The sequence below is a fragment of the Streptococcus sanguinis genome, from assembly GCF_019929145.1.
In the GTDB taxonomy this organism is placed as follows: Bacteria; Bacillota; Bacilli; order Lactobacillales; family Streptococcaceae; genus Streptococcus; species Streptococcus sanguinis_U.
In genome coordinates this window covers 1-57,671 of the sequence record NZ_JAHZOW010000004.1, presented here as the reverse complement: position 1 = coordinate 57,671, position 57,671 = coordinate 1, and the positions used below count along the sequence as shown (strand labels likewise).

57 protein-coding genes, 1 tRNA gene and 1 other RNA gene (1 of these 59 running past the window's edge) are annotated in these 57,671 nt (G+C 43.8%); 50 read left to right on the top strand and 9 right to left on the bottom strand.

What is annotated here, in order from left to right:
• The 22 genes from K1I94_RS08885 to K1I94_RS08780 form a co-directional block, all read left to right on the top strand.
• Positions 1 to 929: the 3' portion of a heme transporter CcmD gene (locus K1I94_RS08885; protein WP_223315103.1), read on the top strand. 619 nt of this gene lie to the left of the window's left edge; 929 of the gene's 1,548 nt are visible here — the last part of the coding sequence; its start codon lies beyond the left edge, outside the window; the stop codon is at positions 927 to 929.
• Between the two features lie 222 nt (positions 930 to 1,151).
• Entirely contained in the window at positions 1,152 to 3,347 is a 2,196-nt protein-coding gene (nrdD, locus tag K1I94_RS08880; protein WP_223315102.1) for an anaerobic ribonucleoside-triphosphate reductase, read from the top strand.
• A gap of 1 nt (position 3,348) precedes the next feature.
• Positions 3,349 to 3,489, top strand: a complete 141-nt coding sequence (locus K1I94_RS08875) for a hypothetical protein (protein WP_002894059.1) — start codon at positions 3,349 to 3,351, stop codon at positions 3,487 to 3,489.
• Between the two features lie 52 nt (positions 3,490 to 3,541).
• Positions 3,542 to 4,039 (top strand): GNAT family N-acetyltransferase, encoded by a 498-nt coding sequence (locus K1I94_RS08870; protein ID WP_223315101.1) that lies wholly within the window; start codon positions 3,542 to 3,544, stop codon positions 4,037 to 4,039.
• A gap of 9 nt (positions 4,040 to 4,048) precedes the next feature.
• Positions 4,049 to 4,594, top strand: coding sequence for a GNAT family N-acetyltransferase (locus K1I94_RS08865; protein ID WP_009660182.1), 546 nt, complete (start codon positions 4,049 to 4,051; stop codon positions 4,592 to 4,594).
• On the top strand, positions 4,560 to 5,159 hold the full coding sequence (gene nrdG, locus K1I94_RS08860; RefSeq protein ID WP_009660213.1) for an anaerobic ribonucleoside-triphosphate reductase activating protein: 600 nt from the start codon (positions 4,560 to 4,562) through the stop codon (positions 5,157 to 5,159). Before K1I94_RS08865 ends, nrdG begins: the two co-directional genes overlap by 35 nt.
• A 239-nt stretch (positions 5,160 to 5,398) precedes the next feature.
• Entirely contained in the window at positions 5,399 to 6,871 is a 1,473-nt protein-coding gene (cpsA, locus tag K1I94_RS08855) for an LCP family glycopolymer transferase CpsA (RefSeq protein ID WP_457810434.1), read from the top strand.
• On the top strand, positions 6,868 to 7,599 hold the full coding sequence (cps4B, locus tag K1I94_RS08850) for a capsular polysaccharide biosynthesis protein Cps4B (RefSeq protein WP_101771872.1): 732 nt from the start codon (positions 6,868 to 6,870) through the stop codon (positions 7,597 to 7,599). Before cpsA ends, cps4B begins: the two co-directional genes overlap by 4 nt.
• Before the next feature lie 7 nt (positions 7,600 to 7,606).
• Positions 7,607 to 8,302 carry a Wzz/FepE/Etk N-terminal domain-containing protein gene (locus K1I94_RS08845; protein WP_002894051.1) on the top strand — a complete coding sequence of 232 codons (696 nt, stop codon included), beginning with the start codon at positions 7,607 to 7,609 and terminating at the stop codon, positions 8,300 to 8,302.
• Between the two features lie 10 nt (positions 8,303 to 8,312).
• Positions 8,313 to 9,011 (top strand): polysaccharide biosynthesis tyrosine autokinase, encoded by a 699-nt coding sequence (locus K1I94_RS08840; RefSeq protein WP_223315099.1) that lies wholly within the window; start codon positions 8,313 to 8,315, stop codon positions 9,009 to 9,011.
• A 41-nt stretch (positions 9,012 to 9,052) separates the two neighbouring features.
• Positions 9,053 to 10,855 carry a polysaccharide biosynthesis protein gene (locus tag K1I94_RS08835; RefSeq protein WP_223315098.1) on the top strand — a complete coding sequence of 601 codons (1,803 nt, stop codon included), beginning with the start codon at positions 9,053 to 9,055 and terminating at the stop codon, positions 10,853 to 10,855.
• Positions 10,856 to 10,870: 15 nt separating this feature from the next.
• Positions 10,871 to 11,476: a sugar transferase gene (locus tag K1I94_RS08830; RefSeq protein ID WP_223315097.1), complete on the top strand. Its 606-nt coding sequence runs from the start codon at positions 10,871 to 10,873 to the stop codon at positions 11,474 to 11,476.
• A 6-nt stretch (positions 11,477 to 11,482) separates the two neighbouring features.
• Positions 11,483 to 12,343: an NAD-dependent epimerase/dehydratase family protein gene (locus K1I94_RS08825; RefSeq protein ID WP_223315096.1), complete on the top strand. Its 861-nt coding sequence runs from the start codon at positions 11,483 to 11,485 to the stop codon at positions 12,341 to 12,343.
• Between the two features lie 44 nt (positions 12,344 to 12,387).
• Positions 12,388 to 13,188: a glycosyltransferase gene (locus K1I94_RS08820; RefSeq protein ID WP_185681440.1), complete on the top strand. Its 801-nt coding sequence runs from the start codon at positions 12,388 to 12,390 to the stop codon at positions 13,186 to 13,188.
• A gap of 77 nt (positions 13,189 to 13,265) precedes the next feature.
• Positions 13,266 to 14,225, top strand: coding sequence for a glycosyltransferase family 2 protein (locus K1I94_RS08815; protein ID WP_223315095.1), 960 nt, complete (start codon positions 13,266 to 13,268; stop codon positions 14,223 to 14,225).
• Positions 14,226 to 14,230: 5 nt separating this feature from the next.
• Entirely contained in the window at positions 14,231 to 15,154 is a 924-nt protein-coding gene (locus K1I94_RS08810; RefSeq protein ID WP_002907804.1) for a LicD family protein, read from the top strand.
• Complete coding sequence (locus K1I94_RS08805; protein WP_223315094.1) at positions 15,154 to 16,479, top strand: O-antigen polymerase; 1,326 nt, start codon at positions 15,154 to 15,156, stop codon at positions 16,477 to 16,479. Before K1I94_RS08810 ends, K1I94_RS08805 begins: the two co-directional genes overlap by 1 nt.
• On the top strand, positions 16,476 to 17,198 hold the full coding sequence (gene ispD, locus K1I94_RS08800; protein ID WP_002894037.1) for a 2-C-methyl-D-erythritol 4-phosphate cytidylyltransferase: 723 nt from the start codon (positions 16,476 to 16,478) through the stop codon (positions 17,196 to 17,198). The genes K1I94_RS08805 and ispD overlap by 4 nt, the downstream gene beginning before the upstream one ends.
• Positions 17,179 to 18,264: an NAD-dependent epimerase/dehydratase family protein gene (locus tag K1I94_RS08795; RefSeq protein WP_223315093.1), complete on the top strand. Its 1,086-nt coding sequence runs from the start codon at positions 17,179 to 17,181 to the stop codon at positions 18,262 to 18,264. Before ispD ends, K1I94_RS08795 begins: the two co-directional genes overlap by 20 nt.
• Before the next feature lie 10 nt (positions 18,265 to 18,274).
• Positions 18,275 to 19,684 carry a lipopolysaccharide biosynthesis protein gene (locus K1I94_RS08790; RefSeq protein WP_223315092.1) on the top strand — a complete coding sequence of 470 codons (1,410 nt, stop codon included), beginning with the start codon at positions 18,275 to 18,277 and terminating at the stop codon, positions 19,682 to 19,684.
• A gap of 434 nt (positions 19,685 to 20,118) precedes the next feature.
• Positions 20,119 to 21,141 (top strand): UDP-glucose 4-epimerase GalE, encoded by a 1,023-nt coding sequence (gene galE / locus K1I94_RS08785; protein ID WP_223315091.1) that lies wholly within the window; start codon positions 20,119 to 20,121, stop codon positions 21,139 to 21,141.
• A 173-nt stretch (positions 21,142 to 21,314) separates the two neighbouring features.
• A complete protein-coding gene (locus K1I94_RS08780) occupies positions 21,315 to 22,289 on the top strand; it encodes an acyltransferase family protein (RefSeq protein ID WP_223315090.1) in 975 nt (324 codons plus the stop codon).
• A gap of 74 nt (positions 22,290 to 22,363) precedes the next feature.
• Here the strand turns inward: K1I94_RS08780 and K1I94_RS08775 are convergent, their stop codons facing one another.
• On the bottom strand, positions 22,364 to 23,239 hold the full coding sequence (locus tag K1I94_RS08775) for an RluA family pseudouridine synthase (protein ID WP_223315089.1): 876 nt from the start codon (positions 23,237 to 23,239) through the stop codon (positions 22,364 to 22,366).
• Positions 23,240 to 23,416: 177 nt separating this feature from the next.
• Here K1I94_RS08775 and pbp2a point away from each other — a divergent pair, with 177 nt between their 5' ends.
• The 4 genes from pbp2a to nusG all read left to right on the top strand — a co-directional run bounded on the left by pbp2a (position 23,417) and on the right by nusG (position 26,925).
• Complete coding sequence (gene pbp2a / locus K1I94_RS08770) at positions 23,417 to 25,645, top strand: penicillin-binding protein PBP2A (protein WP_223315088.1); 2,229 nt, start codon at positions 23,417 to 23,419, stop codon at positions 25,643 to 25,645.
• A 68-nt stretch (positions 25,646 to 25,713) separates the two neighbouring features.
• Positions 25,714 to 25,866, top strand: coding sequence for a 50S ribosomal protein L33 (gene rpmG, locus K1I94_RS08765; protein WP_002894024.1), 153 nt, complete (start codon positions 25,714 to 25,716; stop codon positions 25,864 to 25,866).
• Between the two features lie 9 nt (positions 25,867 to 25,875).
• Positions 25,876 to 26,055 carry a preprotein translocase subunit SecE gene (gene secE, locus K1I94_RS08760; protein ID WP_002894022.1) on the top strand — a complete coding sequence of 60 codons (180 nt, stop codon included), beginning with the start codon at positions 25,876 to 25,878 and terminating at the stop codon, positions 26,053 to 26,055.
• Positions 26,056 to 26,388: 333 nt separating this feature from the next.
• Positions 26,389 to 26,925, top strand: coding sequence for a transcription termination/antitermination protein NusG (gene nusG / locus K1I94_RS08755; RefSeq protein ID WP_002894018.1), 537 nt, complete (start codon positions 26,389 to 26,391; stop codon positions 26,923 to 26,925).
• A gap of 85 nt (positions 26,926 to 27,010) precedes the next feature.
• On the opposite strand, the gene K1I94_RS08750 is transcribed toward nusG, so the two are convergent.
• Positions 27,011 to 27,775 carry a hypothetical protein gene (locus K1I94_RS08750; protein WP_223315161.1) on the bottom strand — a complete coding sequence of 255 codons (765 nt, stop codon included), beginning with the start codon at positions 27,773 to 27,775 and terminating at the stop codon, positions 27,011 to 27,013.
• A 129-nt stretch (positions 27,776 to 27,904) separates the two neighbouring features.
• Positions 27,905 to 27,975 (bottom strand) — tRNA-Cys (locus K1I94_RS08745).
• A 317-nt stretch (positions 27,976 to 28,292) separates the two neighbouring features.
• Here K1I94_RS08745 and rpsB point away from each other — a divergent pair.
• On the top strand, positions 28,293 to 29,075 hold the full coding sequence (gene rpsB, locus K1I94_RS08740) for a 30S ribosomal protein S2 (RefSeq protein ID WP_002894015.1): 783 nt from the start codon (positions 28,293 to 28,295) through the stop codon (positions 29,073 to 29,075).
• A 72-nt stretch (positions 29,076 to 29,147) separates the two neighbouring features.
• Complete coding sequence (tsf, locus tag K1I94_RS08735) at positions 29,148 to 30,191, top strand: translation elongation factor Ts (protein WP_002894014.1); 1,044 nt, start codon at positions 29,148 to 29,150, stop codon at positions 30,189 to 30,191.
• Between the two features lie 103 nt (positions 30,192 to 30,294).
• Here tsf and K1I94_RS08730 read toward each other — a convergent pair whose 3' ends face one another.
• Positions 30,295 to 30,783 (bottom strand): hypothetical protein, encoded by a 489-nt coding sequence (locus K1I94_RS08730; protein WP_176693603.1) that lies wholly within the window; start codon positions 30,781 to 30,783, stop codon positions 30,295 to 30,297.
• Between the two features lie 146 nt (positions 30,784 to 30,929).
• On the opposite strand from K1I94_RS08730, the gene K1I94_RS08725 reads away from it, so the two are divergent.
• The 9 genes from K1I94_RS08725 (at position 30,930) to K1I94_RS08685 (ending at position 39,383) form a co-directional block, all read left to right on the top strand.
• Positions 30,930 to 31,394: a CtsR family transcriptional regulator gene (locus K1I94_RS08725; RefSeq protein ID WP_125340266.1), complete on the top strand. Its 465-nt coding sequence runs from the start codon at positions 30,930 to 30,932 to the stop codon at positions 31,392 to 31,394.
• On the top strand, positions 31,395 to 33,824 hold the full coding sequence (locus K1I94_RS08720; RefSeq protein WP_223315087.1) for an ATP-dependent Clp protease ATP-binding subunit: 2,430 nt from the start codon (positions 31,395 to 31,397) through the stop codon (positions 33,822 to 33,824).
• A 126-nt stretch (positions 33,825 to 33,950) separates the two neighbouring features.
• On the top strand, positions 33,951 to 34,661 hold the full coding sequence (locus tag K1I94_RS08715; protein WP_223315086.1) for a DUF4272 domain-containing protein: 711 nt from the start codon (positions 33,951 to 33,953) through the stop codon (positions 34,659 to 34,661).
• A gap of 42 nt (positions 34,662 to 34,703) precedes the next feature.
• Positions 34,704 to 35,189: an ECF transporter S component gene (locus K1I94_RS08710; RefSeq protein WP_223315085.1), complete on the top strand. Its 486-nt coding sequence runs from the start codon at positions 34,704 to 34,706 to the stop codon at positions 35,187 to 35,189.
• Positions 35,173 to 35,574 (top strand): DUF4430 domain-containing protein, encoded by a 402-nt coding sequence (locus K1I94_RS08705; protein ID WP_002911498.1) that lies wholly within the window; start codon positions 35,173 to 35,175, stop codon positions 35,572 to 35,574. Before K1I94_RS08710 ends, K1I94_RS08705 begins: the two co-directional genes overlap by 17 nt.
• Before the next feature lie 184 nt (positions 35,575 to 35,758).
• Positions 35,759 to 36,817 carry an AAA family ATPase gene (locus tag K1I94_RS08700; RefSeq protein ID WP_223315084.1) on the top strand — a complete coding sequence of 353 codons (1,059 nt, stop codon included), beginning with the start codon at positions 35,759 to 35,761 and terminating at the stop codon, positions 36,815 to 36,817.
• 21 nt (positions 36,818 to 36,838) lie between these two features.
• Entirely contained in the window at positions 36,839 to 37,654 is an 816-nt protein-coding gene (pnuC, locus tag K1I94_RS08695; protein ID WP_223315083.1) for a nicotinamide riboside transporter PnuC, read from the top strand.
• A 54-nt stretch (positions 37,655 to 37,708) separates the two neighbouring features.
• Positions 37,709 to 38,497 (top strand): NUDIX domain-containing protein, encoded by a 789-nt coding sequence (locus K1I94_RS08690; RefSeq protein WP_125337598.1) that lies wholly within the window; start codon positions 37,709 to 37,711, stop codon positions 38,495 to 38,497.
• Positions 38,498 to 38,657: 160 nt separating this feature from the next.
• Complete coding sequence (locus K1I94_RS08685) at positions 38,658 to 39,383, top strand: DUF6287 domain-containing protein (protein WP_223315082.1); 726 nt, start codon at positions 38,658 to 38,660, stop codon at positions 39,381 to 39,383.
• 40 nt (positions 39,384 to 39,423) lie between these two features.
• On the opposite strand, the gene dusB is transcribed toward K1I94_RS08685, so the two are convergent.
• Together dusB and hslO are read right to left on the bottom strand one after the other, a co-directional pair.
• Entirely contained in the window at positions 39,424 to 40,401 is a 978-nt protein-coding gene (gene dusB / locus K1I94_RS08680; RefSeq protein ID WP_172454692.1) for a tRNA dihydrouridine synthase DusB, read from the bottom strand.
• Positions 40,388 to 41,260 (bottom strand): Hsp33 family molecular chaperone HslO, encoded by an 873-nt coding sequence (gene hslO, locus K1I94_RS08675; RefSeq protein WP_317627940.1) that lies wholly within the window; start codon positions 41,258 to 41,260, stop codon positions 40,388 to 40,390. Before hslO ends, dusB begins: the two co-directional genes overlap by 14 nt.
• Before the next feature lie 111 nt (positions 41,261 to 41,371).
• Between hslO and K1I94_RS08670 the strand changes: the two genes are divergently transcribed.
• Positions 41,372 to 42,190, top strand: a complete 819-nt coding sequence (locus K1I94_RS08670) for an ADP-ribosylglycohydrolase family protein (RefSeq protein ID WP_223315080.1) — start codon at positions 41,372 to 41,374, stop codon at positions 42,188 to 42,190.
• Between the two features lie 76 nt (positions 42,191 to 42,266).
• Here the strand turns inward: K1I94_RS08670 and K1I94_RS08665 are convergent, their stop codons facing one another.
• From K1I94_RS08665 to gshAB, 3 genes are all read right to left on the bottom strand, one after another.
• Positions 42,267 to 43,523, bottom strand: a complete 1,257-nt coding sequence (locus K1I94_RS08665) for a toxic anion resistance protein (protein WP_223315079.1) — start codon at positions 43,521 to 43,523, stop codon at positions 42,267 to 42,269.
• 24 nt (positions 43,524 to 43,547) lie between these two features.
• On the bottom strand, positions 43,548 to 44,393 hold the full coding sequence (locus K1I94_RS08660) for a hypothetical protein (protein WP_223315078.1): 846 nt from the start codon (positions 44,391 to 44,393) through the stop codon (positions 43,548 to 43,550).
• A gap of 235 nt (positions 44,394 to 44,628) precedes the next feature.
• On the bottom strand, positions 44,629 to 46,881 hold the full coding sequence (gene gshAB / locus K1I94_RS08655; RefSeq protein WP_223315077.1) for a bifunctional glutamate--cysteine ligase GshA/glutathione synthetase GshB: 2,253 nt from the start codon (positions 46,879 to 46,881) through the stop codon (positions 44,629 to 44,631).
• 297 nt (positions 46,882 to 47,178) lie between these two features.
• Between gshAB and K1I94_RS08650 the strand changes: the two genes are divergently transcribed.
• From K1I94_RS08650 to K1I94_RS08595, 12 genes are all read left to right on the top strand, one after another.
• Positions 47,179 to 48,471 carry an adenylosuccinate synthase gene (locus K1I94_RS08650; protein ID WP_223315076.1) on the top strand — a complete coding sequence of 431 codons (1,293 nt, stop codon included), beginning with the start codon at positions 47,179 to 47,181 and terminating at the stop codon, positions 48,469 to 48,471.
• Positions 48,472 to 48,715: 244 nt separating this feature from the next.
• Positions 48,716 to 49,186, top strand: a complete 471-nt coding sequence (gene tadA / locus K1I94_RS08645) for a tRNA adenosine(34) deaminase TadA (RefSeq protein ID WP_223315075.1) — start codon at positions 48,716 to 48,718, stop codon at positions 49,184 to 49,186.
• A 12-nt stretch (positions 49,187 to 49,198) separates the two neighbouring features.
• Positions 49,199 to 49,296: signal recognition particle sRNA small type (ffs, locus tag K1I94_RS08640), an RNA gene on the top strand.
• A gap of 25 nt (positions 49,297 to 49,321) precedes the next feature.
• A complete protein-coding gene (locus K1I94_RS08635) occupies positions 49,322 to 49,471 on the top strand; it encodes a hypothetical protein (protein ID WP_223315074.1) in 150 nt (49 codons plus the stop codon).
• A gap of 207 nt (positions 49,472 to 49,678) precedes the next feature.
• The gene (locus K1I94_RS08630; protein WP_032911308.1) at positions 49,679 to 51,028 is read left to right on the top strand and encodes a glucose-6-phosphate isomerase; all 1,350 of its coding nucleotides are present in this window, start codon (positions 49,679 to 49,681) and stop codon (positions 51,026 to 51,028) included.
• A 134-nt stretch (positions 51,029 to 51,162) separates the two neighbouring features.
• Complete coding sequence (locus tag K1I94_RS08625) at positions 51,163 to 52,023, top strand: hypothetical protein (protein ID WP_223315073.1); 861 nt, start codon at positions 51,163 to 51,165, stop codon at positions 52,021 to 52,023.
• Positions 52,024 to 52,102: 79 nt separating this feature from the next.
• A complete protein-coding gene (locus K1I94_RS08620; RefSeq protein WP_223315072.1) occupies positions 52,103 to 53,038 on the top strand; it encodes a hypothetical protein in 936 nt (311 codons plus the stop codon).
• A 30-nt stretch (positions 53,039 to 53,068) separates the two neighbouring features.
• Complete coding sequence (locus K1I94_RS08615) at positions 53,069 to 54,082, top strand: hypothetical protein (RefSeq protein WP_223315071.1); 1,014 nt, start codon at positions 53,069 to 53,071, stop codon at positions 54,080 to 54,082.
• Positions 54,083 to 54,430: 348 nt separating this feature from the next.
• On the top strand, positions 54,431 to 55,129 hold the full coding sequence (dapD, locus tag K1I94_RS08610) for a 2,3,4,5-tetrahydropyridine-2,6-dicarboxylate N-acetyltransferase (protein WP_223315070.1): 699 nt from the start codon (positions 54,431 to 54,433) through the stop codon (positions 55,127 to 55,129).
• Between the two features lie 77 nt (positions 55,130 to 55,206).
• Complete coding sequence (locus K1I94_RS08605; RefSeq protein ID WP_223315069.1) at positions 55,207 to 56,340, top strand: N-acetyldiaminopimelate deacetylase; 1,134 nt, start codon at positions 55,207 to 55,209, stop codon at positions 56,338 to 56,340.
• A 20-nt stretch (positions 56,341 to 56,360) separates the two neighbouring features.
• Positions 56,361 to 56,897 (top strand): 5-formyltetrahydrofolate cyclo-ligase, encoded by a 537-nt coding sequence (locus K1I94_RS08600; RefSeq protein ID WP_223315068.1) that lies wholly within the window; start codon positions 56,361 to 56,363, stop codon positions 56,895 to 56,897.
• A complete protein-coding gene (locus K1I94_RS08595; protein ID WP_002902117.1) occupies positions 56,881 to 57,564 on the top strand; it encodes a rhomboid family intramembrane serine protease in 684 nt (227 codons plus the stop codon). Before K1I94_RS08600 ends, K1I94_RS08595 begins: the two co-directional genes overlap by 17 nt.
• Positions 57,565 to 57,671: the final 107 nt, after the last annotated feature.

Sequence of the window (57,671 nt, the reverse complement as noted above, 5' to 3'; positions counted from 1 at the left end):
ATTCTTTGACTGCTCTGGTGCTTTTGGTCTACAATATCGCAGCCAAGCGTGCGGCTCGAGGTTTTTATCAGCTTTTAGCTGGTCTCTTTGGCTTCTCAGTGATTTTTTATCCTATTGGCTACTTTACTGTTGCCAATCAAACCTTTGGCCAGGCTATCAGTCAGGTGACCTATGCTTGGGATTCCATCAGTTTGATTGGCAGTCATAGTCTTTCTAATTTGATTTATTATGGCTTGCTGACAGTCGGTCTAGGTTTCATTTCTGCTTTGGGTGCCAATCTCTTTTCAAGAGAAAAGGGGCAGGCAACCAGCCTGCGCGTCTTGCGCTTTATCGGTCTGCTAGGGCTCTTCATTACTGTCTTTGCGGCTTTTATCCTGCCAGATCAGGGCAGCTATCAACTGCTTCCTGCCCTGCCTTTTGCCATGATTCTTTTTGCTTTGTGGTTTAATAAAGGCAAGCAGCAGGCACCAGGGCGTCATCGCCGGGATCGCCGTCGTCCTACGATGTGGACTTCCTATCTCTCAGGCCAGTTCTTTCTGCCGCTCCTAGCCATCTTTTATCTGATTGGTTATCCTTTGGTGAATGAGTATATCCTTTCCAGCGGTGTCTCTGCTGAAAGAAGTAAAGCGGCTCAGTATATTAAGGAAAAGACCAAGGACGGGGACACTATCTATGCTTGGGATACCTCGGCTAGTCTGTATCAGAAGAGCGGCCGCCTATCAGCTGTCTCTCTCTTGTCTCCGACTTTATATGTGGGAACTGCTGAAAATCGTTTGGGTCTTCAGAATGGACTTGAAAATAGCCAACCCAAGTATATTTTGGTTAACAATGATGTCAAACTGCTGTCAGATGTGAAGCAGCTAATTTCCCAAAATTATAAGGAAGCTGACCTCAAACTCGACCATTTCAAGCTTTATCAACTCAAGTAGTAAAAAATCAATATGTTGTGTATAAAAAGAAAAAATAACTTTTTTGCCACAACATATTGATTTTTAATTTTAACGTGCTATAATGAGTCTTGTATCGACTTATTTATAAAATACTGTTCTTTGGATGAACTGCTGTCGGAGATTTCTTGGAAATTTCTTAGCAAGCGATAGGTTTAAAGAGACTTGATTTGTCCTAAGGGCAGAGAAAAGGATGTGTTCGTGATGATTTTAAGGGAAGAGAAGTTTGAAACTGCTCCAGCGATTTATGTGGAGAAGCGGGATGGCCGCAGAGTGGCTTTTGATGTGTCAAAAATCTATAAGGCTATGGTGCGGGCAGCTCAGGAAGTCGGTCCGCTGAATCCGATGCTGGAAGCCAAGCTGGAAGCTATCACAGACCGCATTGTGGCAGAAATCAGCAGTCGCTTCGCTAAGTATGTCAAAATCTATGAGATTCAGAACATCGTTGAGCATGAGCTTTTGAATGCCAAGGAATATGCCATTGCGGAGAACTACATCACTTACCGCACCCAACGGGATTTTGAGCGCTCAAAAGCGACAGATATCAACTTTACCATTGACAAGCTCCTCAACAAAGATCGTACGGTAGTCAACGAGAATGCCAATAAGGACAGTGATGTTTTCAATACCCAACGGGATTTGACAGCTGGGATTGTTGGCAAATCCATCGGTCTTAAGATGTTGCCGCCTCATGTGGCCAATGCCCACCAAAAGGGGGACATCCACTACCATGATTTGGACTACAGTCCTTATACACCGATGACTAACTGCTGTTTGATTGACTTTGACGGCATGTTGAAAAATGGCTTCAAGATTGGCAATGCAGAAGTAGAGAGTCCCAAGTCTATCCAGACCGCAACAGCGCAAATCTCGCAAATCATTGCCAATGTAGCTTCTAGTCAGTATGGAGGTTGCTCAGCGGACCGAATTGATGAGGTCTTGGCGCCCTATGCTGAGCTTAATTATCAAAAGCATCTCAAGGATGCGGAGCAATGGGTTTTACCAGATAGGAAGGAAGAATACGCCTGGGCGAAGACCAAGAAGGACATCTACGATGCCATGCAGTCGCTGGAGTATGAGATCAATACCCTCTTTACCTCTAATGGTCAGACTCCTTTTACTTCGCTGGGCTTTGGTTTGGGGACCAATCGTTTTGAGCGGGAAATTCAGAAGGCTATTGTTAATATCCGTATCAAGGGACTGGGAAGCGAGCACCGCACAGCAATTTTCCCTAAGCTGATTTTCACCCTTAAGCGCGGGCTTAATCTTGAGCCGGGAACGCCTAACTACGACATCAAAGAACTGGCTCTGGAGTGTGCCACTAAGCGCATGTATCCAGATGTGCTTTCCTATGACAAGATTATCGACTTAACTGGATCGTTCAAGGTACCGATGGGCTGCCGTTCTTTCCTACAAGGCTGGAAGGATGAAAACGGTCAGGAAGTCAATTCCGGCCGTATGAATCTAGGTGTCGTTACTGTCAATCTGCCGCGGATTGCGCTTGAATCCGAGGGGGATTTGGATAAATTCTGGGAACTCTTTAACGAGCGGATGAATATCGCTGAAGATGCTTTGGTCTACCGAGTGGAGCGGACAAAGGAAGCCAGTCCAGCTAATGCACCGATTCTTTATCAGTATGGGGCTTTTGGCCAACGTCTGGGCAAGTATGATCAGGTTGACCAGCTCTTTACTCACCGTCGTGCAACGGTGTCTCTAGGCTATATCGGTCTGTATGAAGTGGCAGCAGTCTTTTACGGCGGTAATTGGGAGACCAATCCAGAAGCCAAGGACTTTACGATTGCTATTGTCAAAGATATGAAGCGCCGGGTGGAAGAGTGGTCCGAGCAGTATGACTATCATTTCTCTGTTTACTCAACGCCATCTGAAAGTCTGACCGACCGTTTCTGTCGCTTGGATACAGAGAAGTTTGGGGTCGTTCCAGATATTACTGACAAGGAATACTATACTAACTCCTTCCACTACGATGTGCGCAAGAATCCAACGCCTTTTGAAAAACTGGACTTTGAGAAGATTTATCCTGAAGTGGGAGCCTCAGGCGGCTTTATCCACTATTGTGAGTACCCTGTGCTGCAGCAAAATCCCAAGGCTCTGGAGGCTGTCTGGGACTATGCCTATGACCGAGTCGGCTATCTGGGAACCAATACACCAATTGACCGCTGTTACAAGTGTAACTTTGAGGGAGATTTCACGCCGACCGAGCGGGGCTTCACCTGTCCAAACTGCGGCAACAGCGATCCCAAGACGGTTGATGTGGTCAAGCGGACCTGCGGTTACTTAGGAAATCCGCAAGCCCGTCCAATGGTCAATGGCCGACACAAGGAAATATCAGCTCGGGTCAAGCACATGAATGGCTCGACTATTAAGTACGAAGGAAATTAAGATGGGAAAGTATCAATTGGACGACAAAGGAAAGGCTCAGGTGCAGCGTTTCCATGAAAAACATTCGCAGGGTGGCAGCGGCAAAAAAGAACGATTGGCCAAACTGCGTCAGCAATTTTTAGAAAAGAACAAGAAACAATAGAAGTCAGAGTGGGGCGCAAGGCGGTCTCACTCTCTTCGTATCAGGAGGATCTATGGAGCTGAGACGACCGAAACTAGAAGACAAGGAAAAGATTTTAGAGATGCTGGCTGACTTTGAAGCAGCTAGCAGCCGACAGGACGGCTTCTTTGGCGGAGCGGATTTTGTCTACGAGGACTGGCTGGAGACGATTCAGCTAGCTGAGGCAGGTCTAGGCTTGCCGCAAGGGTTTGTGCCTTACATCCAACTAATCTCTTTTGCTGCGGCTGGTCAGGCTGTGGGCTTTCTCAATCTGCGCTTGCGGCTCAATGATTATTTGCTCCAAGAAGGCGGGCATATCGGCTATAGTATCCGTCCCTCTGCGCGTGGGAAAGGAATGGCAAAGGAGCAGCTGCGACAAGGATTGCAAGTAGCCAAAAGTAAAAATATTAAACAAGTCCTAGTGACTTGCGATAGTTATAATGCTGCTAGTCGAGCAGTGATTCTGGCTAATGGCGGAGCTTTAGAGGATATTCGAGGCGGGAAAGAGCGCTACTGGATTGATGTCAATTAAGGAGGGAGCATGGAGCTAAGACGACCAACTTTGGAAGATAAAGATGCAATTTTAGAGATGATTGCGGAGTTCAATGCTGCAAAATCCTATATGCACGGTGGCATGGGCTCCACTTGGAAGCGAGCAAAGGATTATGAGGATTGGTTGAAAATTGTAGAACAGAAGGAAGATGTGGCAAACTTGCCAGCAGGTTGGGTTCCTGCCATCCAATTTTTGTCCTTTGATGAGACTGGCTTGCCTCTGGGTTTTTTAGCCCTGCGCTTGTCCTTAAATGACAAATTATTTGTGGAGGGCGGCCATATAGGCTATTCTATCCGGCCCAGTCAGCGCAGGAAGGGCTTGGCTAAGTTGCAGCTAGAGCTAGGACTAGCAGAGGCTCGAAAGCAAGGATTAGAACGAGTGCTGATTACCTGCGATGAAGACAATGAAGCTAGTCGCCGCACGATTCTCTCTGCTGGCGGTGTTTACGAAAATACAATCGACAGAAGCCAGCGCTACTGGATTGATTTGGAGGATGAAGATGAACAATCCCAAACCTCAAGAATGGAAAAGTGAGGAGCTGAGCAAGGGGCGAATCATTGACTATAAGGCCTTTAACTTTGTAGATGGCGAAGGCGTCCGCAACTCCCTCTATGTCAGTGGCTGTATGTTTCACTGTGAGGGCTGCTATAATGCAGCAACCTGGTCTTTTAACGCTGGCATTCCTTATACCCAAGAGTTGGAGGATCAGATTATGAAAGACTTGGCGGAACCCTATGTGCAGGGGTTGACCCTCCTAGGCGGCGAGCCTTTTCTCAATACAGGCATTCTCCTGCCCTTGGTCAAGCGGATTCGGAGAGAGTTGCCGGACAAGGATATCTGGTCTTGGACGGGCTACACCTGGGAGGAGATGATGCTGGAAACGGAGGATAAGCTGGAGCTGCTGAGTTTGATTGACATTCTGGTGGACGGCCGTTTTGACCTTACCAAGAAGAATCTCATGCTACAGTTCCGCGGCTCTTCTAATCAACGCATCATTGATGTGCAGAAGTCCCTTGAGGCAGGCCAGGTAGTCATCTGGGACAAGCTGAATGATGGCCTCCAGGCCTATGAGCAAGTTGACAGAGATAAAATGCTTTAAAAAACAAGCAAAATACTGATATAAAAGAGGGTTCACCTCTTTTTCTGTTGCCAAAAACAGTATAAAATATCGGTTTTTCGAGAAGGGAGAAGGAATTTACTGAAAATTAATACAGACTGTCCTTTTTTGTCAACAAATTTTGGAAAAAACTAAAATATTTTTAAATATTTTAGTGTATCATAATGCATTTATGATATAATAAAATGTATTTATATCTCAGGGGAGAAAAAGGGAGAATTATGAATCAACATAGGAGAAATGTGCCTGCTTCTAAAAAGGGGAAGAAGCTTAGGCTCTTTAATGCAGCTTTACTGACATTGGTAAGCTTGGTTTCAGGTTTGCTTATTTTTTCTATATTTAAAAATAATGTTCTGGCGTTTCATCACCTGAACCTTATTTTGTCTGCTCTTTTGGCGGCTGTTATTTTACTGGCAGCCTTCTTTGTATGGAAAAATAAGTTCAAAGTTCTGACAACCTTACTTTTGCTTGTGACTTTGTTGGTATCCTCAGGAGTCATGTATGGGGTCAAGGAGCTGATGGACTTGTCTAGAGGTGTGAACTCCACTTCAAATTACTCTGAAATTGAAATGGCGGTTTATGTCCGGGCAGACAGCGATAAATCAGATGTGACGCAACTGAAGAAGCTGACAGCTCCGACTGAAAATGGGGATAAGGACAATGTGACAGCTCTTCTGGAGCACATCAAGAAGACTAAAAAGACAGAACTCACTGTAGAAAACAGCTCGTCTTATATCGCAGCCTACAAGGCCCTCATCAATCAAGAGACCGAAGCCATTGCCCTCAACAGCTCATTTGGAGATATGCTGGCCTCTCACGATGCTGACTATGCTTCAAAGATAAAGAAAATCTATACTTATAAAATCACCCGTCAAGTAGAGACAGGCAAGCGCAGGGATGATGCCAATGCAGATGTCTTCAATATCTATGTCAGCGGTATTGACACTTATGGCTCTATTTCATCTGTCTCTCGCTCAGATGTCAATATCATCATGACGGTCAATCGCAAGACCAAGAAAGTCCTCTTGACGACAACTCCTCGTGATTCTTATGTGGCGATTGCAGATGGAGGAGGCGGACAGATGGACAAGCTGACCCATGCAGGGATTTACGGAGTAGATGCTTCTGTCCATACGCTGGAAAATCTTTACGGTATTCGCATTGACTACTATGTTCGTCTGAACTTCACTTCCTTCCTCAAGCTGGTAGACCTGTTGGGAGGGATTGATGTTGAAAATGACCAAGAATTTACCAGCCGACATGGTAATCATCATTTCCCAGTAGGGAAAGTTCATATGAACTCAGATCAGGCACTTGGCTTTGTTCGCGAGCGTTACTCCCTTCAGGGTGGCGACAATGACCGCGGGAAAAATCAAGAAAAGGTTATCGAAGCAGTCATTAAAAAGCTGACTTCAACTAGTGCTTTGAAGAACTACAACGAGATTATTTCCGGCTTGCAGGATTCTATCCAGACCAATATGGAGCTGCCTATTCTTATGAATCTGGTCAATACCCAGCTGGAATCAGGTGGAAGCTATCAAGTTCAGTCACAAGCCATCAGCGGAAACGGTCGTATGGATCTACCATCCTACGCTATGCCAGATTCCAATCTCTACATGATGGAAATCCAACCGGAAAGCCTTGATAATGCTAAGGCAGCGATTCAGCAGGTAATGGAAGGAAAAACACCATGATTGATATCCATTCTCATATTATCTTTGATGTGGACGATGGTCCTAAGACCTTTGAGGATTCCAAAAAACTGCTGGAAGAAAGCTATCGACAGGGAGTTCGGACTATTATCTCTACTTCTCATCGCAGAAAGGGCATGTTTGAAACGCCTGAAGAGACCATTAGCTCTAACTTTAAAATGGTAAAAGAACTGGCAGAGCTTGTGGCGCCTGACTTGACGGTTCTCTATGGGGCAGAGATTTACTACACCAGTGATGTGGCGGATAAGTTGGAAAAGGGGATTTTCCCCAGTCTAGCTGGCACACGCTATGTGTTGATTGAGTTTAGCATGGCGACGCCCTATAAGGATATCCATAAAGGCTTGGCTCAGATTCTGCGCTTAGGTCTAACACCGGTCGTGGCTCATATCGAGCGCTATCACTGCCTGGAAAATGATGAAAAGAAGGTACAGGAACTCATTAATATGGGCTGCTATACTCAGATTAATAGCTCCAGTGTTCTGAAGCCCAAGCTGCTTGGAGACTCGCATAAATTTATGAAAAAACGGGCTCAATTCTTTTTGGAGAAGGACTTGGTCCACTTTGTTGCCAGCGACATGCACAATCTAAGCCAGAGACCGCCCTTTATGAAAGAGGCCTTTGACATCGTCGCTAAGAAATACGGTTCTCGCCGGGCAGAGGCCCTCTTTGGCGGTAACCAAGCATTATTATTGAAAAATGAATTGATTTAGGGGAAAAATGGAAAAACAAGAAAAGCAAATCGTAGAAATCGATATTCTGTCCTTGCTGAGAGCCTTATGGCTGAAAAAGTTCACCATCGTATTGGGAGCAGTGCTCTTTTCTTTGCTGGCTTTTGGCTACAGCGTCTTTATTGCTAAGAAAATGTATCAGAGCACCACACGCATCTATGTGGTCAGCCGTCAAAACGAAACGCAGGCAGCTTTGACCAATCAGGACCTGCAGGCGGGTTCATACCTCGTTAAGGACTTTAAGGAAATCATTCTGTCACAGGCGGTTCTATCACAGGCAATTAGTGAGCTGAAACTGCAAACGTCACCAAGAGAGCTGACGCGTCACATCACCGTTTCCGTTCCGGCGGATACTCGTATCGTTTCGATTACAGTTAAGGATGACAATCCAGAGGAAGCGGCTCGCATTGCCAATGCCTTCCGTAATATTGCTGCTGAGAAAATCATCGAAGTGACAAAAGTTTCTGATGTGACAACTTTGGAAGAAGCAACAGTCCCAGCAGAGCCTTCTTCACCAAATATTCGGCGTAATGTTATCTTAGGATTTTTAGGGGGCAGCGTCCTGATGTCGATCTTTATCATCGCTGTCGAAATCCTGGATGATCGGGTGAAGAAGCCAGAGGACATTGAAGAAGTCATGGGCTTGACGCTATTGGGCGTTATCCCAGATATGAACAGAATGTAAGGGAGAGAAAATGGCAACCTTAGAATTAGTTAGGAAAAAAAGGAACCTTGTAAAACTAACCGAGGAATACTACAATGCTCTAAGTACTAATGTACAGCTGAGTGGCGCCAATATCAAGATGGTCGAAATAAGCTCGGTGACGGCAAATGAAGGAAAGTCTACAATCTCAGTGAATCTCGCGGCCGCCTTTGCCAGAGCTGGTCATAAGACCTTGATGATCGATGCGGATATCCGCAACTCAGTCATGTCTGGTGTGTTTAGCAGTCAGAGAAAAGTATCAGGACTGACGGACTATCTGTCAGGACAGGCTGCCCTGCATGAAGTCATCAACGATACAGATTTGGACAACCTAGATGTGATCTTGTCTGGTCCAGTATCACCTAATCCGACTGGGCTTTTGCAAAGCAAGCAGTTTGAAGCGCTTTTGACTGACCTGCGTGTCCGCTATGACTACATCATCGTAGATACTTCACCGATTGGTCTGGTCATTGATGCGGCTATCATCGCTCAGAAATGCGATGCCAGCTTCTTGGTGACACAAGCAGGCCATATCAAACGAAAAGCAGTCATGAAAGCTAAAGAGCAGTTGGAACAAACGGGAACTCCTTTTTTAGGTGTTGTCCTCAATAAATATAACATTGATTTGGAACGCTATGGCGCCTACGGAACTTATGGGGGATATGGCAGCTATGGCAATTATGGGAAATAATAGGGATTAAAGAGTTTTAGGATAATTGGGAGATTAGGAACATGACAAGAGCGAGAAAAAGAGTCATCTTAATTGTTGTTGATATTATTTTGCTCAGTATAAGTCAGGGGATTTCAAAATTCTTCTTAGCAAAATATGTCGGGATAACGGATTTATCTTTTGTCTCTATTTTAATGGGGATTATTGTACTGTATTTGACATTTGCAACACTGTCGAATGTCTTTTCTACCATTACAAGGTATACAGATTACAAAACAATGTTTCGAGTGAGTGGCTCAATTTTGGGAGCTTACTCGATTGTATACATTGCAGAGAAAATTTTTTATGAATCCACAAACAGTAGATATATTGTTCTTTCTATGCTGCTATCTTTTTTGTTGGTTATTGCTTCAAGGCTGACCTGGCGGGAGATTCATGAATTCGTGCAGCACCCTTCAGCCTTACTGGGTAAGAAAGTAGATGGGACGAAAACCCTTGTTGTTGGTTCAGGGGATGGTGCTAGTCTTTTTATCAAGACAGCCCAGCAAAAATCAAAAGATTTGAAGATAGTCGCGATTGTAGATGACGATAAGAATAAGCAAAATACGTATCTTCATGGAGTAAAAGTTGTAGGAACAACTGAGCAGATACCTGAAATTGTAGGGAATTATGAAGTTGAACAAATTGTCATTGCCATTCCTTCGTTGGCTCCGGATGATTACGAGCGAATCATAGAGTACTGCCAACAGACGGAGGTCAAGGTCAATGCCATGCCTAAGTATGAACAGGTGATTACGGGGAAACTATCTGTCAGCAAACTTCAGGAAATTGATATTGCTGATCTGTTAGGGCGTAAAGAAGTTAAGCTGGATCAGCAAAGTTTGAAGTCCAATATTAAATGCAAGACAGTGCTTGTTACGGGGGCCGGTGGGTCTATCGGCTCGGAACTTTGCCGTCAGATTGCTCAATTCTGCCCAGCTAGGCTCCTGCTTCTAGGTCATGGAGAAAATTCAATTTATTTGATTCATAAGGAGCTGTCAAGCCGATATAAAGATGACATTGAGTTGATTCCAATCATTGCAGATATTCAAGATAGAGAGAGGATTTTCCATATTATGGAAACCTATCGTCCTGATCGAGTGTATCATGCAGCGGCTCATAAACATGTTCCTTTGATGGAGTACAATCCGACAGAAGCGGTCAAAAACAATATCTATGGTACACGAAATGTAGCAGAAGCAGCAAAGGCAGCTGGTGTCGCGAAATTTGTCATGATTTCTACAGATAAGGCGGTCAACCCGCCTAATGTTATGGGGGCAACAAAGCGTGTGGCAGAAATGGTCGTGACCAGTTTAAATGAAGAAGGAAAGACTCTTTTCTCAGCTGTCCGCTTTGGGAATGTTTTGGGCAGCCGAGGTAGTGTGGTTCCTTTGTTCAAGGAGCAGATTGCCAAGGGAGGTCCTATCACCGTGACGGACTTTCGAATGACACGCTATTTCATGACGATACCAGAAGCCAGCCGCTTGGTAATTCAGGCTGGGGCCTTGATGCAAGGGGGAGAGGTTTTTGTCTTGGATATGGGCGAGCCTGTGAAAATTTTGGACTTGGCTAAAAAGATGATCACACTCAGTGGCCATACTGAAGAGGAGATTCAGATTCAGGAAGCAGGCATTCGACCGGGCGAAAAGCTTTATGAGGAGCTCTTGTCTGCCAAGGAAAAGGTCAATGATCAAGTCTATGAAAAGATTTTTGTAGGGAATGTTCAGTCGCTGCCCAAGACCGAGGTGGATTCCTATGTGGACTCTCTTCTGACTCTTGGTGCAAATGACCTCAAGGACAGTCTGGTAAAGTTTGCACAGCAATAAGTTTTTAGGATAATCATGTATAAATTTTTTAAACGAACATTAGATATAGTCTTGTCATTCTTAGGAATGATTGTCTTATCACCGTTTTTTCTGCTTCTAGTACTCGCTATTAAATTGGATTCAAAAGGACCAGTTTTGTTCAAACAGAAGCGGATTGGTCTGCATAAGAAACACTTCTATATTTTGAAATTCAGAACGATGCGAATTGACACACCTAAGGATACCCCAACTCATTTACTGGAAAATCCTGAGCAATGGATTACAAAGGTTGGGAAGTTTCTTAGGAAGACGTCTCTGGATGAGTTGCCTCAGATTTGGAATATTTTTGTCGGCGATATGAGTATCATAGGTCCAAGACCAGCTCTTTGGAATCAGTATGATTTGATTGAAGAGCGAGACCGCTATGGGGCAAATGATGTTTTGCCAGGTCTGACAGGATGGGCTCAGATTCATGGGCGAGATGAGTTGCCAATCGCCAAGAAAGCTGAATTGGACGGCTACTACATCCAGCATTTGTCTTTTGGATTAGATGTCCGCTGTTTCTTTGGCACCATTAAGAGTGTGGCCAAGAGCGAAGGAGTTGTTGAAGGCGGCACGGGAAATATGGAAAAGAAAGATTAAAGGCTGATGAAAAGAATATTAATTACAGGAGAGGGTAGCTATATCGGCCAGAGCTTTAAGAAGTATGTTTCTTCACGGGAGGATGTTCAGGTTGATGAGTTGGACGTCCGCGAAGAAACCTGGAAGGAGAAAGATTTTTCGTCTTTTGATGTAATTTTGCATTTGGCGGCGATTGTCCATATCTCTAACCCATCAAAAGAGATGGAGTCGGAATATAATCAAGTCAATACTCAGCTACCGTATGAATTGGCTCAAAAGGCTAAAGGCGAAGGCGTCAAACAGTTTATCTTTATGAGCAGCATGAGCGTCTATGGCGAAGTTTTGGGAGATCGGGTTATCACAAAGGATACAGAAGAGCGCCCTGATTCTTTTTATGGCAAAAGCAAACTAGCTGCTGAGCAACTTCTGGCGGAATTGGAGAGCGAAGATTTCAAATTGGCAGTTTTACGGCCGCCAATGGTTTATGGTCATCAAGCTAAAGGAAATTATAAGCGACTGTCAAAGTTGGCTCAGAAACTACCAGTCTTCCCTTTGGTTCAGAATGAACGTAGTATGATTTATATTGATAACCTTTGTGAGTTTATCAGACTGATTGTTCAGAATCAAGACAGCGGTATCTTCTATCCTCAAAATCAGGACTATGTCAATACCTCTCAGCTAGTCAGAGAAATAAAAAGAACTCATGGTCAGAGAGTAGTCTTGCTGCCTGCATTTAACTGGATTTTAAAAGGATTGTCTCGCCATGTTTCGACTATGAATAAGTTGTTTTCAGATTTAACTTATGAAAAAGAGATGTCTAGCTATTCTCAGTCTTATCAGGTAGCAGATTTTAGGAGGTCTATTGAGAAGACGGAGAAGGGAAACTAGTTTAGGATGATTGGGGGGGATTGTAAGTGAAGTTTTCGGTATTGATGTCTGTCTATCAGAAGGAGAATCCGGATTTCTTAAGAAAGAGCCTAAATAGCGTTCTTATAGAGCAGAGCCGCAAGCCAGATGAGCTTGTCCTTGTAGAGGATGGGCCGCTGACAGAAGAGCTTTATCAGACGATTCAAGATTTCAAGGAAACATTTCCAGAGATGAAAGTTCTACCCTTAAAGGAAAATGTCGGATTGGGAGAAGCTTTGCATCGAGGAGTTGAGGCTTGTTCTTATGATTGGATTGCTAGAATGGATACAGATGACATTGCGACACCGGACCGTTTCCAGCAACAAGTGGACTATATTGAGCAGCATCCGCAGTTAGATGTTCTTGGTGGCAATATCATAGAATTTGATTCGGAACCAGATCAAATAGTGGCAGAGAAACAAATGCCGCTTTCCCATGAAGAGATTATCAAAAGGTTGCAGCGGAGAAATCCTTTCTGTCACATGACGGTATTTTTCAAGAAATCATCTGTTTTAAAAGCAGGCAATTACAAGCCCCTGCCTTTAGTGGAAGACTATTATCTTTGGTCGAGAATGGCTGCTCAGGGATGTCGTTTCGCTAATCTTAATCGGGTCTTAGTTTATGCTCGTGTCGGAAATGGCATGCATACGAGAAGAAGCCAGACAGAGCAGATTGCCAGCTGGAAAGTGGTCAATACTTTTTTGCTGTCACATGGTATGTTGAACCGAGGGCAATATTATCAAAATATGTTGATGATTCGCGCTTTTGTGGGAACGCCTATTTGGATAAAAGCGTTCATTTATAAGTATCTGCTTAGAAGAAAGTAATGGCTTTACAGACAGAGCAGTCTAGCTTAGATAGGGAGAAAGCGATATAGGATGAAAAGTTTAGGAAGGAGGGAGAAATGATTTCTGTCGTGATGGCGACCTATAATGGGGCGGAGTTTATTTTGGAGCAACTAGACTCTATCCGCACTCAAAAGCTGAAGCCTGATCAGGTCATTATCTGTGATGACTGTTCTACAGATCAGACAGTGGTACTAATCAAGGATTACATCACCAAGCACCAATTGACTGATTGGCAGCTGATTGAAAATCAGGAAAATTTAGGTCATTATCGAACTTTTATAAAATTAGCGAGTTTGGCTGAGCACGATATTGTTTTTTTTGCTGATCAGGATGATAAATGGCTGCCTGATAAAACAGCTGCCTTGCAGAAAGTACTGTTAGAAACAGACGCTGCTATGGTGTATGGCCAGTCTTACTTGATTGATCAAAATGGTCAGGTCATCAAGGAGCCCAAGGTTTCAGGAGAATGTCGAGAAAGAAATCTAGCTTGGCTTCTAAAAAAATGGCCGTCAGGTTATCAGACAGCTTTTAGAAAGTCGGTACTGACTGATATTTTGCAGCAGCAGTATACGGATTATCCTGGATTTGACTATCATGATGTTTTATTTGGTATGCTGGCTCCATTGTATGGAAAAGTTGTTTGCTTGGACCAGCTTCTAGATCAGCACCGCATTCATCAGGCGAATGTAACCCAGTCTGCGTCGTCGCTCAGTTTTAATAAAACAAGGTTATCTAGGATTGACTATTTACAGAAGGTCATCAGTCGCTATGAGTCCGTGCAAAAAATCGCAGAGGAGCGCCAGATTTCTGAGGCGGATCATCGCCAGCTTGCTAGGGCTTTGGCCTTGACCAATCTTAGACTGAAATTACTACAGTCTAGAAATCCATTTTGGGCTTTGGGCCTGATGTTTCAAATAAGGGAGTATCGAACAATAAAAGATTTCATCAGTGATTTGGTATACACCTACTCACTGAATGGAGTGGCTAGGAGATTATTGAAAAAGTTTGGGAGGTAAGAAAAATGAGAGGAACCAGTAAGATTGAATGGGAGTTGGCTTTGGGAGAACGCTTCAGCCCCATGTATCAGAAAATTACGGATGATAAATTAAAGGTTTTACAAAAAGCCTATTTACAAATGTATAAAAAATTTGATGCAGAGTGTCGTCGGCATCATATTCATTCCTACATGGTTGCAGGGACCTTGATTGGTTCTTTGCGACATGGAGGCTATATCCCTTGGGACGATGATATCGACTTGGTGATGTTCCGAGAGGACTACAATCGTCTGCAGGAAATCTTTGCGGACAGCGAGGACTTTGAGTTGATCTCTCCTGCGGATGCGACAGACAGTGTCTTTAAGGTGCTAAAGCTGCAGAGCAAGTCACTGACTTACTATGATGTTTTGGGAGAAGGTTTCAGTAAAAAGAAACATCTTTATCTTGATATGCTGCCAATTGACTTTGTCCCAGAGAATAACATGCTTCGCAAGCTCAAGGGCCTTCTATTCAGAGCCTTGGATTTGTCACACAATAGCTCACGCTGCTATACGAAGTTTACTCCGCATCTGACCTATATGGCTAAAGAATCCAAAGAACTCAGACAAAATCTTTGGATCAGAAGACTGATAGGCTTCCCTTCTTTTATCATGGGGCCGGCTAATATGTATAAGTTGATGGAAAAACTCATCCAGTCTAATAAGAAGACTTCAAAAATAACAATTGCTTATGGTGTAAAAGGTTATTTGGGAGAGACAATCGACTATGAAAGTTTCTATCCAGCTAAGAAGTATTCCTTTGAAGGCTATGAGTTCGATGGACCCAATGATGCGGACAAGTATCTGACCAATCGCTACGGTGATTACATGACACCGCCTGAAAGAAAAGAACAGACAGAACGTCATGTCAGACTGAGAGATAATTGGGTTGAATTAATAGAAGGAAGATAATGGTTTTTTTACTAATTTTGGGAGGCCTTTTCCTCTTGTTTTTGACAATCAAAACAGTAGGACGAGACTATGCTAACCCGGCTTTTATATATCTGGCAATATGGATGATAGCAAGCATTTTTACTGCATTTTATTCATCCAAATGGGGAGAGGGACTTTCTCTGATAACGGTCACTGTCATCTTTGTTGGAAATGCCATTTTTTTAATGGGAGTCCTCTTGTCATCGAATTTGTTTGCTGAGAGAAAGTTGGACGCCAAACCTAGTCAAATAAAGGTGAGTAATTTTTTCATTATTTTAGTTCTCTTGTTTTTGGCTTATGCGGTCAGGTTTATTTATTCCGATTTGCTTTACTTGGCGGCGCAGAGCAAGCAGGTACCTGGGGGATTGTTTAAAACCATTGAATTGGCTCGGCATATGACTACAAATTATGATTTCTCTCTTAGTCGCCTTAGCCTCAATTTGCTGCGAGTTAACTTTTCCTTAGGAATTGTTTTCTTCTACTTTTTCTGTGAATCTCTTTTTTCAGGAAAAGATGGCATTTTCTACAAGGGCAAGTTACTGCTGGTTAGTCTGATTTCTTTAGGTATTTCCCTTTTGTCTACTGGGCGTACGGAGTTGCTGGGCTTGGTTGCAGGCTATGCTATTGTATATATGTTGTTTTTCTCGAAGTATTATTCGTGGAAAGACAGCAGGTATGGTGTGAAGCTTTTTCGCTCTTTGCTGATAATTGGCTTTGTATTCCTTGTCTTATTTATGGCGGTTGGAACCTTTGTTCTCAATCGAGTGGATAGTCGGGCAGAGTTCGGAATTTTGGATAATTTGGTTAAATATATGGGTTCACCCATTCAGGCTTTAGACTATTATCTGAAAAATCCTACTCTTTATAGCGATAATCAAGTCTTTGGAGAAAATACTCTTATTGCTATCTATGGAACATTGAAATCCCTCGGTCTGTCTAGCCATGAGCTGACACCTTTCTTGCCTGTCGTTCATTTTAACGACGATAAAACCAATGTTTACACAATTTATTACTACTTTATCAAGGATTTTGGCTATTTCTCAGTCCTTATCTTTCAGCTTTTATATGGCTTCTTTTACGGAAGTTTTTACTATTCTATCAAAAAACGCTATTTCACCCCGCTAAAGGTTATTGTTTTCGCTTTATTTGCGTATCCTTTGGTCATTTCATTCTTTCAGGAAACGTTGCTGTCATTGGTGACAACCCATATTAATCGGATTATCTATGCTTTTGTGATTTATATGGCAGCTGATTTACTGAGTAGAGTACGATTTACAAGGAGAGGAAGGAAAGTATCGGTATGACGACATCAGCTCTGATATTCGCAGGCGGCACAGGCAGCCGCATGAATACCAAGACCTTACCCAAGCAGTTTTTAGAGTTGCATGGTAAGCCTATTATTATTCATACGATTGAGCACTTTGAAGACCATCCGGCAGTATCGGACATTGTGGTTGTCTGTGTAGACGGCTGGCTGGATTATTGCAGAGATTTATTAGCTCGATTCAATATTAAAAAAGTCAGTCAAGTGGTTCCTGGTGGAGAGACTGGACAAATGTCTATTTTTAATGGTCTATCTGTCTTACGGGAAAAGTACAAGAACGATGACGACTATGTGTTGATTCATGATGGTGTTCGCCCCTTGATTGACGGGGGAATCATTTCTAAAAATATTGAAGCAGCCAAAAAGTATGGGGCAGCTATTACGGTTAAGCCGGTTATCGAAACGGTCATTCAGGTCGACGAGGCGGATGTTATTAATCAGGTAATTGAGCGTTCCACTTGTCAGACAGCTGTCGCCCCTCAAACCTTCGCGCTTTCAAAGATTCACTCCCTACATTTAAAAGCTCAGGCAGAGAATCAGTTTGATATGACGGATTCTGCGACACTGGCTCGTTATTTTGGACTCCCTCTGCATACAGTCATGGGGGGCAGCGAAAATATCAAAATTACGACTCCCTCTGATTTTTATATTTTTAGAGCGATTTACGAAGCGCGTGAAAATGCACAAATTTTTGGTTGATATGGGAAATAATACAATTTTACAAAAGGATATGGAAGACCTAGCTGCTGTCAGTCCTATTCTCAGAGAACTGAGCAATGTTACAGTCTTGGTAACCGGAGCAACCGGACTTATAGGGAGACACTGCATTTCCGCTTTGATGGCTTTAAACGATTTGTACGATGCCAATGTCAGAGTAGTGGCCTTGGCGCGAAATCAGAAAAAAGCGGAAGATCTATTTCAAGATTTTTTACATAGTGAGAATCTGCAGCTAGTGTATGCTGACTTGCTGTCAGATTGGCAGATAGAGGAGGATTTGGATTATATTATCCATGGAGCCAGTGCGACGGACTCCTCTTTTTTCGTTAAGCATCCTGTGGAGACAATTGATCTAGCCATAAATGGAACGAAAAAACTGCTGGAGCTGGCTAAAAATAAGCAGGTTCGCAGTATGGTCTATCTCTCTTCTCTGGAAGTCTACGGGACGACAAATCCTGATGCTTCCAGCATTAGCGAGAAAGATTACGGTTATTTGGATCCAACCAGTGTCCGTAGCAGTTATTCGGAAAGCAAGCGCATGGCAGAGTCCTTGTGTGTAGGCTATTGTCATCAGTATCAGGTGCCAGTGAAAATGGCTCGTTTGTCACAAACTTTTGGCCCAGGTGTGAGCTATGAAGACAACAGAGTTTTTGCACAGTTTGCGCGTGCTGTCCTTGAAAAGAGAGATATTATCCTCCGGACTAAAGGGGAAACTGTTCGGAACTACTGCTATACCAAAGATGCCATTGAAGCCATTTTTTACATTCTGCTGAAAGGCCAAGCAGGTCAAGCTTATAATGTCGCCAATAAAGAGACGGCTATTTCCATTCGTGAGATGGCGGAAATGGTTATTGAACTAAGCGGTAGCAATGAAACAAAGTTAGTCTTTGATTTGGCAGAGGATGTGGAAAAGCTAGGCTATAATCCGACAGTCAAGATTCGTCTCAATACGGACAAGCTTGAGAGTTTAGGCTGGCAAGCTCATACTGATTTAGAAACCATGTTTTTACGTTTGATTGAGAGCATGGCAGCAGATAGGAAGGAATAGGAGGGCAAATTTGTCTGGTGGATTTAAAAAAATAGTAGCTAATTTTTCCTATGTTGTCTTGTCCAATTTGCTGACAGTAATAGTTTCTTCTCTGGTTGTCTTGATTTTACCTAAGATTATGGGTGTAGAGGAGTATGGCTACTGGCAACTCTATATTTTCTATTTATCCTATGCCGGTTTTGTTCATCTGGGCTGGGTGGACGGAATCTACCTTCGCTACGGTGGTTTGGAGTATGATGATCTGGATAAAGAAAAGTTTTTCTCTCAGTTTATCATGCTTTTGATCTATCTGACAGGGATTGGAATTTTATTTTTCTTAGGGACTTCTGCCTTTATTAGAGATGAGAGCAGTCGGTTTGTTTTTATACTTTTGGTTTATACTATGTTGGTCACCAATCTGCGCTTTCTCTTTGTGTACGTTTTGCAGATGACTAATCGACTAAAGGAAAGTTCTTATGTTGTCAGTGGAGACCGACTCCTCTATTTACTGCTCTTACTGGTCTTTATTTTCATGGGTTTCCGAGACTTCAAAATTATGGTCTATGCAGATTTGATTGGTAGAGTTGTTTCTCTTTTTTATGCCATGTATCTATGCCGAGATATGGCCCTGCGACCTCTCTATCAGTTTAAGCTTGATATACGGGAAACTGTTCGCAATATTGCTGTCGGAATCAATCTGATGCTATCAAATGTAGCCAGTATGCTCATTATCGGGACGGTTCGAATGGGGATTCAAAAGGTATGGAACATTGCTACATTTGGGAAAGTATCCTTGACCTTGAGCATTTCCAATCTGCTGATGACCTTTATCAACGCTATCGGTTTGGTCATCTTTCCAATTTTGAAACGAACGGACGAAAGCAAGTTGCCTAAGATTTACAATCAGTTGCGGAATGTCCTTATGGTTTTTATGTTTGGTGTTCTTTTGCTGTATTATCCCCTGAAAATAGCTTTGGACAGCTGGCTACCGGCTTACAGAGAGTCCTTGATATTTATGGCTCTGGTCTTTCCTATGTCTGTCTACGAGGGCAAGATGGCTCTGCTTATCAATACCTACTTAAAAGCCTTACGAATGGAGAGGCAGATTTTTAAAGTAAATGTTATTGCCATGCTTTTAAGCTTTGCTACTACCTTGATTTTTGCAGTTTTTCTGCGCAATCTGAATGCTACGGTTCTGTCTATCGTGCTGCTGCTGGCGACTAGGAGTATACTGGCAGAGCTAATCTTAGCCAAGAGGATGCAGATCGAAGTCGTCAAAGATATCTGGGTTGAGTTGCTAATGACGCTTGTATTTATTGCTTCGAATTGGTTTTTATCAGTTTATCTAGCTGCTGCAGCTTACGGATTTGTCTATCTGACCTACAGCATTTACAAATACAAAAGTTTGAAAGGTCTGCTCCAGCAATTGCGGGCTCGTTGATGCTCGAGAAATTATAAATAGTTTAACAATCTAAATGCTAAGCCCTGTCCGGGCTTTTTAGGTTTGTAATGTAGCGTTAGCATACAAAATTACTCTGGCTACAATTAGTTTGCTGAACCAGATATTGTATATAGTGGAAATGAAAGACAATTTTTCCAGTAACTTATTGCAGATTATGGTATTTTTTGATAATAATTAGAAATTAGCTAAAATAATTCCGTTCTTTATGCCTGAGAATATAAATGGTTTTGCAAGTTATTCTACCATGAAGAGATTCCAAAAGGCATCAGGAGAGCAGAGCTGCTAGGATAGCAAATTGGGCTAGTTTTTGGTATTTTAAGTAAGTGCAGAATTCGGCGGTCAACTATAGAAAGAGAAATACCTGTTAGTTGCAATAGTAAAATTAAAGAGAACTTTAGGATTGGCAAGAAGAGGTGTCCTATGAAAAAATTTTAGTTACAGGCGGAACGGGGTATATAGGAAGTCACATAGTGGTTGAACTAGCCGCAGCAGGCTATGGAGCTATTATCGTGGATAACTTTTCGAATAGCTCTCCAGAAGTGCTAGAGCGCTTAGAAACTATCACTGGTGTGAACATCCCGTTTTACAAGGGTTCGATTTCTGATAAAGATATGATGAACCAGATTTTCGAAGACAATCACATTGACGCAGTCATTCATTTAGCGGCCTATAAATCAGTAGAAGAATCGGTGCGGGAACCGCTAAAATATTACGAAAATAATGTCAGTGCTGGTATTGCTCTTCTTGAAGTTATGAAAGAGCATAAGGTAGAACATATCATCTTTAGCTCCAGTGCCACTGTCTATGGTATGAATCATGGTTCATCCTTGACAGGAGATTTATCTACTTCAGCTACCAATCCATATGGTTATACCAAGCTGATGATGGAGCAGATTTTGACGGATCTTGCTCTTGCAAATTCAGATTGTTCTGTAACCAATCTTCGTTACTTCAATCCAATTGGTGCTCACGAGTCTGGTATGATTGGTGAGGCACCAAATGGAATTCCTCATAACCTCATGCCTTATATTACCCAGGTTGCAGTCGGTAAATTACAAGAGCTTAGTGTTTTCGGAAATGATTATGATACGCACGACGGTACAGGAGTGCGGGATTATATCCATGTAGTCGATTTAGCCAAGGGCCATGTTTTGGCTTTGAAACATAATTTAGAAAACAAGGGAGTCGCTGTTTTCAATCTTGGCACAGGAATTGGCTATAGTGTGCTGGATATGGTTAAGGCCTTTGAAAATGTCAATGGTGTGAAAATTCCTTATACTGTCAAGGATAGGCGACCTGGAGATGTGGCGACCTGCTATGCCGATGCAAGTAAAGCGAATGACATTTTGGGCTGGAAAGCTGAGAAAACTCTCCAAGATATGATGCGAGATTCTTGGAGATGGCAAAGTTCAAATCCCAATGGCTATGAAGGCTAATGTAGAATATCAGTCAGGTGAATAAAACTCTTCTCTAATAGTGCAGTATATAAGAGCTGTCTTCTCCCTCAGGTACAAAACTTTTTAAAGAATGTCATCAATTGATATGTTTTTTAATGGGCATGTAATCTGGTCTTGATGAGCTGTAATAATAAACATGCTATAATGTCTGCATGAAGACTGAAAACACAACTTTGCACGCTTTTAAGGCCCTAGCTTGCTTTAGTATTGTTTCCTTACACTTTCTGCTGCCGGGGCAATTTGGCGTTTTTTATCAAATTGTGGCCCGCTTCGCAGTTCCTTTTTTCATGATGCTGTCGGGCTATTTTTCCTTTAATATTTCCAGAGATAAGGTCAAGTATCGTCTCAAGCAGATGCTTCTTTTGACAGCTGCCAGTCTCCTATTTTACACGATTGTGCATTTTGTTAATCTAGTGCTGACCAGAGAGTTAACAGAAAAGATGGTAGCTATAGATCTGTCTGATTTTGCAGACTTTTTCCTCTTTAACAGTCCCAGAGACTTGATTGGTTCGGCTGCTACACCGACCTGGTATTTGCTGGCTATCTCCTATATCTACACGCTTTATCTGGTTTTTTATAAGCATTTTCACCGCTTAACTAGCTTGGGTGTGTCATTGTTCTTGTTGATCCTGGCCTTTTGTATCGAGTTCAATACAGATAGCGAATTTTACTATCGCAACTTCCTGTTTATGGGTCTTCCCTTTTTCATTCTAGGGATGCAGTTTGCTAAGCATCGGGATCGGATTTTAGCCTACGACTTGTCTTCTGTCAGGAAATGGGCTATTGGCTTGGGAATAGCAGGCTTGATTTTACTTGAGTACTGTTTCATGGGTACGGAATATGACCTCTATCCCAGCACTCTTTTTTCATCCAGTGCAATTTTCTTCTATGCGGTCAGAAACGGGACTGATATTGATATTCCGATTTTGAATAATATCGCCAAGAGATATGCCACCATGATTTATATCATTCATCCTTTCATTATCTTCATTTTCAGGTCGATAATGCCTCGGAATACCATTTACAGTTTTGGCTTTTTTATCATTTTCTTACTGTCTTACTTGCTGAGCATAGCTTTTCAGAAAGCCATCAGGCCCAGACTTATCAGTGCACTTCCAGCTCGGTGATGTAAGCTAGCATAGCTTATCCTCGTATTCACTCCAAACCAAAAGCAACAGACCATACTGTTGCTTTTATTGGTCTATCTCGGCTTCAGACTGCTCAATACTTTTTCAAAACTGTCAGAGCGGGCTTCGACGGTGATTTTTTCTAGTGTAAAAGGGTGGGTGAAGGTCAGCCGATGGGCGTGGAGCATAAGCCGCCCTTTAGGCTGCGGATGATAAAGGGGGTCGCCGATAAGTGGGTGTCCGTGGTGAGCTAGATGAACACGGATCTGATGGGTGCGGCCAGTCTTGAGTTGGCATTTGACCAAGGCAGCCTGCCCAAATTGCTTGACCCTAGTCACATGGGTCTCTGCATAGAGTCCTTTTCGGGGGTCAACCAGCCGTTTTCTGCGATCATGGCGGTCGCGGCCAATCTTGTCTTTATAGATAAGCTTTTTGCTTGGGAACTTGCCTTGAACCAGAGCCCAATATGCGCGGTTGATTTCTCGCTTTTCCAGCAGTCGATTGAGGATGGGCAGGACAAAGGGATTCTTGGCAAAGAGGACAGCGCCGCTGGTTTCCTTATCCAGCCGGTGAACGACATAGCAGGTCTCACCGACGTAGGCAGAAACATGATTAAGCAGGGCCAGCTCTGTTGCTTCATTAGCATGGGTTTTCATACCCTCGGGTTTATTGACTATAATGAGGTGTTGGTCCTGGTAGAGCTCTTCTACGAGTTCGCCATTTCCAAGCAAGATTGTCTTTTGAGGATAATCCTCTTCATCAAATATCAGGCAGATGTCATCTCCGGGGTTAACCAAGGTCTGCCAGTTGATAGCCAGGCCGTTGACAGACACGTGCTTTTTGGTCCGCAGAAAGTGCCGAATTTTTCGCGGAATGAGAAATTGTTCTTCCAGCAGCTCTTTGACTGTCATGGCAGGCAGTCCATCTGGGATAGTGAGTGTAAATTTCATACACTTATTGTAGCAGAAAGCTATAACTTTGGAAATAGGCAGTGTCGGATAAGACTTGCTGCAGAGGGCTTTTAAACGGCTATTTAATATACCCTTTTTCTTAAAAATAACTAAAAATCAGACGGGAAATAGGGTACTTTCTTGTCTGCACCTAAATAAGGTGATAAAATAAGGTTTATGAAGAATTTAAAAGATTTGTTTGAAAAATTAGTAGATTATTTTACCATACAGAAACCTCAAAAAGAAGCAGCAGAGGAGGTAGAGCTGACAGAAGAGCAGGCTAAGTCTGGACTCAGCCGTTCGGGCAAGACCAAGAAGAAACCTCTCTCTCAGCACCCTATCCGTCGTTTTTGGCGCAGGTTTCATCTGACCAAGATATTCCTGATTCTCGGCTTGACCTTTGGTCTGGTGGTCGGTGGCTATCTCTTTTATGTGGCTAAGACGACCAATGTCAAGGATTTGCAGAATGCCCTCAAAGCTACCACGCTCATCTTTGACAAGGATGGTAATGAAGCGGGAAGCCTGTCTGGTCAGAAAGGAACTTATGTTGAGCTGACCGAGATTAGTCAAGACCTGCAGAATGCTGTCATCGCGACAGAGGACCGGACTTTCTATGAGAATGGCGGGATTAACTACAGTCGTTTTATCTTGGCTATTTTGACAGCTGGTCGCTCGGGTGGGGGTTCTACCATCACCCAGCAGCTGGCCAAGAATGCCTATCTGTCTCAGGACCAGACCATTGAGCGGAAGGCCAAGGAATTTTTCCTGGCTCTGGAAATCAATAAGAAATACAGCAAGCAGGAAATCCTGACCATGTACCTCAATAATTCCTATTTTGGGAATGGGGTCTGGGGTGTGGAGGATGCCTCTAAGAAATATTTCGGAGTTTCGGCTAGTCAGCTTAGTCTGGACCAGTCGGCTGTTCTGGCTGGTATGCTCAAGGGACCGGAGATTTATAATCCGCTGTATTCAGTTGAAAATGCGACCAATCGTCGTAATACGGTGCTGCAAAATATGGTTGCTGCAGGCTTTATCGATCAGGGGACGGCCGATCAGGCTGCCGCTGTAGGAATCGGTGGCCAGCTGGTTGATGCTTATGCCGGTAAGTCAGAAGACTATCGCTATCCATCCTATTTCGATGCGGTCATCAATGAAGCTGTCAATGACTACGGCTTGACTGAAGAAGAGATTGTTAATAATGGCTACCGCATTTATACTGAACTGGATCAGAACTACCAAGCCAGCATGCAGGTTATTTACAGCAATGTCTCTCTCTTTCCTGTAGCAGAAGATGGCACTATGGCTGAGTCGGGCAGTGTTGCCTTGGATCCAAAAACCGGCGGTGTGCGAGCACTAGTAGGGCGAGTCAATAGTGCAGAAGGCTCGACCTTCAGAAGCTTTAACTATGCAACCCAGTCTTCTCGCAGCCCCGGCTCTACTATCAAGCCCTTGGTTGCTTACAGTCCAGCCGTCGCTGCTGGTTGGCCGACAGATAAGGAGCTGGATAATACCAGAACCACCTTTGGCGACTATACTATCAACAACTACGGCAATATCCAAAGCTCCCCTAAAGTTCCAATGTATCAAGCCTTGGCAGAATCTTTGAACATTCCAGCTGTTTCAACTGTAGATGAGTTAGGCATTAACAAAGCCTTTGAGTACGGGAAAAAGTTTGGTCTGAATATGGACAAGGTTGATAAGACTTTGGGCGTAGCGCTAGGAAGCGGAGTTACGACCAATCCAATGCAGATGGCGCAGGCATATTCAGTCTTTGCCAACGGCGGTGTGATGAATGATGCCCATCTCATTACAAAAATTGAAAATGCCAGCGGTCAGGTTGTCAAGACCCATCGCCAAACCTCTACTCGGGTTCTTAATGGCTCGACTACTGACAAGATGAACAGCATGATGCTGGGGACTTTCTCGAACGGTACAGGTATCTATGCGGCTCCGTATGGTTATACAATGGCTGGTAAGACCGGTACGACTGAAACGGACTTTAACCCAGATCTATCTGGTGACCAATGGGTTATTGGTTATACGCCAGATGTGGTTATCAGCCAGTGGCTAGGCTTTCCAAAAACTGATGAGACCCACTATCTGACTGGGACCAGTGCGAATGAAGCCTCGACAGTTTTCCGAAATGTTGCCAATAGCATTCTGCCATATACAGAAGGAACTTCCTTTGAAGGGCAGAAGAATGCTTATGCTGCCAACGGCATTGCCCCTGTGGACACCTATGGTACCGAAGAAACGGGAACTACAACTGAAAACAAAGACTTCCTGCAGGACGTTCAGGACCGAGCTCAAAATCTGGTGGATGAAGCCAAGAAAGCCATTGATGACACTGGTATTCCTGAGAAAGCTAAGAATCTCTGGGATACTGTTACCAGCTGGTTTCAATAGGATTTAAAAGAGCTGAACGGCTTGTCAAAAGCATAGAATCCTGCTATAATAAGAAAGATGGAGGCGTTATGGCATTAAAAAAAGCGAGTCTAGCGTGTACAGTCTGTGGTTCTAGGAACTACTCGGTTAAGCTCAGTAGCACTCCAAAACCAACGCGTTTAGAAGTTAATAAATTTTGTAAGCATTGCAGTAAATACACCCTGCATAAAGAAACTAGATAGGAGATTGTTGTGAAATTCTTTAAAGATGTTTTTAAACTATTGAAAGATACAACTTGGCCTACCCGAAAAGAGAGATGGACAGATTTTATCTCTGTCATGGAATACACTGCATTCTTTGTGGTAATCATCTATATCTTTGACAAAGTAGTGGCAAGCGGTCTTTTCCAGATTCTGAATATTTTCTCTTAATGATTTAAGTAGAAATAAAAAAGTCTACAACAGGCATATTATTCAAAGTCCCACCTATTGTGAGTAGGTGGGACTTTTGACGTATGCACTTATTTATGCGCTGACAATTTCAGTCAGCTTCAAAAAATCAAATCTATCTATAATTCATCGTTTGAAATAAAAATTTCTCATACTAGACAACGCTGATTCAAGAATTTTTGGGCAGAATTGCAAGACTTTGATTGGTCAGGAAAATACTTATTAAATTCCTTTGCATTTGAGGAAATTATGGTATAATAGGGCTAGAAAGAAGCAGAAGCCCGCAGGCTTTTTTATTTAGGAAAGGATGAACTCATGGACAGTTTTGACAAAGGCTGGTTTGTACTGCAGACCTATTCAGGCTATGAAAACAAGGTAAAAGAAAATCTTTTGCAGCGCGCTCAGACTTATAATATGCTGGAAAATATCTTGCGCGTGGAAATCCCTACTCAGACCGTGCAAGTAGAGAAAAATGGCAAGACCAAGGAAATCGAAGAAAATCGCTTCCCTGGTTATGTCTTGGTGGAAATGGTAATGACAGACGAAGCTTGGTTTGTCGTGCGGAATACTCCGAATGTCACAGGATTTGTCGGTTCACACGGAAACCGCTCTAAACCAACACCACTCTTGGAAGAAGAGATTCGCAACATTCTCATCTCCATGGGTCAAACAGTGCAGGAGTTTGACTTGGATGTCAAGGTTGGAGATACCGTTCGTATCATTGATGGTGCCTTTACTGACTATACAGGTAAGATTACTGAGATTGATAATAACAAGGTCAAGATGATTATTTCCATGTTTGGCAATGACACTGTGGCCGAAGTTAATCTTAGCCAGATTGCAGAGCTTTAATCGACGAAGCCGCTATCCTCGTCAAAAATAAAATCCAAGACTAAAAACGTCTTGGATTTTTGTGTTTTTGGAGCCAATTGTAAGATTACTTATCCTTAATGACAGAGTCAATAATGTCTTTAGTTTGTTTCATTTGATAGGTAGACATTACCCCAACGATTTGATTGTTCTGGGTAGAGAAACTAAACTGTTCATCATTAGAATTTTTATAGACAAAGGTTGTATCGCGTTCTGAACGTATAATCATTTCCGGACGACCAAGCTTGTCGAAAGCTGTCTTGGGAGTGTCGGATGTGGTGATGCTAGAGTAACTGCTTTTGGCCGGCTGAGCGTCTTTTAGGCTAAAACTCAAATTCGTCAGGACATTATTGGTAAAGTAGCACATAATGTCTCCGTTGTCTGTGTGCCAGATGTTGACAGAGTTGCCAGGGTCATTCTCATCAGTGCTAAATGTAGGTTGGCCTAGAGCTGCTGTTACTTCATCGTAAGACGTTTTAGGTTTGTCACCATTGATATCCTCTCCGTTTACCTGAATGACAAAGCCAGTGGAAATATGAAAATTTCTTATTTTCTCTAATTCAGGAATAGAAGCTGCATCTGGTATGTATTGTAGTGCAGAAGCATCATCTGGATCAAAGGTAGCACGTTTCTGAAATACCTCATCACTACTTTCATAGGTGCTAGAGCTACTGCTAGATGATTTGCTGGATGTTTCCTTAGAGGATGAACTTTTCGAAGCTTTGAGGGAGCTAGGCGTCTTTTTTCTTTGCTGCGTCTGCTTGGCAGGCATGCAGGCTGAGAGAGCTAGCAAAGAGAGGAGACTAAGGGTATAGAAGCTGACTTTTTTCATAATCAATCTTTTTTCCTTTCGCTGATGATGGATGATATTTTTATAATATTATATCAGCAAAGTTTGCTAGAAACAATAGGAAATGCAATAAAAAAAGCCCTTTGAGGACTTCTAGAAATATATTTACGAAGGCGGTAGACGGATTTGAACCGACGATCAAGCTTTTGCAGAGCCGTGCCTTACCACTTGGCTATACCGCCGCAACTCTTATTATTCTATCGTAAATACTTGCTTTCGTCAAGAGTGTTTCATAGTCAAAGCAGAAAATATTAGACGCTGCCATTCTGAACGTTTCGGAAAATACATGTTCTGCTGAGAGGTAGAATTCATTTTTAGTGGCAGATAGTGGCAGAAAATATGGCAAACGTCTTGTCAAATAGCTGCGCTTTTGTTATAATATAGGGTGCCGTGTAAATGGCAAAATACTCATTTTAGATGAATTGTGGGACTGTTGCCCTAGGGTGGTCCTGCGAGCTGAAATCTAAAAGAGGAAAAAAACAAAAAGGAGAATTTACTCATGGCAGTAATTTCAATGAAACAACTTCTTGAGGCTGGTGTTCACTTTGGTCACCAAACTCGTCGCTGGAACCCTAAGATGGCTAAGTACATCTTCACTGAGCGTAATGGCATCCACGTAATCGACTTGCAGCAAACTGTAAAGTATGCTGACCAAGCTTACGATTTTATGCGTGATGCTGCTGCTAACGATGCAGTTATCCTCTTCGTTGGTACTAAAAAGCAAGCCGCTGACGCTGTCAAAGAAGAAGCAGAACGTTCAGGTCAATACTTCATCAACCACCGTTGGTTGGGTGGAACTCTTACAAACTGGTCTACTATCCAAAAACGTGTAGCTCGTTTGAAAGAAATCAAACGCATGGAAGAAGACGGAACTTTCGAAGTTCTTCCTAAGAAAGAAGTCGCTCTTCTCAACAAACAACGTGCTCGTCTTGAAAAATTCTTGGGCGGTATCGAAGATATGCCTCGCATCCCAGATGTGATGTATGTAGTTGACCCTCATAAAGAGCAAATCGCTGTTAAGGAAGCTAAGAAATTAGGTATCCCAGTGGTTGCCATGGTTGATACTAACACTGATCCTGATGATATCGATGTGATTATCCCAGCTAACGACGATGCAATCCGTGCGGTTAAATTGATCACTGCGAAAATGGCTGATGCTGTTATCGAAGGCCGTCAAGGTGAAGATAGCGTTGAATCAGTAGAAGCAGAATTGGCTGCAACTGAAACTCAAGCAGATTCTATCGAAGAAATCGTTGAAGTTGTTGAAGGTTCAAACGAATAATTAGTAAACTAACCTAAAGGGGCAGGGCTCAGCCCAGCTCCTTTATTTACATTAAAAAATAGGAGAAGAAAAATGGCAGAAATTACAGCTAAGCTTGTCAAAGAATTGCGTGAAAAATCTGGTGCTGGTGTCATGGACGCTAAAAAAGCACTTGTTGAGACAGACGGTGACATTGAAAAAGCGATTGAATTGCTTCGCGAAAAAGGTATGGCAAAAGCAGCTAAGAAGGCTGACCGTGTTGCCGCTGAAGGTCTGACAGGCGTTTACGTAAACGGTAATGTTGCCGCTGTTGTTGAAGTGAATGCTGAAACTGACTTCGTTGCGAAAAATGCTCAATTTGTTGATTTGGTAAATGCAACTGCGAAAGTAATCGCTGAAGGTAAACCAGCTAACAACGAAGAAGCACTTGCTTTGACAATGCCTTCAGGTGAAACTCTTGAAGCTGCATACGTATCTGCAACTGCAACTATCGGAGAAAAAATCTCTTTCCGTCGCTTTGCTTTGATTGAAAAGACAGATGCTCAACACTTTGGTGCTTACCAACACAACGGTGGCCGTATCGGAGTTATCTCCGTTATTGAAGGTGGAGACGATGCTCTTGCTAAGCAAATCTCTATGCACATTGCTGCGATGAAACCAACTGTTCTTTCATATAAAGAATTGGATGAGCAGTTTGTCAAAGATGAATTGGCACAATTGAACCACGTCATCGATCAAGACAACGAAAGCCGTGCAATGGTTGGTAAACCAGCTCTTCCACACTTGAAATACGGTTCTAAAGCTCAATTGACTGATGCAGTTGTTGCTCAAGCTGAAGAAGACATCAAGGCTGAGTTGGCTGCTGAAGGCAAACCTGAAAAGATTTGGGACAAGATTATCCCAGGTAAAATGGATCGCTTCATGCTTGACAACACTAAAGTTGACCAAGCTTACACACTTCTTGCACAAGTATACATCATGGATGACAGCAAGACAGTTGAAGCGTACCTTGAATCAGTAAATGCTTCAGTAGTTGAGTTCGCTCGCTTTGAAGTTGGTGAAGGTATCGAAAAAGCTGCTAACGACTTTGAAAATGAAGTAGCTGCAACAATGGCTGCCGCTCTTGGTCAAAACTAATCGTTTTTAGCTTAGAAATTGAACGATAAAAAGGTCTGAGATTTTTCTCAGACCTTTTCATTTGTAGCATTTTGAAACATCAAGTTTAGAATGGTGAGCAGCATCACTTAGCTGCTTTTTCTCTTTCTTCTTTATGAGCAATCAAGCCATTGGTAAAAATCAAGACTACCAATATGAAGAGAAGAGCTGTGGTTTGGGGGTAAGTTAGGCTAAACTGGTAGACTTTGGTAATAAACAAAAGGGGCAGAGTAACCACCATCATGATCAGAAAGCTATACCATTTGACTCGGTTGCTGACCAGCTCCTGTTCGAAGAGCAGGGGAGCATAAAGACAGGCGATGAGAGCTCCGATAGGAATATCAACGTAATCAGCGGAAAAGATGGTAAAAATACTCAGAGCTGCAAAGAGCCATTTGAGTACATGACGAGAATAGTTGAGCCAATCCATTTTCATAGGATTATCCTCCTTGTTTAGATGATAGTTGGCAGGCAGGAGTTTCTGTCTGTCTTTTCCTTGTGGATTTCCACCTATATTATAACGCTTTAAAAGCAAAAAGCAAGCGGTTACACAAGCCTGACAAAGCTTTTTCACTAGTTTGAATTGTCAGACCTTTCAGTCATCCCTTTTTCTTTCAAAATAGAGACTTTTCCGGTATAATATTAGTCAAAGATAGTCAATGTTAGAGAAGCAAGGAAAAAAGAAATTTATTCTGAAATTCTCAACTGGAAAGGGAAGTCATGGGTGCAAAAAACACATCGGACAGTATTGAAGCATATATCAAGTCTATTCTGGCTCAGGCAGGGATGGTTGAACTGAAACGCAGTGAACTGGCTGATGTTTTTCAGGTGGTTCCCAGTCAGATTAACTATGTGATTAAGACGCGTTTTACGGAAAGTCGGGGCTATATCGTCGAGAGTAAGCGTGGCGGCGGAGGCTATATTCGGATTGGAAAGATAGAATTTTCCGACCGACATCAGATGCTTTGCGGCCTGTACGACAGTGTGGGAGAGCGTGTCAGCCAGCAGGTTTTCACAGATGTTATTCAGCTTCTTTTTGACGAGAAGATTATGACTGAACGTGAGGGCAATCTAATCTTGTCAACAGCAACGGACTCGATTTTGGGTGATGGAGCTGCGGTGATTCGTGCCCGGATATTAAAAAAGATTTTACAACAACTAGACAGAAAAGGAATGGAATCATAAATGAAATACTCAAAAGCCTTAATAGAAAGCTTGGAAGCAGCCCAGCTCTTGGCCGGCCATTTTACGACAGATTATCTGGAATCATGGCATCTGCTGATTGCTCTGGCTAATAATCCCTACAGCGTTGCTGGCTCAGTCCTCAATGAGTTTCCTGTGGAAGTTGATGGATTTGAAGAAGCGGCTTTTCAGATTACTGGTCAGGCTTATCAGAAAGACGGTCACTTTGAGCTGCTGCCTTTTTCTTATCGCTTAGAGGAGTTGTTTGAGGAGGCGGGGCAGATTGCAGAAGCTGTTCGGGCTAAGCATGTAGGTACTGAGCATGTGCTGCTGGCCATGCTATTTGACCGGGGGACCTTGGCTTCTCGTATTCTGGAATTTACCGGCTTTAGCTACGAGGACAAGGAGCAGGGACCGAAAATCAGTGATTTGCGTAAGGTCTTGGAGCAGCGAGCTGGCTGGGGCAAGGAAGATATCAAGGCTATTCGCAGTCTGAATAAGGGAGTAATGGCCGCTAAGCAGACCATGGCTAATATGATGGGTATGCCAGCTTCTACCAGCGGGGGGCTAGAAGACTACACTCGTGATCTGACGGAGCTGGCTAGAGATGGCCGATTGGAGCCCGTCATTGGCCGTGATCAGGAAATTTCACGGATAGTTCAGATTCTCAGTCGCAAGACTAAAAACAATCCAGTCTTGGTTGGAGATGCTGGGGTTGGTAAGACAGCTCTGGCTTTAGGACTGGCTCAGCGTGTAGCGGCTGGTCAGGTTCCGGCTGAACTTGCTAAGATGCGGGTTTTGGAGCTGGACTTGATGAATGTAGTCGCTGGCACTCGCTTTCGCGGAGACTTTGAGGAGCGGATGAACAACATCATCAATGACATTGAAGAAGATGGTCATGTCATTCTCTTCATCGATGAGCTGCATACTATCATGGGATCTGGCAGCGGTATTGACTCGACCTTGGATGCGGCCAATATCCTGAAACCGGCTCTGGCTCGCGGCACTCTGCGGACAGTTGGCGCCACGACGCAGGAAGAGTATCAGAAACATATTGAAAAAGATGCGGCCCTTTCCCGGCGTTTTGCCAAGGTCAGCATAGAAGAGCCAAATGTGGCTGACAGCATTGCTATTTTACAAGGTCTGAGAAAGAGCTATGAGGACCATCACAAGGTACGGATTAGTGATCAGGCGATTGAGACGGCGGTGAAATACGCCCATCGCTATCTGACTAGCAAGCATCTGCCAGACTCTGCCATTGATCTTTTGGACGAGGCCAGTGCGACAGTCCAGAACAGAGGACCGCAGAATTACGAGCAGTCGGATTTGACGCCAGTGGATCAAGCCTTGATGGCAGCAGACTTTAAAAAGGTGTCGAAGCTGCTTGAGCAAGAGCAGCAACCCAAGCTCTATAAACTGAAAGTGGAAGAAGACGATGTCTTGGCTACTCTTAGTGGTTTGTCTGGGATTCCTGTGCAGAAGCTGACTCAGACAGATGCGAAGAAATACCTCAATTTGGAAACAGAACTGCATAAACGCGTGATTGGGCAGGACGAGGCGATTTCAGCTATCAGCCGAGCCATCCGACGGAACCAGTCTGGTATCCGCAGCAGTAAGCGTCCGATTGGCTCCTTTATGTTCCTAGGTCCGACAGGAGTCGGGAAGACAGAGCTAGCCAAGGCCTTGGCCGAAAGTCTCTTTGATGACGAGTCTGCTCTCATCCGCTTTGATATGAGTGAGTACATGGAGAAATTCGCGGCTAGCCGCCTCAATGGAGCGCCTCCAGGCTATGTAGGCTACGAAGAAGGAGGGGAGCTGACGGAAAAGGTGCGCAACAGACCTTATTCTGTCCTGCTCTTTGACGAGGTGGAAAAGGCGCACCCGGATATTTTCAATGTTCTCCTGCAGGTCTTGGATGATGGTCAGCTGACTGACAGCAAGGGCCGCAAGGTGGACTTCTCCAACACGATTATTATCATGACTAGCAATCTGGGAGCAACTAGTTTGCGGGATGATAAGACGGTGGGCTTTGGTGCGCGTGACATTCGCTTGGACCATGCCAATATGGAAAAACGGATGCTGGAAGAACTCAAGAAAGCTTATCGACCAGAGTTTATCAACCGTATCGACGAGAAGGTAGTCTTCCACAGCCTATCTGCAGAAGATATGCAGGAAGTGGTCAAGGTTATGGTCAAACCGCTCATTGCCAGTCTTGCTGATAAGGGAATTGAGCTGAAGTTCCAGGCTAGTGCCCTTAAGCTGCTGGCTCAGGAAGGCTACGATGTGGAAATGGGGGCACGGCCATTGCGCCGCACTCTGCAGACCCAGGTAGAGGACAAGTTGTCTGAGCTACTCTTGACAGGAGACTTGACGACGGGTCAGACTCTTAAGGTCGGGGTCAAGGCTGGCCAACTTAAGTTCGAAGTGGCCTAGAAAGCGAACCTTGCAATGGGAAATTGTGTGCTCGCGGTTAATCCCTTATAGCAATCATACCTATAGATACCGAACAGTTATTTCATCATTCAATGAAACTAGGAAATTGAAGGATTGGAGGCTGATATGTCGTTTTTTAAAGACTTGTTTGCTGGCAAGAAAGCCAAATTGAAAACACCAGAAGAGCGCAAGGCGGCTAGTATCCAGCGTTTGAAAAAGGAAGGTATTCCTTACATCGAGCATTTGCCGGTTATCGAAGGTGCTGAGCAGGTGCGACCGCGCTCGCTAGAAGAAATTGCGCGTCGAGCTATTACCAGCCTCTTGATTATTCAGGCGGCCTTGGATATCGAAAATAATAATTATAATGAGGAGAGCCGCCAGTGGCTGCAGGATAAACTGCAGCAATACGGGGTGCAGGAAGAGTTGACGCCCAAAGAAAGGGCAGTCTTGGAAGATCGTGCCGACCCGGCAGCTATCATCAATATGGTTTGGAAATACGAGGCCTATTGGTCCTTGATTTGGTACTTGGGTCTAGTAGATGCTTTGCCGTTTCCAGATAAGATTTGTGATTGTGATGCTGCTATTGATGCAGTCGCTAGTGCGGTTGACTTTCAGGAATTTCTGGGAAAATGCCAACCGCGCAGCTTAGAAGAGTTACTGGATGAGGATGATTTGATTTATCGTTATCATTGGGCCTGTGTTGATGCTCGGATTCATGACCAGCCAGCACCGGCAGGCCTTGATGAAAGTGTTGTTCTGGAGAGGCGGTCTGGCCTTGACTGGCTGCTGGGGCTGAATACGGCCCAAGACTGGGATGCTGTTGAGCTGCATACCTAGTCCAACTTCTCTTGATTCACTCAATTAGAAAAGGAGGTACCTTTGTCCGCTCGTAAAATGGCTAAAATTGCCATCCTATCGGCTTTATGTGTGGCCTTTCGCTATGCATTTTCCTTTTTGCCCAATGTGCAGCCTATTTCAGCTATCTTTTTCCTGATAGTTATCTTTGAGGATTTGCAGACTTCACTCCTAGTGATGGTTGTGACGATGTTTACATCAGCATTTCTTTTGGGAATGAGTCCGATCGTCCTCTTTCAGTTGCTGTCCTTTGGACTGATTCTTTGCCTTTGGCAGCTGCTCTATCCTCGGTTAAATCTAGTGGGACAGGGAATAGTAGCAGCTCTCCTATCCTTTGGCTATGGCATTGCCATCGATACACTGACAGCCTTGCTTTACAACTATCACTGGTGGTCTTATGCGATTATCAATGCTTTGACCTTCAATATAGCGCACGGACTGTCGACCTTGTTTTTTTACCCACTCTTGTACCCTATTTTAAGGAGGCTCTATAATGAAAAAAATCTTTAGTTTGCTCACACTTGCTTTTGCCCTTCTCCTTGTAGGTTGCGGCAGCAGCCAGACAAATACTGACAAGAGCTCTAGCTCGGCTGATTCTTCTGTCAAAAAGGAACTGAAAATCAGCATCAGTATTGCACCAGAAGGTCAGGAGAAGAGCGAGAAAACAGTGGCTGTTGAAGAAGGAAAGACAGCTATGGATGCTTTGAAGAAGGCCTATAAGGTCGAAGAAAAAGATGGTTTTATCACTTCTATTGACGGCCATGCTCAGGATGAAGCAAAGGGCCTCTACTGGATGTTTAAGGTCAACGGAGAAATGGCTCCTAAGGCAGCCAATCAAATCACTGTCAAGGATGGAGACAAGTTGGAATTCTACCAAGAAGTCTATCAGCAATAAATCTTGTAAAAAAGAATCTGATGCTTAAGACATTAGGTTCTTTTTTTGTGCTTAATACAGTTTTAAAGTGTCTGAAAAATATTTTTATAAAATTTTATAAAAAACTATTGACAAAATAAAAATATAGTTTATAATAAAATAATAGAAATAATAAAATATAAAAAATAATAAAAAGGTTAAGCATATGAAAGAAAAAATTGCAATCGTCTTTGGAACATTTGCTCCCTTGCATCAAGGGCATATCGATTTGATACAGAAGGCTAAGCGTTCTTACGACAAGGTGCGCGTGGTGGTTTCAGGTTATCAGGGAGACCGTGGGCAGGAAGTGGGGCTGTCTCTGCAGAAGCGATTCCGCTATACGCGGGAGACTTTCGCTGATGATGAGTTAACACAGGTTTATAAGCTAGATGAAACTTCCTTTCCCCGCTATCCTCTAGGTTGGGACAAGTGGCTGCCGGCTTTATTGGAGTTGGTGGGCTATGATGCAGAACGGGAGGAACTGATTTTCTTTGTAGGAGAATCAGACTATCAAGCGGAGCTGACAAAGCGTGGTTTTGAAACCTGTTTGGAAGAGCGCCAGTTTGGTATCTCAGCTACGATGATTCGGGAAAATCCTAGTCGTTATTGGAAATATATCGCCCAGCCTTTCCGCCGTCACTTTACCAAGAAAGTGCTGATTATGGGTAGCGCCAGCAATGGTAAAACGACCTTGGCTAAGGATTTGGCTCGCTACTATGATGCTCCGGTTAGTCTGGAATATGCTCGAGAATACCAGATTCAAAATAACGTGCGAGATGATGAGCTGACCCCTAAAGACTATTATTATCTGCTCTTAGGACAATATGCTCAGACTTCTCGCCTGATTGACAGCAGCGCCAACCGTGGTCTGGTCGTGGCTGATACAAATTCGCTGGTAACCAAGGCTTACTATGATTACTATCTGAAAGAAAGTCCGGTTCAAGACGAAGAGACAGATACCTTTGACAATCTCTTTGCCAGCATTTTGTCTAAGGAAAAATGGGATTTGATTCTCTTTGCTGAGCCGGTCGGCACCTATGTTAACGATGGCTTTCGCGATATGAGCATGGCAGACGAGGCTATCCGCAGTGATTTTTCCAGCCATCTAAAAAGGCTGAAAGAGCAGTGTTTGGCTCATATTCCGACGGTCTATCTGGCTGGCAGTTATTTGGACAATTATCAGGCGGCCAAAGAAGCGATCGACATGATTTATCAAGCGGATTAAAAAAGAAAGTGGTAAAATAGAATGGTAGTAAAAAATCAAAAACTCGCTCCTTCGGATCTCTACGCAAGACTGAAACAAAAATCTCAAACCTTTGCTCGGAATTTCCGCAATGTCTGTGCCGCAGCTAAAAAGCAGGGTATTAAGGGGATTGCAAAATTGCTCTGGCAGGATTTATGTAGCGGGCGCAGCTTGGCTCAATGGCTCTACTTGATTACACTTTCCAGTTTGCCTTTCATTCTGGAGTTCACCAGTGGCCAGAAGCAGCATGATTGGCTGGGACTCTTTGCTTCTTGGACAGGCATCGTTTGCGTTATTCTAGTGGCCGAGGGGCGGGCCAGCAATTACCTCTTTGGAGCGGTTAATTCGGCAATTTATCTCCTATTGTCCTTTCAGGCTAGCTTTTATGGAGAAGTGCTGACTACGGTCTACTTCTTTATCATGCAGCCTATTGGCCTTTATACTTGGCTGTCCAACCGGGTCAATGAACAAGATAAGGAAGAACCCTCTCATTTTGAAGCTAAGAAGTTAGACTGGCGTGGCTGGCTTAAATATTTGGCCTTGACGGCCTTGATTTGGATTGGTATGGGCTTTGCCTATAAGAGCATTCACAGTCACCGGCCTTTCCGTGATAGTGTGACAGATGCGACCAATGGTATCGGTCAGCTTCTTATGACTGGTCTCTACCGCGAGCAGTGGATTTTCTGGATTGCGACCAATCTCTTCAGTATTTATCTCTGGTGGGGTAGCAACCTTCATATCCAGGCCATGTACTGGGTCTATACCCTTAATAGTATCGTTGGATGGTATCAGTGGACCAAGGCGGTGAAGAAAGCTTAGACTAAGATTTGAGATTTTTTGATAGAAAAAATAGCTTAGGAAAGGAAGAAACTCATGACCAAACAGGATATCCCAGCGGGAATGTCAGAAAAAGAGTACTATGAAACCATGGCGGATGAGTCCGCCTTTTTGGCATGGTACAAGACACAGGATTTACCTAAGTATGAGACACCCAGCGTAACAGCAGATATGGTGGCCTACTGCTTCGTAGAAGGTCAGATAAAACTCTTGGTTATCAAGCGCAAGGCCCACCCTTATCAAAATAAATATGCTTTGGTCGGAGGTTTTGTAGACAAGCATGAGGATGCCTATCAGGCCTGCATTCGGGAAGTCAAGGAAGAGGTGGGGCTGGAGATACCGCTGGAAAAGGTGGAGCAGCTGATGACGGTATCTACTCCTGGGCGTGATCCGCGAGGTTGGGTCATCACTATTGCCCATCTGGTCTATCTGCCGGCCATAGCAGTAGACCAAGTACAAGCTGGCGATGATGCCAAGGAAGTCACCTTTCTTGATGTAGACTTTAAGACAAGGAGTTTTAGAGATGGTGAGCGGCTCCTGACAGCAGAGGACTTTGCCTTTGACCACTACCAAATCCTGCTGGAATCTATCAAGCGGATTCAGGGGCGACTGGACTGGAATCCAACTTTTCTCCATCTGCTGGAATCACCGTTTACTGTTTATGAAGGGACTGAGTTGGTCAATCTCATCACGCCTAGACGACCTATTGTCAGCAATAATTTTCTAGTGAAATTTGGAGAATACTTGGAGGAGGCTGGCGTTAAGCGCGTGCCAAAGAAGAAGCCGAGAAAAGTCTATCGGTTGAAGGCAGAAAAATCAGATTAAAAGAAAGCTGATCATATATTTCTCTTGCAGGACAAATTTGTCCTGTTTTTCTTATTTTAATGACGAATAGATAAGTAGGAGCAAGTTTCTCATGACAAAAGAAGCAGATTGAGAAACAGAACTTTACTTGAGTAAAAAATTTTTTAAGAATTTTGCATAAATGATTGACATAGTAAAATTACAGTGTTACAATAATGTTACAAAAAGATTTCTTAATATTACAAGGAGACAAAAGATGAAAACACGTACTTATACAAAAATGATGGCAGCTGCAGTTCTGGCTTCTAGTTTGCTTTTAGGGGCATGTGGTAAGAAAGAAGAAAATACAACAAGTGCTAGTTCTAGCAAGACTGTTCAAGCTTCTTCTAGCTCAAAAGCTGCGTCTTCCAGCAAGGCCAGCGCTTCTTCAGAAGGAGCAGTTAGCCAGCCTGGACAAACCCAAGCTCCTGCCAGTCAGCAACAGTCTACTGTAGAAGCGCCTCAAGCCCAACAACCGCAGCCGCAGCAAGCTTCAGGTCGACAAAATACTCAGTCTCAGCCGACTCAACCAGCCCAAGCGCCCGAAAGCAATCGCCAGCTTCAGAATAAACAGGCAGCCAGCAATGCTCGCTATAAAGGTGTCTTGACTATGGTGGATGGGGATTTCTCAGCCGCTGCTGGTACTTGGAAAGATGCCAATGGAAATACTGTGACTGTATCAGGTAATGGTCAATTCACCGTCCAGTCTGCAGATGGAAAGACAGATAATTATTCCATTGCTTCCTACTCTTATACACTGGATGATGGCAAATACAATGCGCAGTTAAGCGGGCAAGGCAATGCCAATCTGCAGATTACAACAGGAGCAGATGGTTCAGTAACAAGCGTTGTGGTGACTCAGCCCTAAACAGAACAAAAAAGGAAGTCCAATCGGCTTCCTTTCGTTTTTATTTTTGAATTTGTAAGAGTTCTTCGATTTCAGCCAGACTTTCAGCTTGTGAAATAGCACCGCGGAGCTTGGCTGCTCCGGCAGTACCGCGCAGATAGTGCGGAGCTAGGCCCCGGAATTCGCGGATGGCCACGTATTCTCCTTTGAGATTTACCAAGCGGGAGAGGTGGTCGTGGGCGATTTTCATCTTGTCCTCGAAGCTGAGGTCTGGAAGGATTTCGCCGGTTTCAAAGTAGTGGTTGATTTGGTTAAAGAGATAAGGATTTCCCATAGCAGCTCGGCCTACCATAACGGCATCGGCACCGACTTCCTCGATACGCTGTTTAGCATCATGCACACTCCGGATATCACCGTTAGCGATGAAAGGAATCTTGGTCAGAGCTTGCGCTACGTCGTGTAAGGTCTCAAGGTCAGCATGACCAGTATACATTTGCTCACGGGTGCGACCGTGCATAGCCAGGGCTGAGACTCCAGCGGCTTCGGCTGCTAGAGCATTTTCTACAGCTAGTGAGCTGTCAGACCAGCCAGTCCGCATCTTAACTGTCAGGGGAATATCCAGAACGGACTGGACCTTGTTGATGATTTTATAGATTTTCTCAGGGTCCTTGAGCCATTTAGCTCCAGCTTCGTTTTTAACGATTTTATTGACCGGGCAGCCCATATTGATATCGACAATATCCGTCTTGGTATTTTCTTGGATAAATTCTGCTGCGCGAGCCAAACTGTCCTCGTCGCTACCGAAAAGCTGGATAGAAACGGGATTTTCTCCTTCATCGATGTGGAGCATATGGAGGGTTTTTTCGTTGTTATACTGGATGCCCTTGTCAGAGACCATTTCCATCACGACCAGGCCTGCTCCCAGCTCTTTGGCAATGGTTCGGAAAGCAGAGTTGGTTACACCGGCCATAGGTGCCAGAACTGTGCGGTTGGGAATTTCAACATTCCCAATCATAAAAGGGGTATTAAGATTTGTCACGAATCAGTTCCTCCAGGTCGTTTTGGTCAAAGTGATAGGCAGTCTGGCAGAATTGGCAGACGATTTCAGCCCCTTGGTCTTGGTCACGCATCTCTTCTAAGTCAGTCTTTGGCAGGGTAGCCAAGGCATTCATGAAACGCTCTTTGCTGCAGTCGCACTGGAAGCGGATTTCCTCTTCAGACAGGCGTTTGTATGGCTCATCACCATAGATGGCAGCCAGCAGAGCTTCGATATGGTCATCGGATTCCAGCAGTTTTGAGATGGCAGGCATTTCTTGGATCCGCTTCTCAAAGCGGGCAATTTCAGCTTCTTTAGCACCAGGCAGAACTTGTACCAAGAAACCACCAGCAACCTTAACTTTATCATTCTCATCCAAGAGGACATTAAGTCCAACTGCGGAAGGTGTTTGCTGGCTTTCGGTTAGGTAGAAAGCTAGGTCTTCACCGATTTCTCCAGAGATGAGAGGAGTCATGGAGTTGTAAGGATTGCCCGTACCGTAGTCCGTGATAACGAGGAATTCTCCTTGGCCTACAAAAGGACCAACCAGAACTTCGCCGGTGGCAGTCTTTTTGATATCTACTCCGGGATTCTGTACATAACCTTTGACATTACCCTCGGTATCTGCCACTGTGATGATCGCGCCTAGTGAGCTGGTCCCGAGGATCTTGACGGTAATCTTGGTCTGGCCTTTTTCATTTGCAGCTAAAATTTGACTGGCAATCAGTGTGCGGCCAAGTGCAACGGTAGAGCTTGCTTGAGTTTGATGTTTTTCTTGAGCGGTCCGAACCGTCTCTGTGCTATCCAGCACATAAGCGCGGAAAGAACCATTTTCTGAGATAGTTTTGATAATTTTGTCCATACCTTTTATTTTAACACAAAATAGAAAAACAAGCGCGAGGCTGCGCTTGTTTTTTGGGGTTAGGAAGCATTTTAAGACCAAAAATAGTATAATAAAACAAAGGAGGCTAGCATGAACCAATCTTTGAAAGCGGCAGTCTATGGTCTGGCAGTAGCTGATGCATTAGGCGTTCCGTATGAATTTTTAGCCCGAGGCAGTTTTAAAGCGGTTGAGATGGTGGGCTATGGCAGCCATCAGCAACCTGCTGGCACTTGGTCAGATGATACCAGCCTTGTTTTGGCGACCTGTGATTCTATTAGGGAAAAAGGTAAGATTGATCTTACTGATATGCAGCAGCGGTTTAAAAATTGGCTCTTTGAGGGAGCATACACACCAGATGGTCTGACCTTTGATGTAGGAAAAGCGACTCGCGAAGCCTTGACAAGAGGACACGGTCTGTCTGATGAATATTCCAATGGAAATGGTTCCTTGATGCGGATTCTGCCCCTTGCCTTTACGGAAGCCAGTCCGTCTGATATTGAAGCTGTTTCCAGTATTACACATGCCCATGCGACTTCCGTAGAGGCCTGCTTGCTTTATGTGGCTATTGCTCGTAGGCTCTTAAAAGGCCAGCAACTATCGGAAATATTATCAGGCTTAGAGACTAGCACGACCTACGCTCGTTTGCAAACTTTAGCAGAGCTGACCGAAGATGACATTCGCTCTACTGGCTATGTGGTGGATACCTTGGAAGCAGCGCTGTGGTGTCTGCTGACTAGCACTTCTTATCCGGGAACTGTCCTGAAAGCTGTTAATTTGGGCGATGACACTGATACAGTAGCAGCAGTTGCTGGTGGCTTGGCTGGTATCATCTATGGTTTGGAAGGGATTCCTGACAACTGGCTAGCCCAGCTGCGTAATAAAGAACTGTTGGAAAGCTGCTTGTTTTAAAGGGATAATCGGAAGACAGGACTGTATTGATCATTTAAAAAGTAAAACATTAAAAGAGCCATCTAGGCTCTTTTGCTTATTCTGAAGTTAATTCTTTCTGGGCTTCCTTACCTTGATCCAGTAGGGCTTGGATAATCTTTTGATCACGCAGTTTTACAGAGTTGTTGATAGTTTCTGCGGATTGGATGACAGCCGCTTCTAGCAGAGCGCGTTTTTCCCGTCCTTTATCAATAGCTTCGATAATGCCTTGATTTTGTGCGACTAGGCTTTCTGCTAGCTTAGTTACAGACTCAACAGCGATAGTAGGGCTTTGGGAAATCCGCTCCAGTTGAGGAATGACTTCCTTGCTGGTCTCAGCGAGCATTTGTAGGGCAGCATTATTCGCGTTAGAGATAGCGTCAGCTACCTGACCTGACTTCATTGATTGCTGGAGAATGCCTAACTGGGCGATAGACAGTTTCATAGTTGGAATGGTATTGCGACGGAGCATTCCAAGTTTTTGGCGCATATCAGAGGAAACCTTAACCAGATTACGCATTTGAGGCGTTGTCGCCCAAGCTACATAGAGACGGCTGACATATTCAGTGTGTTGCTGCTCTAAGGTATTGACCACCTCCGTCATTCGGGCTAATTCTTGCGATTTGACTTGGTAGTCAACGGTAGTCATATCTAACTGAGCAACTTCAGCCTGCAACTTAAGCGCTCGATTGCCAGCTTCTTGCTGAGCAGCTTCGATAAAGGAAATGACTCCGACTAGATTTTCAATCGATTTGGTATTGTCCTCAATCAGCATTTCAGCAGAAACAATATTGCGAGCCAGAACGTCTTCTTGCTTGACGACGGTTGCAGCCATGCCGTCCATTTTCTGCTCAATATTTTGTGAATCAAAATAGAATTCTTGAAGAGTGTTTTTGCTCTGTTTGAAGAGTTTTTCCAGGAAATTAGGCTTCTTGTCCAGTTCCGCAACTTGAGCGTCCTTGTATTTTGCGACAAAGCCATTGAGTTCCTTGTTGGTATTTTTTAAGAGCTCATCTACCTGAGGGATCTGCAATTTTTTCTGTTCGGCTAAGATACGATTGACAGTGCCGTTGACCTCTTCTACAGCAGATTGGCCAAAGTCCAGCAAGGCATTTTGGTCTGATACGAAGTTATCCACCAGCTGCGGAGCTTTAGCCGTAATCGCACTCTGTTGCTCAGGAGTCAGCTTTTCCAGAAAAGTTAGCTGACCATTTTCTTGAGTCGTGTTGGCTTCGATGATTTCTGTTGTTTTGTCGCTTTTGCTGATAGCATTATTGGCAATTTTATCAATATCAAAATTAAATTCTTGGCTCATAGTTTCTCCTTTGGTTTATCTAGCTTAAAAGCCGGTGTCTGTTTGCTTTTCTTTGTCTAAGATGCGCAGGCTGATGTCAAAGTCCCTCAAATCAGCTTCGTTTAACTGGCGCAGCGCTTCGTCTAGGTCCAAGTCAAACTGCTCGATAGCTGCTTTGGCCTTGGCTAGCCGCTCCTCTGCATTGTAAAAATCTTTGGGAGAGGCTTTGATTTTGAGGTAGCCTTCTAAAATATCTTCGTAGTGCTCCATCTGGGACTGATGAATGGCGGTCAGTTCTTCCTTGTTATTGCTTTCGGATTGAGAGATTTTTTGAAGAATGGCCTCGTGGTCAATCTGAATATTGCGAACCGTAGCGACCAATTCTGGAGCTAGCTCTTCTAGGCTCGTTTTCTTGGGCTGCGCTTCCTGTTGCCTTTTCTCTCGTTCAATCTTTTGCAGTTGTTTATCAATTTCCTCGGTTACAGTAGTAATTTTAGTCTGAATGCGCTGGTAGACAGATGCAGGAATTTCATCTCGCAATTCCTTAGCAACGTTTTTGATATAGGTGAGTTGGGGAAGAATTTGCAGGGCTAAATCCTGGTAATCTTCCTTCTTACCGTATTCTTGGTAGCTTTCTAATTCTTTAATACGACGATCAGCTTGACCAATCTCTGCTTTTAAATCTTCAATACGGCCAATGCTGGCTTGTTTAGCTTCAATACGAACTCTTTTCTGTCTTTGGTAGCGATAGATTCCGTAGCCAACACCTCCCAAAATAGCAATGGGGATCAGATAGCTGGCTACCACTCCAGAACCAAATATAATTGCAAGTATCCAAATCCAGCTAAACCATTCCGGCTGCTGGTTAGAATCATCCTTTTTTCTCGACATGGACTTTGCTCTTTCTTCTCAATGTGATATCTCTATTTTAACATAAAAGCTGGTTTTTGAAGGATAAAGATTGAAATGATTTTATATATTGAGACCATTTTTTATATTTGCTTAATTCAGGAAGACATTTGATTCCTATCAATAAAGCAAGCGTCATTTCTAAAACGAAAGTTTCTTCGTTTCTCTCAAGTATTCAAACAAAAATCGCAAGTAATACCCTGCGATTTTTGTTTTGTCAGTCCATTTCTGGGAAAAGTTTAGCCAGTATTTTAGGGGTGATGCTTTGTCCCGGTCCCTCAGCACAATAGGTGTGCATATACATAGAGGGGTTGAAGTTTAGCTCGATGCAGGTACAGTTGGGATTTTCCTTTGTGGAAATAGCAGAGCTGTCAGGGATGATCAGGTCAACGCCACAAGCCCAAGCTCCCATAGCCATGGCCATGTCTGCGGCAAGTTCCTTATAAGATGGGTGCATGCTGTCTGTGACATCAATCGAGTCTCCGCCAGTAGAAATATTGGAATTGCGGCGCAAGTCAACCTTAACTCCAGCAGGCAGGATATCATCTGGTCCATAACCTTGCTGGTCCAGCATGAGCAGTTCAATGTCCCCCAGTTCAATGATTTCGAGCGGTGAGCGATGATCCCGGCCCCGCAGCGGATTGTCATTTTTGATGGCAACCAATTCTCTCACGGTATGCTGACCGTCTCCGATGACATTGGCTGCTACTCGCAAGAGGACTGCCTCACACTGACCGTCTAAGACAAAGAAGCGGTACTCTGTTCCAGCGATAAATTCTTCGACTAAGACAGCAGCGTCTTCTGAAAAAGCGATCTCCAAAGCCTTGCGATAAGCTTCCAGACTAGCTGGTTCTTGGAAGATAGAGATGCCCAGTCCGAAGTTGGTTGACTTAGGTTTGACAACAATTTGTCGCTCCTTAATCAAAGGGTAATAGGCTAGTCCATCCTCTAGGGAAGAAAATTCTGCTCCAGCCGGAACGGGAAAGTCAGCTGCAGCCAAAATCTTTTTGGTGACTGTTTTATTGGCCATGGCCAGAGGGATGACATAGTTATCCTTGGAGGTCATGTTTCCGTTCTTGACATACTCCACATGGTGACCGTGCCAAAGCTTGAGAAATTGGTCATTTTCATCTAAAATTTCTACATTAAGCCCCTTTTGAATAGCATCAAAGAGTAGCATCTGGGTGGACAGTTCCATATTTTCGTAGCCTTTAAGGGCATAAGGAGCAGTCCAAGCATAGCGGTGATATTCCTCTGCTTTTTCTAGCCCAAAGGCCATTAAGGAATCCTGCTGGATATGAGGCAGGAGCTGACCAGATAGGGTAAGCTGAGGATTCAGAAGTGCCTCCTTAAGCTGCTCAAGCAAGGCTTGGTAGTAAGTTGGCAGTTCAAAATGCTGGATGAGCTCTTCCATGGCTTGGAGAAGGGCTGAGCTGTCTCCTTCATCGGGCAGGGCAGTCAGCGGGTGGCTACAAGCAATCTTTTGGTTCAAGTCGTGGGCAGCTTTTAATGCCGCATCCACATTTTCTACATCATCTAGCCAGAGCAGGCTCAGTAAAAAGAGATGGACAGTATCTAAGGTTTCCTGGCTAATGCCTAAATGGTCAAAAGGATTGAGGTCAAAACAGCGGAATTCCAGATAGGTGATACCCTGCTCCAGATAGGCGCGATTGTGCTTCTGTCCTCGGAAGCGAACGGCTGAGTAAAATTCTTTTTCAGCGCTGAGCTCGCCTGACTGAACGTAGTTTTCAATATCAGTTATATATTGTTCCAAAGAAGCGTAGGATACCTGAATATTCTCGTCATTGACATAGCCATAGTCGCTGTTACGAAAAGAGCGGATAGGCTGGGAAATTTCCTGACTGTAGAAACCGGCTTCTGCCAAAGGGGCAGCCCCGTAGAGATAGGTTAAAATCCAGCGGAAACGCAGAAAGTTTCGAGCCAGCTTGAGATAGAGGTCATTTTTAAAGTCCTTGAGTGAATGGTAGGAGCTGACTTGAAAGAGAGAAGTGACCAGATCTTTTCCTAGCTCCATGTTGTAGTGGATGCCAGAGATAGCCTGTAGTTTTTTTCCATATTTTTTCGCTAAGCCCTCTCGATAGTGGCGTTCGTAGTCGTTTTCCAAACGGGCGATGACAATCTCTTCTTCAGTCAGCTGCGGTGGCATGGACAGGGGCCAGAGGCGTTCACTCTGGTCAATCGAGCGGCCAGCCACATCGCTGATAGCTCCCAGCAAGCGTCGTGCTTCCTTAGTCGAGTGAGCGATAGGTGTAATTAGTTCCAGTTGTTGCTCGCTGAAGTCTGTTTGGATGGTCGGGTGGAAATTGCGGGAACCCAGCTGACTCGGATGGGCAGTTTGAGCTAAGTGTCCGTCAGTTGTTACCCGCAGATTTTCTCTCTCCAGACCAAAGGTCGCTTGGAGAATGGGGCTTGCTGTATCCAGTTTCTGAAGTAATTGATTAATCGTCATCGTTTCACCGTCCTATGGTAGTAATTTTAGTCTATTACAAACGGAAAAAGAAAACAAATTTCCGCTACGATTTTACAAAAATTCCGAACTTTTATTTTTAATAAACTAACAAATTTCAGAAAATACAGATTTTTTGAAAATTTAATTCGTTTTCAAAAGGGAAAAAGCAAATCAAGAATGGGTCCCACCTTGAAAAATTGTTAAATTTTTCATATAATGAGGTATAAAATATAATCGCAGGTGAGATTCCTGCCTGCTTTTCAAGAAAGGAAGAGCTGCTTCAGCTCAGACAAAATTATGACATCAGTAGTTGTTGTAGGAACCCAGTGGGGAGATGAAGGAAAAGGGAAGATTACAGACTTCCTTTCAGCCAATGCCGAAGTGATTGCCCGCTATCAGGGTGGTGACAATGCCGGCCATACTATCGTGATTGACGGCAAGAAGTACAAGCTGCATCTGATTCCGTCAGGGATTTTCTTCCCGGAAAAAATTTCTGTGATTGGAAATGGAATGGTGGTTAATCCTAAATCTCTGGTCAAAGAATTGAACTACCTGCATGAAGAGGGCGTGACGACAGACAACCTTCGCATCTCTGATCGAGCCCATGTCATCCTGCCTTACCATATCGAGCTGGATCGTCTGCAGGAAGAAGCAAAAGGTGACAATAAAATCGGAACAACAATCAAGGGAATCGGCCCTGCCTATATGGACAAGGCTGCCCGTGTCGGTATCCGCATCGCCGACCTTTTGGATAAAGATATTTTCAGAGAGCGCTTGGAGCGGAATCTAGCTGAGAAAAACCGCCTCTTTGAGAAGTTGTACGATAGTACAGCAATCAGCTTTGATGATATTTTTGAAGAATACTATGAATATGGCCAGCAAATCAAGCAGTATGTGACCGATACTTCTGTTATCCTCAACGATGCGCTGGATCAGGGCAAGCGAGTGCTCTTTGAAGGGGCTCAAGGGGTTATGCTGGATATTGACCAAGGTACTTATCCATTTGTAACTTCATCTAACCCAGTTGCGGGGGGAGTGACTATTGGTTCCGGTGTTGGTCCGAGCAAGATTGACAAGGTAGTCGGTGTCTGCAAGGCCTACACCAGTCGGGTTGGAGATGGACCATTCCCAACAGAGCTTTTCGATGAAGTTGGTGACCGCATTCGTGATATCGGCCACGAATATGGCACCACCACTGGCCGTCCGCGTCGGGTAGGCTGGTTTGATTCGGTTGTTATGCGCCATAGCCGCCGTGTGTCAGGGATTACCAATCTTTCGCTTAACTCCATCGATGTATTGAGCGGTCTGGATACCGTCAAGATCTGTGTAGCCTATGACTTGGATGGTCAGCGAATTGACCATTATCCAGCTAGCCTAGAACAGCTCAAGCGCTGCAAGCCGATTTACGAAGAGCTGCGAGGCTGGTCAGAGGACATCACCGGTGTCCGCAGTCTGGAAGACTTGCCAGAAAATGCCCGCAACTATGTTCGCCGGGTGAGTGAGCTGGTTGGTGTTCGTATTTCTACTTTCTCAGTCGGTCCTGGCCGTGAGCAGACAAACATCTTGGAAAGCGTCTGGTCAAATTTATAAAAAAGTCAGCACAAGGAAATTGCTTCTTGTGCTTTTTTGTAAGAAAATTTCATCTTAAGATTCATTTAAGATATATATATTATACTAACAGCATAAACAAAGACCTCCTAACTTTGTTTAAAAATCCTAAACTTTTTTCATAATAATCTCCTGAAAGTCACCCCAGTGGTGGCTTTTACTTTTTTTGAGAAGTGCAGCAGGCTTGTGGTATAATGAGATAGACGACTATAGATTTAGAAAGGCAATGATGAATTACACGATTGAAGAAAAAGAAGCATTTATGAGGGAAGCTTTGAAGGAGGCGGAGACTGCCCTAGCTCATGATGAAATTCCCATCGGCTGTGTCTTGGTTAAAGGGGGGAAGATTATTGGTCGCGGCCACAATGCACGTGAGGAGCTGCAGCGGGCTGTTATGCATGCGGAGATTATGGCTATCGAAGAGGCAAATCAGCATGAAAATAGCTGGCGTTTGCTGGACACAACGCTTTTTGTGACTATTGAGCCATGTGTCATGTGCAGCGGAGCAATCGGTCTGGCACGCATTCCTCATGTTGTCTATGGGGCAGCAAATCAGAAATTTGGAGCAGCTGGCAGCCTTTATGATATTTTGACAGATGAGCGCCTTAACCACCGTGTAGAAGTGGAGGTAGGTGTCCTCCAAGAAGAGTGCGCTCAAATCATGCAAGATTTTTTTAGAAATCGTCGCCAAAAGTAAAAAAATGTGATATACTATTCATGGAGCAACAGTTTTGCGTGAAGCGGGTCAGGGGAGGAATCCAGCAGCCCTAAGCGAAGTAAGCTGTGTGCTCTTTTTCTATGCCTCTTAACGAATCAACTCCGAAGGAGGAAGATGAGTTTAGAGACATTGACGCAGTTTGAGCGAAGCGAGAACTACGTTCCGATGTTGAATGAATCAAGCCTGAAAGGCGCAGATGAATATTGGAACAGTGAATCTAGTTCGAACGGACCTGAAATGAATTCAGCCGCCATCCAATTTTAACTAGAATATTGGGCTCTTTGTAAATCAAAATTATTCTTCTCAATAGGCCTAAAATTTGTTGACTTACGCAAACGATTGCTTTCAGATGGCTACTAGGATTAGCTCATTTATAAAAAATTAAATTGGAAGCGTTTTAAAACAATAAATTACTTGCTAAATAAGTATGAAAGCGATATGATAGAGTGGAATAAAAAATGGAGGAATATCATGTCACATATTAAATTTGATTATTCAAAAGTTTTAGATAAATTTGTTGCCCCACATGAAGTGGAGTACATGCAATCACAAGTAACAGCAGCAGATGAATTAATCCGCAAAGGAACTGGTGCTGGTAGCGACTTTTTGGGTTGGTTGGACCTTCCTGAAAACTATGACCGTGAAGAATTCGACCGCATTTTGAAAGCTGCTGAGCAAATCAAATCAGACAGCGATGTCTTGGTTGTGATTGGTATCGGTGGATCTTACCTTGGTGCCAAAGCAGCCATTGACTTCTTGAACCACCACTTTGCAAACTTGCAAACAAAAGAAGAACGCAAGGCCCCACAAATCCTTTACGCTGGAAACTCAATTTCATCTACTTACCTTGCTGACTTGGTAGAGTATGTAGCTGACAAAGATTTCTCAGTAAACGTAATTTCTAAATCAGGTACAACAACAGAACCAGCTATCGCTTTCCGCGTCTTCAAAGAACTTTTGGTGAAGAAATATGGTCAAGAAGAAGCCAACAAACGTATCTACGCGACAACTGACCGCCAAAAAGGTGCTGTTAAGGTCGAAGCAGATGCTAACGGTTGGGAAACATTTGTGGTTCCAGATGACATCGGTGGACGCTTCTCAGTATTGACCGCAGTTGGTTTGCTTCCAATCGCTGCATCAGGTGCGGACATCAAAGCCCTTATGGAAGGTGCTAACGCAGCCCGCAAAGATTACACTTCAGACAAACTTTCAGAAAATGAAGCCTACCAATATGCAGCAGTTCGTAACATTCTTTACCGCAAAGGCTACGCAACTGAAATTTTGGTAAACTACGAGCCATCACTTCAATACTTCTCAGAATGGTGGAAACAATTGGCTGGTGAGTCAGAAGGGAAAGACCAAAAAGGAATCTATCCAACTTCAGCTAACTTCTCAACTGACTTGCACTCATTGGGTCAATTTATCCAAGAAGGAACTCGCATCATGTTTGAAACAGTTGTCCGTGTTGACAAACCACGTAAAAACGTGATTATCCCTAGCTTGGAAGAAGACCTTGACGGACTTGGTTACCTTCAAGGAAAAGATGTTGATTTTGTAAACAAAAAAGCGACCGACGGCGTTCTTCTTGCCCACACAGATGGTGACGTACCAAACATGTATGTGACTCTTCCAGAGCAAGATGCCTTCACTCTTGGCTACACTATCTACTTCTTCGAATTGGCAATTGCCCTTTCAGGTTACTTGAATGCAATTAACCCATTTGACCAACCAGGGGTTGAAGCCTACAAGAGAAATATGTTTGCCCTTCTTGGTAAACCAGGATTTGAAGAGCTGAGCAAAGAATTGAATGCACGTTTGTAATATTAAACGCAGCCTCCCTTAGGGGAGGTTTTTTGATTGGAAGAATAATTTATGTTATAATATTGTAAAATTTGTCATTGTTTTTCAATGTTTTCGCAATATGACAAATCAATAAAATTTATAAGGAGAAAACCATGTCAGATAAAGATGGTCAAGGTCAAGCGCAAGGGGCTTGGCAAGAAAATCAAACTAGCAGCCAGCCATTGCAAGGGAATTTCCAGCAGATTCAGCCGCAAGGATTGCCTGATAAGAAGGGTAATATCGGAAAAGTCATAGGACTTTCAATTTTTGCTCTCATAATTGGTCTTTTGATTGGCAGCGGTTCAGCTTATTTTATCGGCAAGCAGGCGCAGACAAATAAGGATATTCAAAGGATTAAGCGTCTGAGTAAGGCTCAGGAAGAAGCCAAAGCCAAGAGTGACAGCTTTACTACAGACGGGCAGTCGGTTCAGTTTAATTGGACATTGAAAGACTTGGGACGGTTGAGCTATACAAATGATGAAGGATTAGGCCTGACGGCTGATCAAATCGTTGAAACTTATGGCTTGGCTAGTTCAGCAGAATATGATCGTAATCGTCTGTTACTCCGATGGGGCCCTTCTGTCAGGGACAAGGAGCAAAATATTTCTTTTCAATTTGATAAAGTTGACCAGAACTACTATCTGAGACAAGTGGTAGTTGGAGATTCTTTTAAAGAATATAGAAAAGGGAAGGAAACGACAGATTGGAGCGTATTATCTCCCAAAGACCTTGAACGTTTGAAAAAAGGAGACAAGGAAACGGGTGAAGGAGGAACAGCTTTATCAGAGGTTCTGAAGAGGCATCCTGTTCCGTCAGAAATTGTCATCACAAGCGAGCGTGACGTAGATAATAAGATTATCTCCAACCGTCTGATTGCTGAGGTGACTTATAAAACAGAAGATGGTTATGAATACCTATTGTTTGTAGGCCAGCCAGATGGAAATTTCTTATATATAAAGTCAGAGGAAATGTAAGTTTTTAGTTATTTAGTTTATCTTTTGTGACTGACTGCTTTCAAAGCATTTCGTTATTAAAAGAGAACTGATAAGACTATTGGAAATAAACAAGAAAGAGGAAAGAAGATTGACAGAACAGCAAACACAGCATTCTTTTGAGCCTTCAAGGAATGCTCAGTCGCAAGAGGAATTCCCGCATCATTTTCAACCTCAGCAGGGCCATGTTTCAAGTCCGCAGGGACCAACCCCACCTTTGGCCAAGAATAAATCTTGGAAAGGAATCCTGATAGGCGGAGCCTTGCTCTCTCTTGGTCTTGGACTAATCGGAGGGGGAATATGGGGATATAGAGTGGGAGTAGCGGAGGTCATCAGAGGAGAATATCCTGTGCTTCATCCTTTGGCAGATGCTAGGGAATCAAAGAGAAATCAATCAGATCAGTACATTGACCCCGATACTACTGAGTTCAAGTGGGACATTGATAGTTTGTCAGAGTTACGGTTCAATACTATTCAGACAGATACGAATGGTACTTCTGTGGAAGATATTCTTGATAAATATGGCAAGGCTTTAAAAGAAGAAATCTCTCGTGACAGCCTTGATTTAGAGTGGGGAACGCTTCAAGATTCTGATGATGAGGAGGACTGGCCAGTTTATTATACAGATCAAACCGCTTCTCTGGCTTTTGAGAAGAAAAAAGATGGTTTCTATCTGAATAGCCTTCATATCTATAATATTCGCTTTGAAGGAAGTAAACATAATGCTGAGGACGAAGCGATGGCGGCTGATTACTTTGAAAAATTGAAAAAAGGCGATGCAAAGACTGGTAAGGATGGCATTTCCTATAAGGAAGTTTTTAAGGAATATGGCAGTCCGAGGAGTATCTCTATTCGTGTAGATGAAGATTTTAGTGAGGATACTAGTCAAACCATTATGGAGGCGGCTTATGACGCTCCTAATGATGGTACTTATAGGTTGTTCTTCGTTCAGCAGGAGGACGGAAACTATCTTTTGTCCACTACTGCCAATAAATAAAACAGAACTCAAATAATAAAAGGAGAAACGATGTCAGAACAAAATAAACCGCAGGAACAATCTTTAGAAGGATTGGCTCCGTACCCGCAGCAAGTCCAGTCATCAGACTCAGGACAATTTGTAGCTAACTCAACAGAGGGGCAGCCTCTCCCAGTAGAAGGGGGCAGTCCTGAAATGCCGAATCCTAATCAAGATTTTGGCGTTCAGCAACCAATTTTTGATGCTCCTCAGCAGCAGATGCCTCAGCAGGATAATTGGGGAAATCCTGCTTTTCAAGAAGCAATTCCTCAGGGATTTAATCCAGCTGGTCAGAACTTTGCCGGACCACAGCAAGCTGCAAACTTCGCTGCCCAGCCAAGTCCAGAGCCAAAGAAAAATAGTACGGGCAAGCTGATAGGATTTTTAGGAATAGGTTTGGCAGCGGGACTATTGCTAGGAGGTCTTGGCGGCTATTTCCTAAATGATTTTATGGGTGGGGGAAGTGTGCCAAGTCTGTCTCGAAAGGGACATCAAAGCGATGTTGCTTCTTTTGTGGCTCCGTCAAAAGAGGATGTGTATGAGTGGGAAGTGAAAGACCTTGAAAAGCTGAGCATTGTTAGTGCGGATGATGAAGGATTGACCCCTGAACAAGTAGTCAAAGATTTTGGCTTGGCCAGCAGTGTGACGTTTCAGGAAGAAGGGCTCTCATTGTCTTGGTTACCTGACTCTAGTTATACCACTCTGACCTTTATGAAACACGAGGATGGCAGCTACCATCTTCAGGGTATGAGTATTATGCCCGGTAGTGACGACTATGATAAAAAGGTATCTGGCCAGATTACAGAGAACTTAAAGATGGGTGATGCGGAAACAGGCGAGGGCGGTTCTTCCTTTAAAGAAGTAATCAAGGAATACCCAGAATATCAACATATCTCAGTTTATGGGGATGGTGAATCAGAGCCGAAGATGCTTGTAAACTATGAAACCTCTTCAAATAAGGAGATAACTTTGACTTTTGTCCGTCAGGAAAATGGACAGTACCTATTGAGTAATCTTTCTAAATAGAATAAATGAATAGGAGTGCTTATCTTACAGCTGGAAGCTCTGAACGGTACGCAAAAGATCAAAATGACCATTGATGCCAACAGTGGGAACATTTTGAACGAAAGAATTAAATAATATCGTTGGTATATAGTTTGGAATTGCTTTGTTGGGCACGGACGAGAGTTCGTGTCTTTTTACAATCTGTATCTCATGTAGAGAGTCTTATAGGAGTTTTGCAATCCCCTTTTTTGTGTTATAATATTGTCTAATCAAGCTTCTTGGTTTACTTCAATTGTTCTTCAAGTTGTTGGAGATTGAGGAGATAAACAAACTAAAAGGCTAAACTATTCACGAATCGAGGGAAGAATCATGTCTGCTACTAAAATGAACGCTCAAGAAATTATCAAATTTATCGCTGATGCCAAGAAAAAAACTCCGGTCAAGGTGACCTTTTATGGAGAATTGCACGGTTCCATTCCTTGGTCTGTTGTGAAGTTAGGCAATGTTCTTTTTGGAGACTGGGAAGAAATTAAGCCACTCCTAGTGAACTTAGAGGAGAATAAGACCTATGTCGTAGAGCAGGATGCCCGCAACTCTGCGGTGCCGCTTTTGGACAAGCGCGATATCAATGCCCGTATTGAGCCGGGTGCTATTATTCGAGACCAAGTTGAAATTGGCGACAATGCTGTCATCATGATGGGGGCGGTCATCAATATCGGTGCAGAAATTGGTGCTGGGACCATGATTGATATGGGTGCTATTCTGGGTGGCCGAGCGATTGTCGGCAAAAACAGTCATGTCGGTGCTGGTGCGGTTCTGGCGGGAGTCATTGAGCCGGCTAGTGCTGAGCCAGTTCGGGTTGGAGACAATGTGCTGATTGGTGCCAATGCGGTTGTGATCGAAGGTGTACAAATTGGCAGTGGTTCCGTTGTTGCGGCTGGTGCGATTGTGACCCAGGATGTTCCGGAAAATGTAGTGGTTGCTGGTGTTCCGGCACGAGTTATCAAGACTATTGACGAGAAGACCCAGCAGAAGACAGCTCTGGAAGACGCTCTGCGTACTCTTTAAAGATGGCATAAATTTGAATTGATTGGGTGCGGCCCAACACTTTGACTGGTCTGACAAGATTTTAAAGGAAAGAAACAATGCTTGATTACCTGAACATTCGCCGTGATTTACACCAGATACCAGAAATCGGTCTGGAAGAATACAAGACTCATGCCTACCTGATGCAGGTCATTGATGGCCTGACAGCTGGCCTAGACTTTGTGGAAATCCGAACTTGGCGGACTGGTATTTTGGTCTTTATCAAGGGAAGTTCACCAGATAAGACGATTGGCTGGCGGACAGATATTGATGGTTTGCCGATTGTGGAGGATACAGGCCTGGACTTTGCCAGTACTCATGAAGGTCGCATGCATGCCTGCGGACATGATATGCACATGACGGTGGCTCTAGGTCTGCTGGAGCAAGCTGTGAGCACTCAGCCTACCCACAATCTGCTTTTTCTCTTTCAGCCTGCAGAGGAAAACGAAGCTGGTGGAATGCTCATGTACGAAGACGGTGCTTTTGGTGACTGGCTGCCAGATGAGTTTTATGGACTTCATGTGCGACCGGACCTCAAGGTCGGTGATATTGCGACTAACAGAGGAACTCTCTTTGCTGGCACCTGTGAAGTCAAGCTGACTTTTAAGGGTAAGGGGGGCCATGCGGCCTTTCCTCATGAAGCCAATGACGCTTTGGTGGCGGCTAGCTACTTTATCACCCAGGTGCAGACCATTGTCAGCCGCAATGTCGATCCTATCAAGGGGGCAGTTGTGACCTTTGGTTCGCTCCATGCTGGCACGACCAACAATGTCATCGCAGAAACGGCCTTTTTGCATGGTACCATTCGGACTCTGACTCAGGAGATGAACCTCTTGACCCAGAAACGCTTACGGGAAATAGCAGAAGGCCTAGCCCAAAGTTTCGGTCTGGAATTGGACTTGGAGCTTAAACAAGGTGGTTACCTGCCTGTAGAAAATCATCCTGACCTGGCAGACGAATTGATGGACTTTTTCCAGAAGGAAGAAGGAGTGCAGTTGATTGATATTGCGCCGGCTATGACAGGCGAGGATTTCGGTTATTTGCTCAGCAAGGTCAAGGGCGTCATGTTCTGGCTGGGAGTGGACAGCCCCTATGCCCTTCATCATCCCAAGATGGCCCCGGATGAGGCAGCACTGTCCTTTGCTATTGAAAAGATTGGGAAATTCCTAGATTATAAAATCAACGAAAGATAAGAAAAAGGTGGACGAGCTGCGTGAAAAAAGAGCTGAGACAAACTGTACTGAACCAGATGAAGAAACTGTCAGGAAAAGAAAAAGAACAGGCAGATAACTGGCTGACCCAGCACTTGCTCAGTTCAGCAGCTTATCAAAAAGCTCAGGTTATCGCTACCTATCTTTCTATGCCGCATGAAGTCTCAACTGCAGCCTTTATTAAACAGGCTCAGTTGGACGGCAAGCGGGTTTTAGTGCCTAAGACCTATGGCCAGGGTCGGATGATATTTGTGGATTATGATGAAAGTCGCCTTCAAAAAAGCTCTTTTGGACTTATGGAGCCGATAAGTGAAGAGGCTGTGGAGAAGACGGAGATTGATCTGATTCATGTGCCGGGTGTGGTCTTCAATTCTCAAGGCTTTCGGATTGGTTATGGCGGTGGCTACTATGACCGCTATCTGGCTGATTTTGCAGGAGCATCCATCAGCAGCATCTATAGTTTTCAACAGTCTGATTTTGAGCCCGATTATCACGATATAGCAGTAAAGGAAGTGTTGACTTATGAACTACATCTATGATAAAAAATATCCTGTAACCAGTATTTTGCTAATTCTAACAACACTTGTCTTTGTGGGGATGCTTATTTTACGTGGTTTTTCTTATGCTGAAGCACAAACGGTCTTTGAATTTGGAGCAGTATATTCTCCAACTATTATCATGAATCCCATTCAGATATGGCGTCTCTTTTCTGCTATCTTTGTGCATATTGGCTTGGAGCACTTTGTGGTAAATGTCATTACTCTTTATTTTATTGGACGGCAGGCAGAAGACATTTTTGGCTCGCGAAATTTCTTTCTGCTCTATATGATGTCTGGCCTAATGGGAAATATCTTTGTCTTCTTTTTCAGTCCGGATGCTCTATCAGCAGGAGCTTCAACCGCCTTGTTTGGACTTTTTGCCTCTATCGTGACCCTGCATTATGTCGTTCGCGACAGCTACATTCAGCAGCTGGGGCAGTCTTATATGACCTTGATTGTGGTCAATATCATCTTTAGTTTCATGCCTAGTATCAGCTTGGCGGGGCATTTGGGAGGTTTGATTGGCGGCATACTCTGTGCGGTCATTCTCCCTATCAAAGGCTCAAGCAATGCTTTTAAACCTGCTCAGCGCTGGCTAGTCTTGTTTGGCTATCTAGCCTTGGCCGCCCTTCTGATTTTTCTAGGCTTTCATCATTCCTTGATTTAACAAGTATGTATAAATAACTGGCGAAATATAAAAAAAGAGGCCCTTCGGCAGTGTACTGACCCCAAAAAGTTAGACAAATAATTTAAGTGAAGGATTTAGTTCTGTAT

Bases quoted from the DNA above. Each gene is read 5' to 3' on its own strand.
- nrdD (WP_223315102.1), top strand. From the start codon at position 1,152: ATGATTTTAAGGGAAGAGAAGTTTGAAACTGCTCCAGCGATTTATGTG.
- K1I94_RS08875 (WP_002894059.1), top strand. From the start codon at position 3,349: ATGGGAAAGTATCAATTGGACGACAAAGGAAAGGCTCAGGTGCAGCGT.
- K1I94_RS08870 (WP_223315101.1), top strand. From the start codon at position 3,542: ATGGAGCTGAGACGACCGAAACTAGAAGACAAGGAAAAGATTTTAGAG.
- K1I94_RS08865 (WP_009660182.1), top strand. From the start codon at position 4,049: ATGGAGCTAAGACGACCAACTTTGGAAGATAAAGATGCAATTTTAGAG.
- nrdG (WP_009660213.1), top strand. From the start codon at position 4,560: ATGAACAATCCCAAACCTCAAGAATGGAAAAGTGAGGAGCTGAGCAAG.
- cpsA (WP_457810434.1), top strand. From the start codon at position 5,399: ATGAATCAACATAGGAGAAATGTGCCTGCTTCTAAAAAGGGGAAGAAG.
- cps4B (WP_101771872.1), top strand. From the start codon at position 6,868: ATGATTGATATCCATTCTCATATTATCTTTGATGTGGACGATGGTCCT.
- K1I94_RS08845 (WP_002894051.1), top strand. From the start codon at position 7,607: ATGGAAAAACAAGAAAAGCAAATCGTAGAAATCGATATTCTGTCCTTG.
- K1I94_RS08840 (WP_223315099.1), top strand. From the start codon at position 8,313: ATGGCAACCTTAGAATTAGTTAGGAAAAAAAGGAACCTTGTAAAACTA.
- K1I94_RS08835 (WP_223315098.1), top strand. From the start codon at position 9,053: ATGACAAGAGCGAGAAAAAGAGTCATCTTAATTGTTGTTGATATTATT.
- K1I94_RS08830 (WP_223315097.1), top strand. From the start codon at position 10,871: ATGTATAAATTTTTTAAACGAACATTAGATATAGTCTTGTCATTCTTA.
- K1I94_RS08825 (WP_223315096.1), top strand. From the start codon at position 11,483: ATGAAAAGAATATTAATTACAGGAGAGGGTAGCTATATCGGCCAGAGC.
- K1I94_RS08820 (WP_185681440.1), top strand. From the start codon at position 12,388: ATGTCTGTCTATCAGAAGGAGAATCCGGATTTCTTAAGAAAGAGCCTA.
- K1I94_RS08815 (WP_223315095.1), top strand. From the start codon at position 13,266: ATGATTTCTGTCGTGATGGCGACCTATAATGGGGCGGAGTTTATTTTG.
- K1I94_RS08810 (WP_002907804.1), top strand. From the start codon at position 14,231: ATGAGAGGAACCAGTAAGATTGAATGGGAGTTGGCTTTGGGAGAACGC.
- K1I94_RS08805 (WP_223315094.1), top strand. From the start codon at position 15,154: ATGGTTTTTTTACTAATTTTGGGAGGCCTTTTCCTCTTGTTTTTGACA.
- ispD (WP_002894037.1), top strand. From the start codon at position 16,476: ATGACGACATCAGCTCTGATATTCGCAGGCGGCACAGGCAGCCGCATG.
- K1I94_RS08795 (WP_223315093.1), top strand. From the start codon at position 17,179: ATGCACAAATTTTTGGTTGATATGGGAAATAATACAATTTTACAAAAG.
- K1I94_RS08780 (WP_223315090.1), top strand. From the start codon at position 21,315: ATGAAGACTGAAAACACAACTTTGCACGCTTTTAAGGCCCTAGCTTGC.
- K1I94_RS08775 (WP_223315089.1), bottom strand. From the start codon at position 23,239: ATGAAATTTACACTCACTATCCCAGATGGACTGCCTGCCATGACAGTC.
- pbp2a (WP_223315088.1), top strand. From the start codon at position 23,417: ATGAAGAATTTAAAAGATTTGTTTGAAAAATTAGTAGATTATTTTACC.
- rpmG (WP_002894024.1), top strand. From the start codon at position 25,714: ATGGCATTAAAAAAAGCGAGTCTAGCGTGTACAGTCTGTGGTTCTAGG.
- nusG (WP_002894018.1), top strand. From the start codon at position 26,389: ATGGACAGTTTTGACAAAGGCTGGTTTGTACTGCAGACCTATTCAGGC.
- K1I94_RS08750 (WP_223315161.1), bottom strand. From the start codon at position 27,775: ATGAAAAAAGTCAGCTTCTATACCCTTAGTCTCCTCTCTTTGCTAGCT.
- rpsB (WP_002894015.1), top strand. From the start codon at position 28,293: ATGGCAGTAATTTCAATGAAACAACTTCTTGAGGCTGGTGTTCACTTT.
- tsf (WP_002894014.1), top strand. From the start codon at position 29,148: ATGGCAGAAATTACAGCTAAGCTTGTCAAAGAATTGCGTGAAAAATCT.
- K1I94_RS08725 (WP_125340266.1), top strand. From the start codon at position 30,930: ATGGGTGCAAAAAACACATCGGACAGTATTGAAGCATATATCAAGTCT.
- K1I94_RS08720 (WP_223315087.1), top strand. From the start codon at position 31,395: ATGAAATACTCAAAAGCCTTAATAGAAAGCTTGGAAGCAGCCCAGCTC.
- K1I94_RS08715 (WP_223315086.1), top strand. From the start codon at position 33,951: ATGTCGTTTTTTAAAGACTTGTTTGCTGGCAAGAAAGCCAAATTGAAA.
- K1I94_RS08705 (WP_002911498.1), top strand. From the start codon at position 35,173: ATGAAAAAAATCTTTAGTTTGCTCACACTTGCTTTTGCCCTTCTCCTT.
- K1I94_RS08700 (WP_223315084.1), top strand. From the start codon at position 35,759: ATGAAAGAAAAAATTGCAATCGTCTTTGGAACATTTGCTCCCTTGCAT.
- pnuC (WP_223315083.1), top strand. From the start codon at position 36,839: ATGGTAGTAAAAAATCAAAAACTCGCTCCTTCGGATCTCTACGCAAGA.
- K1I94_RS08690 (WP_125337598.1), top strand. From the start codon at position 37,709: ATGACCAAACAGGATATCCCAGCGGGAATGTCAGAAAAAGAGTACTAT.
- K1I94_RS08685 (WP_223315082.1), top strand. From the start codon at position 38,658: ATGATTGACATAGTAAAATTACAGTGTTACAATAATGTTACAAAAAGA.
- hslO (WP_317627940.1), bottom strand. From the start codon at position 41,260: ATGGACAAAATTATCAAAACTATCTCAGAAAATGGTTCTTTCCGCGCT.
- K1I94_RS08670 (WP_223315080.1), top strand. From the start codon at position 41,372: ATGAACCAATCTTTGAAAGCGGCAGTCTATGGTCTGGCAGTAGCTGAT.
- K1I94_RS08665 (WP_223315079.1), bottom strand. From the start codon at position 43,523: ATGAGCCAAGAATTTAATTTTGATATTGATAAAATTGCCAATAATGCT.
- K1I94_RS08660 (WP_223315078.1), bottom strand. From the start codon at position 44,393: ATGTCGAGAAAAAAGGATGATTCTAACCAGCAGCCGGAATGGTTTAGC.
- gshAB (WP_223315077.1), bottom strand. From the start codon at position 46,881: ATGACGATTAATCAATTACTTCAGAAACTGGATACAGCAAGCCCCATT.
- K1I94_RS08650 (WP_223315076.1), top strand. From the start codon at position 47,179: ATGACATCAGTAGTTGTTGTAGGAACCCAGTGGGGAGATGAAGGAAAA.
- tadA (WP_223315075.1), top strand. From the start codon at position 48,716: ATGATGAATTACACGATTGAAGAAAAAGAAGCATTTATGAGGGAAGCT.
- K1I94_RS08635 (WP_223315074.1), top strand. From the start codon at position 49,322: ATGAGTTTAGAGACATTGACGCAGTTTGAGCGAAGCGAGAACTACGTT.
- K1I94_RS08630 (WP_032911308.1), top strand. From the start codon at position 49,679: ATGTCACATATTAAATTTGATTATTCAAAAGTTTTAGATAAATTTGTT.
- K1I94_RS08625 (WP_223315073.1), top strand. From the start codon at position 51,163: ATGTCAGATAAAGATGGTCAAGGTCAAGCGCAAGGGGCTTGGCAAGAA.
- K1I94_RS08615 (WP_223315071.1), top strand. From the start codon at position 53,069: ATGTCAGAACAAAATAAACCGCAGGAACAATCTTTAGAAGGATTGGCT.
- dapD (WP_223315070.1), top strand. From the start codon at position 54,431: ATGTCTGCTACTAAAATGAACGCTCAAGAAATTATCAAATTTATCGCT.
- K1I94_RS08605 (WP_223315069.1), top strand. From the start codon at position 55,207: ATGCTTGATTACCTGAACATTCGCCGTGATTTACACCAGATACCAGAA.
- K1I94_RS08595 (WP_002902117.1), top strand. From the start codon at position 56,881: ATGAACTACATCTATGATAAAAAATATCCTGTAACCAGTATTTTGCTA.